This is a genomic window from Salmonella sp. 2020_1459, assembly GCF_043847915.1.
GTDB classification, from domain to species: Bacteria; Pseudomonadota; Gammaproteobacteria; order Enterobacterales; family Enterobacteriaceae; genus Salmonella; species Salmonella enterica.
Map to the genome: position 1 here is coordinate 288,358 of NZ_JBCMFA010000002.1, position 57,671 is coordinate 346,028.

A 57,671-nucleotide genomic window follows, 5' to 3' on the forward strand; every position below is an offset into this window, starting at 1 on the left:
CGCTGGGGACGGAGATCACCAGTTGGTTACGCGCCCCCTGCGGCAGTTGCGCCACGGCTTCAAAGTAGTAGCAAATTTGCGCCAACAGGCGACTGATATTAATCGAATTAGCCGAATTCAGCCCCAGCGCCGTTTTCAGTTCTTCGTCATCAAATGCCTGTTTCACCAGCGCCTGGCAAGCGTCGAAATCGCCGTCGATCGCCACGGTTTCAATGTTGCCGCCCAGCGTACAGAACAGTTTTTCCTGCAACGGACTGATTTTACCGCGCGGGTAGAGAATGACGACCCGCACATTTTCCAGGCCATAGAACGCATGAGCCACCGCCGCGCCGGTATCGCCTGACGTTGCGGTCAGAATCGTCACCAGTTTGTCGCCGCTGATATGCGTCAGCATTTGCGCCATAAAACGCCCGCCGAAGTCTTTAAAGGCCAGCGTCGGACCATGGAACAGCTCCAGGCAGCCGACATCGCTTTCTACCTGCGCTACCGGCGCCGGGAACGCAAACGCCGCGCGGACGCGCTCTTCCAGAATTTGCTGCGGTATTTCATCGCCAATAAATGCCGAGAGAATCTTTGCGCTACGGCTGACAAAGTCCTGGTTGAGCATCTCATCAATTTCCGTCAGGCTAAACTCCGGCAGTTCGTGCGGAAAAAAAAGTCCCTGCTGTTTGCCCAGTCCTTGCGTGACGGCCTGCGCAAAGCTGACCTGCTCATTATGGTCTTTCAGATTATAGAGTTTCATTGATTATCCCACTACTCGTGCGCCCGCCGTATCCAGCCGGCAAATATGAACGAAGCCTTCCTGATTTTGCAGATAATGTTTGCTCAGCCAGTCCGCGACGCGCTGCGCCGTCTCCGGTTTATCGCATAGCGCAAACAGCGTCGGCCCCGACCCGGAAATCCCGCTCGCCAGCGCGCCGATCTCCGACACCGCCTGTCGCGCCTGGCTAAAGCCCGGCAGTAAACGCGCGCGGTATGGTTCGGCAATAACATCTTTCATCAGCGCGGCGGCAAGCTGCGGCTGCCGCGAGTAACAGGCGTGAATAAAACCGGCCAGATGCCGTCCATGCACAATGCAATCCTGACGGCGATACTGCGCAGGCAAAATGGCCCGTGCTTCTGCGGTAGAAACTTTAATGCCCGGATAAGCCAGTACCCATAGCCACTCATCAAAGCCCGGCACCTGCTGACTAATAATGCCGTTTTCTTCAATCATCAACTGCATACCGCCAAGAAAGCACGGCGCGACGTTATCGTAATGGATGCTGCCGGAGATACGGCCTTCCAGCTCGCCCATCAGCGCCAACAGACGCGTGTCGTTTAACGGTTTGCCGCAGTGCTCATTCATCGCGACCAGCGCGGCGACGACGGAACAGGCGCTGGACCCTAACCCGGAACCAATCGGCATATTTTTTTCCAGCGTCATCGCCACCGGGATGGTTTTCCCCAATGCCTGGCAAAAACGTTCCCAGCACTGATAAACAATATTTTCACGCGGCTCCGGCGGCAGTTTATCGGCAAATCGCCCCAGGTTATGCAGACGGAAATGGTCCGCTGCTTCAACGGATACCACATCGCCCAGCAACGTGCCGTCAACGGGTGTGACGGCCGCGCCCAACACGTCGAAACCGACGCTCATGTTCGCGCTGGAAGCCGGGGCATACACTTTCACCATGTTAAACTCCTAACTTCCATGAGAGGGTCCGTAACAGATCGGCAAACACGCCCGCCGCCGTCACATCATTGCCTGCGCCGTAGCCGCGCAGCACCAACGGCAAGGGCTGATAATAGTGGCTGTAGAACGCCAGCGCGTTTTCACCATTTTTCACTTTGAAGAGCGGATCGTTACCATCAACTTCGGCAATCTTCACGCGGCACACGCCATCCTCTTCGATATTGCCCACATAGCGCAATACCTTACCTTCATCACGAGCTTTCGCCACACGGGCGGCAAACGCGTCGTCAAGCTGCGGCAGATGCGCCATAAAGGCGGTCACATCGCCGGAGGCGTCAAACTCGTTCGGCAACACCGGTTCAATCACAATATCGGAAAGCTCCAGCTCGCGACCCGTCTCGCGGGCAAGGATCAACAGTTTCCGCGCCACATCCATACCGGAAAGATCGTCGCGCGGATCGGGTTCGGTATAGCCCATCTCGCGCGCCAGCGCGGTCGCCTGTGAGAGACTCATCCCCTCTTCCAGTTTACCGAAAATAAAAGAGAGCGACCCGGAAAGAATGCCGGAAAATTTTTGCAGTTCATCACCGGCATTCAGCAGGTTTTGCAGGTTTTCGATTACCGGCAAACCGGCGCCGACGTTGGTGTCATACAAGAATTTGCGCCGTGATTGCGCGGCGGCGAAACGTAGCTGATGGTAGTAGTCCATCGACGAGGTGTTCGCTTTCTTGTTCGGCGTCACCACATGGAACCCTTCACGCAGGAAGTCGGCATATTGGTCGGCCACCGCCTGACTGGAGGTACAATCAACAATCACCGGATTGAGTAGATGATATTCTTTCACCAGGCGAATTAAGCGTCCCAGATTGAACGGCGCGTTCGCTTGCGCCAGTTCCGCCTGCCAGTTGTCCAGATTCAGGCCATGCACATTGGTTAGCAACGCCTTTGAGTTCGCCACGCCGCACACGCGCAGATCGATGTGCTTGTTCTTCAGCCAGGTTTGCTGACGTTTAAGCTGTTCCAGTAGCGCGCCGCCGACGCCGCCGACGCCAATGACAAACACTTCAATCACCTGATCGGTATTGAACAGCATCTGGTGCGTTACCCGCACGCCGGTGGTGGCATCGTCGTTATTCACCACCACAGAAATGGAACGCTCAGAAGATCCCTGAGCGATCGCCACGATATTGATATTGGCCCGCGCCAGCGCGGCGAAGAATTTCGCTGAAATGCCGCGTAGCGTGCGCATACCGTCGCCGACAACAGAGATAATCGCCAACCGCTCAGTAACCGCCAGCGGCTCCAGCAGCCCCTCTTTCAGCTCCAGATAGAACTCATCCTGCATCGCACGGCGGGCACGCGCGCAGTCACTCTGCGGCACACAGAAGCTGATGCTGTACTCAGAGGAGGACTGGGTAATGAGCACCACCGAGATCCCGGCGCGAGACATGGCGGCGAAAACACGCGCCGCCATCCCAATCATCCCTTTCATTCCAGGGCCGGAGACGCTAAACATCGCCATGTTATTAAGGTTAGAGATCCCTTTAACCGGCAGGTTATCATCGTCGCTGGACGCGCCGATCAGCGTTCCTGGCGCCTGCGGATTACCGGTATTTTTAATCAGACAGGGGATCTGGAACTGGGCGATAGGCGTTATGGTGCGAGGGTGAAGGACTTTGGCGCCGAAGTAAGAGAGTTCCATCGCTTCCTGGTAGGACATCGATTTCAGCAGTCTGGCGTCCGGCACCTGGCGCGGGTCACAGGTATACACGCCATCGACGTCAGTCCAGATTTCACAGCAGTCAGCGCGTAAACAGGCGGCCAGCACGGCGGCAGAGTAGTCAGAGCCATTACGCCCCAGCACCACCAGTTCACCCTTTTCATTACCGGCGGTAAAGCCCGCCATCAGGATCATGTGATCGGCCGGGATCTGGCTGGCGGCGATACGGCGAGTCGATTCCGCGATATCGACGGTAGATTCAAGGTAATGGCCCACCGCCAGCAATTTTTCTACCGGATCGATCACCGTGACGCGATGCCCACGCGCCTCCAGAAGTCCCGCCATAATCGCGATCGACATTTTTTCGCCACGGCAAATCAGCGCGGCGTTGATGCTGTCCGGGCACTGACCCAGCAGGCTGATACCATGCAAAACATGTTTGATCTGAGCAAATTCTTGTTCGACAACCATTTTCAACCGTGCAAGCGGGAATCCCGGCTGCGCGCTGGCAAGTCCTGCGAGCAGGTCAGAAAAAATACGTTCGGCATCGCTGATATTCGGCAAAGCATCCTGGCCGCCGATAGTTTTTTCAATCATCGCCACCAGATGGTTGGTAATTTTCGCGGGGGCGGAAAGTACGGTCGCTACCTGCCCTTGCCTGGCATTGCTTTCCAGAATATCGGCAACACGCAGAAAACGTTCTGCATTTGCCACTGATGTACCGCCGAACTTCAACACTCGCATGGTTGTTACCTCGTGATCTCTGGTCGAAAAAAAAGCCCGCACTGTTCAGGTGCGGGCTTTTTTCTGTGTTTCCTGTACGCGTCAGCCCGCACCGTTACCTGTGGTAATGGTGATGGTGGTAATGGTGGTGGTGCTGATGCGGTTCATGGATGTTGTGTACTCTGTCATTTTTATTTGTCTGTCTTGTATTCCTATATTGGTTAAAGTATCTGCCCGCCTAAGTCAATAAATTTTTAAATTGATCACATTCCGAAACTTGTTCATGTGCTGCTGGCGATATATTTATTTTCAACCAATTCCCCCTGTCATGATCTCTTGCAACCAGACGTAATCTCTTATTATTTTAAAAATTACAGCACGTTATTTTGTTAGTTTTTTTTCAATATCATGGACCAAACGGTGCAACATTACCGTATCTCGCTGTCCCAGCAGGCCGATTCGCTGTTGTAGCCAGTCGGTTAATTTGTGGTCATCGGCCGCCTCCAGAGTCGTTAGCAGGCGTAAAAGGCGCGCGCGTAACGCCTGTAACTGCGATTCATCAGCAATATCAACGGATTCTGTGGTCTGTTGCATTAAACCTGCTAATTGATAGCAATACACCATGACCGCCTGACCCAGATTGAGCGAAGGGTAATCCGCCGCCATCGGCACGCCGGTCAATACATCCGCCAGCGCCAGCTCGTCATTGGTCAGACCGGAATCCTCACGGCCAAAAACCAGCGCGGCATGACGCATCCAGCGTGATTTTTCCTGTAATAAGGGAACCAGTTCAGCGGGCGAAGCGTAGTAATGAAATTTTGCCCGGCTGCGGGCTGTCGTCGCGACGGTAAAATCCACATCGTGGAGCGCGTCAGCAAGGGTGTGGAAAACCTCAATATTATCAATAATATCTCCAGATCCATGTGCGACCCAACGGGTGGCGGGCTCCAGGTGCGCCTGGCTGTCGACAATACGCAGGTCAGTAAATCCCATGGTCTTCATAGCCCGGGCGGCTGCGCCGATATTTTCCGCTCTGGCGGGAGCGACAAGAACGATTGTTACACGCATTTCATTACTCTTTTTGACTAATTTACAGGAAATTAGCTGGCGTTTGTAAGCATATTACGCTTCGCAAATTTACAAAATTTTAACTGATATCACTGAAAAAGCATTTTTGATTTCGTAAAAGACGCTACACTATTGCGTATCTGTACTATTGCTGTTTATGTTAACAGAACATCGTTATCCTACTGTTTATTTAGGATAATTTAATTTAAAATAGATCCTGTTCTTTGGATTCATCACATTTATTAGTTGGCTTACGTAACTAGTTGGAATATTGCAAATTTGTGATGAAAGCTAGCATTTAGCTACGATGATTTCATCAAACTGTTAACGTGCTACAATTGAACTTGATATATGTCAACGAAGCGTAGTTTTATTAGGTGTCCGGTACGTCTTAGCCTGTTATGTTGCTGTTAAAATGGTTAGGATGACAGCCGTTTTTGACACTGTCGGGTCCAGAGGGAAAGTACCCACGACCAAGCTAATGATGTTGTTGACGTTGATGGAAAGTGCATCAAGAACGCAATTACGTACTTTAGTCATGTTACGCCGATCATGTTAATTTGCGACATGCATCAGGCAGGTCAGGGACTTTTGTACTTCCTGTTTCGATTTAGTTGGCAATTTAGGTAGCAAACATGCAGACCCCGCACATTCTTATCGTTGAAGACGAGTTGGTAACACGCAACACGTTGAAAAGTATTTTCGAAGCGGAAGGCTATGATGTATTCGAAGCGACAGATGGCGCGGAAATGCATCAGATCCTCTCTGAATATGACATCAACCTGGTGATCATGGATATCAATCTGCCAGGGAAAAACGGTCTCCTGTTAGCGCGTGAACTGCGTGAACAGGCTAACGTTGCGCTGATGTTCCTGACGGGCCGCGATAACGAAGTCGACAAAATTCTCGGCCTCGAAATCGGCGCGGATGATTACATCACCAAACCGTTTAACCCACGCGAATTGACCATCCGTGCCCGCAACCTGCTGTCCCGTACCATGAACCTGGGTACCGTCAGCGAAGAGCGTCGTAGCGTTGAAAGCTACAAGTTCAACGGTTGGGAACTGGATATCAACAGTCGTTCACTGATCGGCCCGGACGGCGAGCAGTATAAACTACCGCGCAGCGAGTTCCGCGCGATGCTTCACTTCTGCGAAAACCCTGGCAAAATTCAGTCACGCGCAGAGCTGTTGAAGAAAATGACCGGGCGTGAGCTGAAGCCGCATGACCGTACTGTTGACGTTACCATTCGTCGTATTCGTAAGCATTTCGAATCCACGCCGGATACGCCGGAAATCATCGCCACCATTCACGGCGAAGGTTATCGCTTCTGCGGCGACCTGCAGGATTAATTCGGCCCAGGCGCCAAACCGTAAAAACAGCCGGTAAGTTATTCTTACTGGCTGTTTCTTATGTCCCCCTTCCGCTAAGCGGCCTCGCTTTCCCTCCTGACCTGCCGTTATGACGTACTCTTTTACATAAAAATTGTCGTATAGCGCTGTTTATCTCAGCTTGCGAAAGTTAAGGTAGTTTGTGTATTTACATTAAAGAGTAATACACGGGATTTGTTAGTCCCCAAAAAATAAGGGGATGCTCACAGGACGTGAGGTTTCAAAGGATGAAAAAATCACCATTATGCTGCTACCTGTTTTGTGCAGCGATGTCAGCTTCACCAGCCGCGCTGGCTGCTACCGCGCCGGTCTCCGCAGGCGTTATTCATTTCAAAGGCCAGATTGTCGAATATGGTTGTAATCTTGCGCCTCACGATCGCAATATCGAGGTATCATGTTTGCGGAATAATATCCCCCATTTACAGACAGTCGCCACACCGTCTGGAAACGCTATTTCGTTGATGAATGGAATCGCCACGGTACGGCACGTGTCGTTAAAAGATCATCCGGAGATTCAAAGCCTGATCGTCCAGTACCGCTAACCGCTTATGGCTCCCGCCGGGAGGAGTTCCGGCAGGCGGCGATTTCGCTCAGTAAAACGCCGCCTGCCTGCATTTTGTACTTTTCTCTCATTCGTATCCTACAACAGCGATGTTCATCGCTTCGCTATCCTGTACGCTCTACGCGCTCGTTAAGCACGGTACCTATGATAGCTGTCATAAAATGATTGCAAATAAAATCATCACATTTACTATGGTTAACCTTACAAACAGCGTTGTCGCTCATGCATTGATAAGGTGAATACATTGACTTAAATATTCTTGTTGGCTATTTTAATTTACTTAATTATAATTTTAAGTGAATATTAAATTTATGTTTACCTTTTAATAGTCAACCACTTTATCAGCCATAATAATGGGGAAGATATGAAGCAGTTAAACGGCGGGAATGTGTATCGTCCCACAGGGAAAGAAAAAAACCTGCAAGCCATTTTAAATATTCATCGGCACGTTATTCAAAACATCTCCCCTGTCACTATTACGGCCGGTAAAACACTGGATATCAAGATTGATAATCAATCCCACATCCTGTTAATCACTAAAGGCGCTATTAAAGTATGTCGGCGTATCGACAGCATTGTAATGGGCTGCGGTGTCTCACCAATGATTTTAGGCCTTGTAGATGCCTATGCTGACTTATACCAGTTAGAAGAGAATTCAGACGTCTTTTTTATCGCCGAAACCACCTGTGAATATTATCCTGTCCCAGTAAAAGATTTTGTGGAAATAGCCGATGAAAAGCATCTCTGGCGTGACATTTCGAACATCCTGATGTACCGCATTGCTTTCATGACTAACCGTGACAGAAACCTTATCGGGCAGGACGCCTATAGCCAGATAAAAGCGCTGTTACTTGAACTGTGGTCGTATCCTGAAAGCTCACGATTTGAGATCAACGCACAGAACTTCATACAACAGAGAACCGGGCTTTCACGCAGCCGTATCATGCAGGTACTTTCAGAACTAAAAGCGGGAGACTATATAAAAATACTGCATGGAAGACTGTTAGAGCTTCGAAACCTGCCGGTTTCATTTTAAACGGACAAGCGTCGTATATTCTTAAAAATAAAGCAATATAGAGTTAAATAAATCCTCCAGGAAATAATAACTATTATCAAAAAAGAGATCTTGCTCTATAAATCTAGTCATCAACCATACTTCTTTAGTGGTATTTTATTAAACTTTGTTACCGGGTCCGAAACTGGACTGCCGTTCAATATTGCATCAGAATTTTTATTGAGTTCATAGTTGATATACGTAGAATAGCCGCCTGCTTATCTACAGAACAGAAAGAAGCGCATACAGAGTAAAATATAATATTTTATTTTATATAGCTATCTTTATTTTTCAGCGAATAGAATCAGGCAACAATTAATATGTTTAATAAGAAAATTATCATCCTGGCAATGTTAACTGCCGTAGCATCCACACCGGTATTTGCCCAGAATACGATTACGTTCAATGGCAAAATTTACGATCAGGCGTGTACGGTTCAGGTTAATGGCTCCACGGATACCACCATTGATTTAGGCAATTACAGCAAAGAACGCATCGCGGAAAAAGGCGCCACAACCGATTACGTGCCGTTTACCGTAAGCCTGGTTAGCTGCCCGGAAGCAGGGACTGGCGTACCAACCCAGGCCATGTTCCGCTTCCACGGCGCAACAGATGATTCCAACCCAACGTACTTCAAAAACGCGGACGAAGGATCGGAAACGGGCGCCGCGGGTGTCGGTATTTCTATTCAGAACGCTTCACATAGCGATGTGACAGATAACACGGATGATGCCGCAGTGAACCTGCCAACCGACGGCTCGGAAGCAGACTTTACCTATTACGCCGCCATGGCAAACGATGGTTCCGCAACCGTAACCGGTGGAGATGTTAGCACTCAGGTTACGTATACCGTTTCGTATCAGTAAGGCATTCTCATCCTGATGTGGACAGGCAGGATGCCAGTCCATAGCGTAAAACATCTTTACAGAGTAAAAAATGAAACACATAAAGAAATCCGTGTTGGTCGTATTACTGACAAGCCATGTTGCCCATGCCAGCATTGTTGTTGGCGGAACCCGACTGGTTTTCGACGGCAATAATGATGAGTCGTCAATCAATGTAGAGAATAAAGACAGCAAAGCGAATCTTGTTCAGTCATGGTTATCGGTTGCCGATCCCCAGGTCACAAATAAGCAGGCGTTTATTATCACCCCGCCTCTTTTTCGCCTTGATGCCGGGCAAAAGAACAGTATTCGGGTTATTCGCTCTGGCGCCCCCCTACCTGCAGATCGGGAGTCTATGTACTGGCTCAATATTAAGGGTATTCCTTCTATTGATGATAATGCCTCCGCGAACCGCGTGGAAATCTCCATTAATACCCAAATAAAGCTTATATATCGACCGCCAGCATTAACAAAATCAACGCCTGATAGCCAGAGCCAACAATTAAAATGGCAGACGGCAGGTGATGTTATTACCGTAAATAACCCCACTCCCTATTATATGAACTTTGCCAGTGTGACGCTTAACAGCCATGAAGTGAAATCAGCGACTTTCGTTCCGCCAAAATCATCAGCGTCATTTAAATTGGGTTCTACTGCCGCCCCTCATGGCACGGTAACGTGGCGATTAATCAACGATTATGGGATGAGTTTAGAGCCGCATTCCGGTTCATTCTAGCCATTAACGACTTCATTTTACTTTTACCCTTTCAGGACTTTTACTGTGCAATTCTCCAGAGTAGAGCCCCGTTCTCAATTAGCGTTATCGTTTCTCTTTATATGCTGTTCCATAAAACCAGCGTTAGCGCATGATCATTTTAATCCATTATCGTTGGAAAATGATGAACCGGGCGTGGAGAATGTCGATCTATCGGTTTTCGAAAAGGGGGGGCAGGCAGAAGGCACCTATAATGTTGATATTTATATTAATAACACCAGTGTTGAAACAAAAAATATTGCCTTTAAAAATAAAAAATCAGCAGATAATAAGCTCTCCCTACAGCCGTGTCTTAGCGTTGAACAACTCAAGCAGTGGGGCGTAAAAACAGAAAACTTCCCCGAGCTTAAAAATGACCCAAACGGGTGTACCGATCTTAGTCTGCTGGCTGGCGCTGTAGCAAAGTTTAATGTCATCGGTAACCGGCTGGATTTAGCGATCCCTCAAATCGCGTTGATCGCCGACCCGCGAGAATTCGTCCCTACCAGCGAATGGGATGAAGGCATTAATGCTTTTTTGCTGAACTACAGTTTTACCGGATCGCAGGATCACGATATTGATGAAAACCGGACGGAAAATAGCGAATACGCTAACCTGCGCCCTGGTATTAACATTGGCGCATGGCGTTTTCGTAACTACTCAACCTGGAATCATGATAGCGATGGGCAAAATAGCTGGGATTCTGCCTACACCTATGTTTCTCGCGATATCGAATTTTTAAAAGGACAGCTGATCGCCGGGGAAAATAACACGCCCGCAGACGTCTTTGACAGTATTTCATTTAAGGGCGTACAGATCTCTTCTGATGACGATATGTTGCCGGACAGTATGAAAGGGTTCGCCCCGGTCATTCGCGGGGTGGCCAAAAGCAGCGCGCAGGTAACCGTTGAACAAAACGGTTATACCATCTACAAAACTAACGTTCCGGCGGGCCCATTCGCCATCAACGATCTTTATCCAACCGGCGGCTCGGGCGACCTGTACGTCACCATCAAAGAATCCGATGGTTCTGAACAGCATTTCATTGTGCCCTACGCCAGCGTTCCGGTATTACAGCGTGAAGGCCACCTGAAATACGACCTGACGGTAGGCCGCACGCGTTCATCAGATACGCATTCCGCGCAACAGAATTTCGCAGAACTGACGGCCTTATACGGATTAGCAGGCGGCATAACCGCCTATGGCGGAATAGAGAGTACGCTGAGCAATGATGTTTATCATGCGGCGCTCATCGGGACAGGCTTAAACCTTGGCGATCTGGGCGCATTGTCTTTAGACGTCACCAACTCATGGTCAAAAATTAAAGCAGGCGATGTGGTTAGCGATACGCTTACCGGACAATCCTGGCGTATTCGTTACAGCAAAGATATTCAGTCAACAGGCACCAATTTCACTGTCGCCGGCTACCGTTATTCGACCAAAGATTACTACGCTCTTGAGGATGTGCTGGATACCTATAGCGATAATAGTCACTATGATCATGTACGTAATCGCACCGACCTGTCGTTATCGCAAGACATTATCTACGGTTCCATTTCACTCACTTTATATAATGAAGATTACTGGAATGACACTCATACCACATCATTAGGTATTGGCTATAACAACACATGGCATAACGTAAGCTATGGCATTAACTATTCTTATACGCTGAACGCCGATAATTCTCAGGATGAAGACGACGATACGGAAGACAGTAATGACCAGCAAATTTCAATCAATATTAGTATTCCGTTAGATGCCTTTATGCCGTCAACGTATGCCACCTACAATATGAACTCCGCGAAAGACGGCGATACCACGCATACTGTCGGTTTAAACGGAACAGCGCTGGCACAGAAAAATCTCTCATGGAGCGTTCAGGAAGGTTATTCCTCTCAAGAGAAAGCCACCAGCGGTAATGTGAGCGCAACCTATAACGGGACGTATGCGGATATTAACGGCGGATATAGCTACGATAATCATATGCGTCGCCTGAATTATGGCGTTCAGGGCGGCGTACTGTTACATCGAAATGGCCTGACACTATCCCAGCCAATGGACGACACCATCATATTGGTTAAAGCCCCTGGCGCAGCGGGTGTCCCCGTGAATAACGAAACGGGCGTGGACACCGATTTTCGGGGCTATGCCGTCGTACCTTATGCTTCGCCTTACCATCGTAATGAAGTGTCTTTAGATACGACGGGCATTAGAAAAAATATTGAGCTCATTGATACCAGTAAAACGCTGGTGCCTACCCGTGGCGCGGTGGTCAGGGCTGAATATAAAACCAATATTGGTTACAAGGTATTGATGGTATTAACCCGCATAAACAATCTGCCTGTTCCTTTTGGCGCGACCGTCTCGTCTTTAACAAAACCAGACAATCACAGCAGTTTTGTTGGTGATGCGGGGCAAGCCTGGTTAACCGGACTGGAAAAACAAGGGCGGTTATTAGTGAAGTGGGGACCAACAGCAGCAGACCGGTGTCAGGTCTCTTATCGTATACCGAGCTCCCCCTCCGCTTCTGGCGTAGAAATCTTACACGAGCAATGCCAGTGATTCTGGTGGGATAAAAGATGAATATGAACAGATTTGCTGCATTAGCCGCCCTGTTAACGTTCACGGGTCTGGCATTATGGTCGCCATCGATCAGCGCAGCATACAATACCGCAGATGCCGTAGACATTAACGTTACGGGATTAATTTATGCCGATCCGTGTACCGTGACGGTCCCCGACACGCTCTCTCTTGGACAATATGCCCGGGCGGATATCGCCGTGGCTGGAGGCAATACCGCCACCATTCCTTTCACCATAAAAATGACGAATTGCCCGGCAACTACCACAAAAGCCGCGATTTCATTTAACGGCGTACCTTATCCCGATCCGCATTATGCTTCTGCGATTTATGCAAACAGCGCGGCCAATCCGGCGCAGGATTTAGGATTACAGCTTTTTAACCTGGACGGCAAAAGTCTGGTCAATCTGGCCAACAACGTCACTTACACGGTGGATATCAACAGTAATACCCACGAAGCCAATTTGCCTGTCGCCGCAAGGATGTATACCCCGTATGGAAAAGTCACGGCAGGGGATTTCACGTCCGTTGTGACGATCACTATCGCATGGCAATAACATCTTTCTATTTCACCTGGTATAAAAGCAGGAATTTTTCATGAGAAGGTTATATCTGGCGCTTATTCTGCTGTTCGCGTATTCCGGTCATGGTTACGCCTCCTGTAAACGTTCCGGAAATGAAGGCGCGATCACTATCACCCCGCCGTCGCAGCTTGTGGTGGATAGCCACGCCTATACCGCAGGCGAAGTGTTGTGGCAATCGGGCTGGGTTTCCACCTCCGAAGTCACAATGGATGGCTGTAGTCGCGATTATAAGGTCGGTTTTTTATATGAACCCGGTAGCGCGCAGTCAAATACATCCGCGACAATCAATGCGAATGACGGGAACAACACGCCGGTATTTAGCACCGGGATTTCCGGCGTGGGCATTGCGATTAAAACCCAAACGAATGCTGGCCCTTACGATAATGTCATGCCAATCGATAATACCTACCATAATGGCGATGGCAATAAAACACACCATGCGATGGCTCCCGCCTACAATGTTGAACTGGTCGCCTTAGGCGGTCCGATCACCTCCGGTACCGCGACATTCCAAAGCCCACTGGCGCGCGTATCTTTTCGCGATAGCGCAACGGAAGACTCCGGCGGCGATATCCTGACCCATCTGTATTTGGGTAATACGCAATTGATTATGAAAGCGATGGGATGTCGGGTAGAAACACCTGCCATCACCGTGGATTTAGGCAGCGTCAATTTAGGCAGTTTCGCTAACAGTCAAACCGCGGGCACAGGCGAGCAGGATATCTTATTGACCTGCGAACAAGGCACCGCTATTTCTGCATCGTTAAGCGCCCAACCGGCCAGCGGAAATAACCCTGATAATTCAGTCATCCAGTTGAGCAATGCAAGCGCGCCAACCAGCGCAACCGGCGTTGGCGTACAGTTGGGTATTCAGGCTCCGGACGCCGGTTTCTTTACCGACAGTTTGCCAATCAATCAAAAAATTGATCTCTTTACTCACACGATTACTACCAATGCCGATGGCAGCCAGACGGTTAACGGCGGAACCATGAATATGTCGACCACCCTGAAAATTAGCGCGCGCTACTATAAAACCGCCGCCACGGTAACGGCCGGGCAAGCGAATGCCACGGCAACATTAAACCTGACCTATAACTAACGGCATCACATTTTCTGGCGCTGCGCGGGAAAACGTTAACGCGCGCGCCCGTTAGATTTATTTCCACAAACGTAATTCGTCATCTTTTACTGGCGGTAATGACTTACGTTGCTGACAAGAGAGCGAATACCAGTCCAGATGGCGCGTCAGGAACATCACGCCGCCAAGCGCCAGTAGCAGAACGCCGGTACCCAGAAGCAACGAGCTATCTTCCGAACGCAGCAATCCCCACATCACGCCATCCAACACCAATAACGCTAACGTAAACAGCACGCTATTGCGCCATCCTTTCAGCACCGCCTGCAAATAAACGCTATTCATCAACGCGCCCACCAGGCTGGCGGCGATCCAGGCTGGCGTGAAACCGATATGTTCCGACAGTGCCAGCAATAGCAGGTAGAACATCACCAGCGATAACCCCACCAGCAGATACTGCATCGGGTGTAACCGCTGCCCCGTCAGGGTTTCGAAGACAAAGAAAGCCATAAACGTTAGCGTAATCAACAAAATGGCATATTTCGTCGCTCTGTCCGTCAGTTGATACTGATCGGCTGGCGTCGATACAGCGACGCTAAACGCCGGTAAGTTGTCCCAATCCACCTTTTGCGCATCAGCAAACTGTTCGCCGAGATTCGTGGCAAACCGACTGGTTTGCCACTGGGCCTGAAATCCTGAACCGCTGATTTCGCGTTTACCGGGAAGAAAATCCCCCACAAAATTTGGGTGCGGCCAGTTGCTGGTCAGGGTCATTTCACTGCTACGCCCGACGGGAACCAGTGAAAAGCTGCCGGTTCCGCTTAAATTTAACGACATCACCAACGTCAGGTTGCGCGTCGCCCACTGACTGTCCGGCAGCGGGATATGAATGCCCTCTCTACTTTCCGGTAAGCCGGTCCCCGGTTCTACAGTGAGCGTTTCACCATTCACCTGCGGCGCTTTTACTGCGCTGATACCGCGCGCATCGCCGACGCCCACGACGATAAAGGGCTTTCCAAGGGTAATGTTCGGTCTGTTCAGCTCATGCAGACGGGCCACATCAAACTCCGCCTTTATCGCCATATCGGTATGCCACACCTGCCCCTGATAAATACCTATTTTTCGCGCTTCAACGTTTTGATTGCCTTCGACCAATAGCGACTCCGGCAGCCAAAAATAGAGATAACTGCGCTTATACTGGACCTCTTTCTCCTCTTCCAGCACGGTATAGAGCTCTGTCACCGGAACCGCCACCAGCGGGCCGACAACCTTTTGCGGGCCGCTGGTACTCTGACGAATAGCGGCTTCTACATGGCTTCGATAATCAGCACGTTCCACGATGGTGTGCCGTACCATCATCAGGGGAATTAACAGCAGGATCATGGCGCCGCCTAACGTAATCATTTTCCACAACAGGGGGGATTTCAACATAGCGTTCTCCTTTGCAATGCCAGCAGTGTAAGAACGCGATGTGGGGAGAATTTGAAGTTATGTGAAGTGACGGTGAAGTGTCAACGAGGCCAGCACGCCGCCTTCGGGGCGGTTGCACAACGTCACCTCACCGTTGAGGAGCCGCGCCGCCTCGCTGACAAACGCCAGCCCAAGCCCGCTGCTTTTACGTCCGTTTTCACGGGGCAACGAATAGAATCGGTCGAAAATGCGCGGCAGCGCAAAATCAGGAATACCACAGCCGGAATCCGTCACCTGCAGGATCGCTTTCTCCCCCATCGGCTGAGCGCTTAATGTGATAACGCCATTTTCAGGCGTAAAGTCGATAGCATTGTCCAACACATTGCCCAGCGCCTGCGCCAGAAGCTCCGCGTCGGCGACGACAACCAGCGAGGAAGGCCGTAGAGTAAGGGTGATCTTTTTTGCCGCCAACTGAATACTGCGCGCCTCGCTAAGCTGCGTAAATAGTTCATCAACAGCAACCGACGCGAGAGGGATATCCTGTCGGTTTTCCAGCCGCGCCTGGCGCAGCAGGGTTTCTACCAGCGCCTGCATTCGCGTATTTTGCGCCAGTATATTCTCTGTAAAGCGGGTAACCACATCCGCGGGCGGTCCTTCACGCAGAATCTCCGCCGCGCCGCGTATCGCCGCCAGTGGACTTTTCAGCTCATGAGTCAACGCATACACGTACTGCTCAATCTCATTCTTGCCTTCCAGCTTAATGCGCATACTCTCCAGCGCCTGCGCCAGTTTACGCAGCTCGCTGCTGCCTAATGCAGGTAACGCAAGCGGGCGGTTTTCGGTGACGGAATCCGCATAGCGCGTCAACCGGGCGATGGAGCGGTTAATCCACCAGACCATCCCCGCGCCAATCGCCAGCGCAATCCCCAGTAAAACGGCGCTGGCCCACAGAATGCGCCGTTCGCTGCGCTTAATCACCGGCGCCATTGCCGCATTCGGTTTGCCGACAGTCAGGACGCCGATAATCCGTCCATCGCTGATTATCGGCGCGGCTACGTACATCACGGTGCTATTGGGATCGGCAGCATCTTTTGCCGTGCTGCGGGCGCCATACTGTCCGCGCAGCGTAAGCCAGACGTCATTCCAGCGAGAATAATCCTGCCCCACCGCTTTGTTTTCCGAATCAAACAACACCTTCCCCTGTGCATCCGTCATGTAGACATGGTATTCATTGCGCACTTTGACGATCCCGCTGATATTGGCGCGAAACGGGCGATGTTGCAGCTGGGCGAATGCTTTCGCCAACTGGCCGTCAGTCGGGTTGCCGGAGAGAAGATCGTCGCGGGCCAGCGCCGCCAGCAGCGTCGCGGTGTCAATCAGCGTCCCTTCCGTCGCGCGGCGGACGCCCGGCTTTATCTCCTGAACAAAGATAGACAGCACAAACACGGCGGCGACGGCGACAATAAGAAAGTAGCCCAGTAGCAAACGCATTCCGATGCGCATCAGACGCTCCTCAGGCTGTATCCCATTCCACGATGCGTGTTAATTGGCGAGAGATCCGGGTTGATCGCGCGTAGCTTAGCGCGCAGGGTTTTGATGTGTGTATCGACCGTCCGATCGAAGGTCTCCTGGGCATCAGACCAGACAATATCCATCAATTGCTGACGCGAGTACACGCGCTCCGGCGACAGCAGCAGGGTTTTAAGAAGCAGAAACTCATAACGCGTCAGCGAGAGCGGCGTACCAAACCAGGCGATCTGCGCCGCCGGTTCATTGAGTTCAAAATGTCCGGTACGCACCACCGGCGACGGCGCAGCAAACTTTTTCACCCGGCGCAGCAGCGTGCGCACGCGGGCGCTCACTTCGCGCGGCGAGAATGGCTTGGCGACATAATCATCTGCGCCGATCTCCAGACCAAGCAATCGATCCACTTCATCGCTGCGGGCAGTCAGGAAAAGAATCGGCAGCGCAGGATGGCGTTCCAGCAACTGCCGACACAGCTCAAAACCACTGATATCCGGTAGTCCCACATCGAGAATCACCGCATCCGGCCGTTGCTGACGCGCGTTTTCCAGCGCGGGCAGCCCGCGAGCGAATAGCTCAACGGTAAACCCTTCCAGTTGCAGGGTGTAGATGAGCGTATCGGCGATTCCCTGTTCATCCTCGACTAACCAGACCTGCGGTTGCTGCATACTCTTTCCCTGTTATTGTCGCCACGGCATGACCGGCACCGCGCTGATGGCGTTCTTCGGCGACCCGTCGACCACTTTGTCGGAATAGGCCAGATACGCCAGCGTGTTGCGTTTCTCATCATAGAAACGCACGACCTGCAATGACTTAAATATCAATGAGGTGCGTTTTTTGAAAACCACCTCTCCCTGCGCCTTGCCGTTCTTAATTTTGTCGCTCAGTTCAATAGGCCCGACCTGCTGACAAGAGATGGCGGCGTCAGACGTATCTTCAGCCAGCCCCAATCCGCCTTTTATGCCGCCCGTTTTCGCCCGGCTAACATAGCACGTCACGTTTTTGACATCAGGATCGTCAAAAGCTTCCACCACGATTTTATGGTCAGGACCGAACATTTTAAATACCGTATCGACTGAACCAATTTGTTCCGCGCGGGCGCTCTGCCCCAGCAGCAACAAAATTGAGAAAAGTACTAAGCTCTTGTATTTCATATTGTTACCATTCATAAAAGTTACGTTGCGTAATTATTAGACATTCTAAAATAAAATGGTTATAGATCACAGGATTAGAATAATTACCTGTCACGTTGCCTAAAAAAAGCATTTAAGCTCAAAAAAAACACTGAATGCTAAAAGAACAAAAAATGCTATTATCCTCTTACCTGATATCGGGTGCTCGTTGTTGAAAGGATGGGGATATTTTATGGATCAGGCTGGCATAATTCGCGACCTGTTAATCTGGCTGGAAGGTCATCTGGATCAGCCGCTGTCACTTGACAATGTGGCGGCAAAAGCAGGCTATTCCAAGTGGCACCTGCAGAGAATGTTTAAGGACGTGACGGGCCACGCCATTGGCGCTTACATCCGCGCCCGTCGTTTATCGAAATCAGCAGTGGCGCTGCGTTTGACCGCGCGTCCAATTCTGGATATTGCTCTTCAGTACCGCTTCGATTCTCAGCAAACCTTTACGCGCGCCTTTAAGAAACAGTTTTCCCAGACGCCAGCGCTGTATCGTCGCTCCTCGGAATGGAGCGCCTTTGGCATTCGCCCGCCATTACGGCTGGGCGAGTTTACCGTGCCGGAACATCAGTTCGTTACGCTGGAAGATACGCCGCTCCTTGGCGTCACGCAGAGCTATTCCTGCTCGCTGGAACAGATTTCCGACTTCCGCCACGAAATGCGCGTGCAATTCTGGCATGATTTCCTCGGTCATTCGCCAACTATTCCGCCAGTGCTTTATGGGCTTAATGAAACGCGCCCCAGCATGGAGAAAGACGATGAGCAGGAAGTATTCTATACCACCGCACTGCCGCAAGAGCAGGCCGATGGCTATGTTCAGTCGGCGCATCCTGTGCTGTTGCAGGGCGGTGAATACGTCATGTTCACCTATGAAGGGTTAGGAACCGGCGTGCAGGATTTTATCCTGACCGTTTACGGCACCTGTATGCCAATGCTGAATCTGACCCGTCGTAAAGGGCAGGATATAGAGCGATACTATCCGTCAGAAGATACCAAAACCGGCGATCGCCCTATCAACCTGCGCTGCGAATTTCTGATCCCGATTCGCCGTTAACGCTGTAGCTCATCCAATGCAGGGGCGTCCAGATGCGAAACGTCCCCTGCGGTTTCTACCACCCACCCAGACGCCAGCCACTGACTTTCCTGGTAATCGATGCGGGAAATAGAGCAGTTGCGCAAACGTAACCGGCGTTCCGCCCAGGCGGGTAGTCCCAGTATAGTACTGACCAGACAGCCCAACGCGATACCGTGACTGACCAATAAAGGTCGGCTGCCCTGCGGTAGCTCCAGACAGGACGCCAGCGCGGCATGAACGCGATCGCTCAACTCCTGCATCGATTCCCCGCCGGGAATGCGGCCATCCTGCGTGCCGTTGACCAGCTGACGACGCCAGCCCTCTTCTTCTTCCGTCAGCGAATCGATCTGGCGCTTTTCCAGCACGCCCATATCCAGCTCGCGCAGGCGGGAGTCAAAGGTGATATCACACCCGCACGCCTGGGCGATAATCTCCGCCGTGCGTTTTGTGCGGCCTAAATCGCTGCTGATGATATGGGTGATGCCGAGGCTACGGGCGCGTTCTCCTACCTGCATGGCCTGCTGCTCGCCTTTTGCTGTCAGGGGACTGTCCGATTGGCCCTGAATACGTCGCTCGGCGTTCCACTGCGTTTCACCGTGGCGAACAAGGTATACCTGTAACATGTTTTTTTTCCGTTATACTGCGATAAATTTTTAAAACTGAGCTTAATTATGCACCAGGTTATCTCTGCGACCACCAATCCTGCCAAAATTCAGGCAATTCTACAGGCATTTGAAGAGATTTTCGGCGAAGGATCGTGCCATATTACGCCCGTCGCCGTCGAGAGCGGCGTACCGGAGCAGCCCTTCGGAAGCGAGGAAACGCGTGCTGGCGCACGAAATCGCGTGGATAATGCGCGACGCCTGCATCCACAAGCTGATTTCTGGGTAGCCATTGAAGCCGGAATTGACGATGACGCCACCTTCAGTTGGGTGGTGATTGATAACGGCGTTCAGCGCGGTGAAGCGCGATCGGCCACGCTGCCGCTGCCCGCCGTCATTCTCGACAGAGTCCGCCAGGGAGAAGCGCTTGGCCCGGTGATGTCCCACTATACCGGTATTGACGAGATTGGTCGCAAAGAGGGCGCCATTGGCGTATTTACCGCCGGAAAATTAACGCGCTCCAGCGTTTACTACCAGGCGGTGATTCTGGCGTTAAGCCCGTTTCATAACGCGGTGTATCGATAATTATTTGCGCTATGTTGTAGGCCTGATAAGCACAGCGCCATCAGGCATTTCGCGGCGATGTTGCCGGATGGCCGCTTCGCCTTATCCGGCCTACGAGCAAATCAGGCGCTTTTCAGCAGTACGTTCTCAAGCCAATGACGCAGTTCAACCGGCGCGGATTTCAGGCTGTTTGACCCGCGCGTGATGGTGGCGATGCCCGCCCCCAGCTCGGTTTTCAACTCGCGCTGGCTCATTTCGCCACGCAGCAACTCCTCAATAATGCGCACGCGCGTTCCCAGCGCTTCACGCTCGTCCGGCGTAAGCATCAGTTGTAATAAAGGCAGATGCAGATCCTCTGCATATGCCTGACGGAGTAACTCCACAAAACGAAGCCACTCCTGATTACGTTGTTCGGCGATAGCCGATGAATAAGGGGAATGCTGGGTCATGTTATACCGCCGTTTGTACTGTTACACGAGTACAAATGATAACATAACCCGTCTGCATTAATACCGTCGCTGCCACTCAGAGTCGCTCATTAAGGCCTCTTTCTGCCCCATAAAGTGGCGATAGTAAGCGTCATAGGCCAGAACGTTTTTCACATAGCCGCGCGTTTCCGAAAAGGGAATGCTTTCGACAAACGCTACGGCATCGATACGCCCGGCGCTATTGCCAAGCCAGGTGCGCACGCGCCCCGGCCCGGCGTTATACGCCGCCGAGGCGAAAATACGGTTATTACCAAACTGCTGATAGACATACTGCAAATAGCTGGTGCCAATGTTGATGTTGGTCTCCGGCTCCAGCAGTTGGCCGGGGCCACGGTAGTCCGGAATCGAAAACATTTTCACCGTATGGGTGGCCGTTCCCGGCATAATCTGCATTAAGCCGCTGGCCCCTACCGGCGATTTTACTTTCGGGTTCCAGGCGCTCTCCTGGCGGGCAATCGCCATGGCATAGCTTTGTGAGATATCTTTTCCGCGGGTATAGCGGGTAAAAAGATCGTTATACGCCAGCGGGAAACGCTCCTCCAGATGATCCCACAGTTTTCCGGCGATCGTCGCCTGTACGCTCAGATCCCACCAGTGCTGGTTAAACGCATAGCGCGCCAGCTGCGCCTGTTCAGATTTACTACGGCTTTTTACCAGATTCGCCCATTCGCTGCGCGCCGTGTTATCCAGGTTCCAGTACATCAGCTCCCGTACACGCGCCATCTCCGGCCCCTGCGTCAACGCGCTGTTTACGTTGGCGGGCGCTTTATCGATTTTAAGCGTGTACTCTTCGCCTAAACGCTGCGCCGCGACCATCGGATAAAAACCGCGCTTCTGCATTAAAGCATGAAGGATCTCTTTCGCTTCGGCGTCACGACCGCGCTCCAGCAATAAATCCGCCTGCCAGTAACGCCACTCGTCTTTCTCTTTCGCCTCCATTGGCAGTCGGGCAAGCCAGGTATTGAGACCGCGACGATCGCCCATCCCCAGCGCCATACGTACGCGCCGCTCGATAAGCGACGTCGATTGCGAGCGCATAATCGCGTCATCGCGCCATTTCGCCTGCGCATCGGTCACATCGTTGCCCATCAGTCGCCAGGCAACGATATCGCGCAGCGCCTGCGTTTGTTCCTCATTAAGTTTCTGCGCCTGTACCAGCGAGGGGATCATCAGACGCGCATTTTCCGCGTCCTGGCGGGCGACGCTGGCAAACGCGACTTCCGCCATCTGGCGGGTAAAATCGGTGGCGCCGGTGGTGCGTGCGAAGGTCAACACGTTATTAGGGTCATTAGCCAGGGTAATGATCGCTGAGGCGATCGTTTGATATTCCGCCGGCATCTGTCCGGCCAGCACCGTAACCAACCCCGTATTCCCGGCTTTCATCGCCAGCCGAATACGTTCCAGATACGCCAGCGGGTCTTGCTTGCCTGAGGCCCGCCAAACGCTGAACAGTTTATCGCAGGCATTCGGCTGACTTTTGCCGGTCAGCCAAAGGTCTTTCGCGCCCTGCCAGGCCGCTTCCGTTTGCCCGGTACTCCATTTCGCGTAGTAATAGTTACATTGCGCTTCCGTGGTGCCGGGTTTCTCCGGGCTAAACGCCAGCAAGCCGCGCCAGTCTTCACGACGCGCCAGCTCATTGACGAAGCGTGATTGCAGCGTACGCGCAGGCGGAAGCGTAGGATTGGCGCGCACAAACTGCGTGACAGCAATCGCCGGTTGGTTCATCAAATCGTCGGTGATCTTACGGTATTCCAGATACGGGTAGAGCGGATAATCTTTCAGACCCGGCATCATCTGCTCTACCACATCCATCTGGCGGTTGTCCCAGGCCTGCTTAATCTGCGCATAGCGGTTACGCTGCTCTTCCAGTGAGTCGGCCCGCGCGAGGTGACAAAAGGTCAGCAGGCATACGCTGGCGGCGACGAGACGCCAGACAAATGGTTTGGCTCTATCCACAAGCTCTTCCTCAATTGTTATCCAATGCAGCATCATGCCGCGTAATGAATTTATGCTAACCAGTCATAGCCATTTGCGCCACGTTACGGACACTTTTTTACTTTTATTGCGAGTGCGATCTGCTGGCTGGGCTTAGGCAGGGAAAAAGGCTACACTTCGCCTTTGACATCTATTCACCATCACGATAAACATAGAGGCGAAGTCCAACGTGGCTCAATTCGTTTATACCATGCATCGTGTCGGCAAAGTGGTTCCGCCGAAACGTCATATTCTGAAAAACATCTCGCTGAGCTTCTTCCCTGGCGCCAAAATCGGCGTGCTGGGCCTTAACGGCGCCGGTAAGTCTACCCTGCTGCGCATCATGGCGGGTCTCGATAAAGATATCGAGGGCGAAGCGCGCCCGCAGCCCGGCATTAAGATTGGCTACCTGCCGCAGGAACCTCAGCTAAACCCGGAACATACGGTACGCGAGTCGATTGAAGAGGCCGTTTCGGAAGTGGTTAACGCCCTCAAACGTCTGGATGAAGTGTACGCGCTGTATGCCGATCCGGATGCCGACTTCGACAAGCTGGCGGCAGAGCAAGGCCGGCTTGAAGAGATTATCCAGGCGCACGACGGTCATAATCTGAACGTGCAGCTTGAGCGCGCTGCTGACGCTCTGCGTCTGCCGGACTGGGATGCCAAAGTCGAAAAACTGTCCGGCGGCGAGCGCCGTCGCGTGGCGCTGTGCCGTCTGTTGCTGGAAAAGCCGGACATGCTGCTGCTCGACGAACCCACCAACCACCTGGATGCCGAATCTGTTGCGTGGCTGGAACGTTTCCTGCACGACTTCGAAGGCACCGTCGTGGCGATTACCCACGACCGTTACTTCCTCGATAACGTCGCCGGCTGGATTCTGGAACTTGACCGCGGCGAAGGTATTCCGTGGGAAGGCAACTACTCCTCCTGGCTGGAGCAGAAAGATCAGCGTCTGGCGCAGGAAGCGTCTGCCGAAGCAGCGCGCCGTAAATCCATTGAGAAAGAGCTGGAGTGGGTGCGTCAGGGCGCGAAAGGCCGTCAGTCGAAAGGTAAGGCGCGTCTGGCTCGCTTTGAAGAACTGAACAGCGTTGAGTATCAGAAACGTAACGAAACCAACGAACTGTTTATTCCACCAGGACCGCGTCTGGGCGACAAAGTCATTGAAGTCAGCAACCTGCGTAAATCCTACGGCGACCGCGTACTGATCGACGACCTGAGCTTCTCGGTACCGAAAGGCGCTATCGTCGGGATCATCGGGCCAAACGGCGCGGGTAAATCGACCCTGTTCCGCATGATGTCCGGTCAGGAGCAGCCTGATAGCGGCACCATTACGCTGGGTGAAACCGTCAAGCTGGCCTCGGTCGATCAGTTCCGCGACGCGATGGACAACAGCAAAACCGTCTGGGAAGAAGTGTCCGGCGGGCTGGATATCATGAAGATCGGCAATACCGAAATGCCAAGCCGCGCCTATGTAGGCCGCTTCAACTTCAAAGGCGTCGATCAGGGCAAACGCGTTGGCGAACTGTCCGGCGGTGAGCGCGGTCGTTTGCATCTGGCGAAGCTGCTGCAGGTGGGCGGCAACGTCCTGCTGCTCGACGAACCGACGAACGACCTGGATATCGAAACCCTGCGCGCGCTGGAAAACGCCCTGCTGGAGTTCCCTGGCTGCGCGATGGTTATCTCGCACGACCGTTGGTTCCTTGACCGTATCGCCACCCACATTCTGGATTATCAGGATGAAGGTAAGGTGGAATTCTTCGAAGGTAACTTTACCGAATACGAAGAGTACAAGAAACGCACGCTGGGCGCCGAGGCGCTGGAGCCGAAGCGTATCAAGTACAAGCGTATTGCCAAATAAATGTCTGAATGCCGGGTGGCGCTTGCGCTTACCCGGCCTACAAACCCAGCGATTCCAGTACGTTGTGAAACTGTAGGCCTGATAAGACGCGGTAAGCGTCGCATCAGGCATTGGTTCTTATCCCTGCTCGCCCATCATCTCTTTCACCAGTTCCACACAGCGCAAAAAGCGGCCATCGTAATCAGCCTCTTTAACGTGAACGAACTCAATATTGTTTTCTTTCAGCATCTCGACCAACAGGTTCTGGAACGCTTTGCGATCCACTGAACTGCCCAGGCTTCGCAGTCCGTCAGCTATCCACGGCGTATTATTCTCCAGCAAAATCACCAGGTCGAAGCGATACTCGTCAATCAGCGCCTGGACAAACGGATGCTCGCGCCCTTCGTATTTTTTGCAAAATGCCTGGGTGGTGACGAAATCGGTATCGATAAACGCCACTTTATTCGCATATTTCACTGCAAAATCAATATATTGCGCATGGCCCAGCGCAATTTTATCGTAGTCGGAATACTGTAACGCCATCTCATCGCCGCCCAGATGCGAAAAAACATAGTCGCGGCCATATTCCCAGGCGCTGGTGGTATTAAAAATATTGGCGAGCTTATTAACCAGCGTAGACTTGCCGCTTGATTCCCCGCCCAGAATCGCGACGGTACGCACGAAAAACGGCTTCACTTCGGTAGGAATATATTCCCAGTAACGAAACGGATTTTCGCGGATTTGCGCCCCGCTGATATTCATAAACGTGCGTTCAGGATCGACCAGCACCGTCTCAATCCCTAAATGCTCAAGATACTGCGGCGCATCAGCCTCTTCGGAAGTGTAGATCCAGCTCGGCTGTATTCCCTTCTCTGCCATAAACGCTTTAATGCCGTTGCTCCAGACGTCCCAGCCATGCGGATAAGGCTCCATCCCCTCTTCATTAAAGGCGTGGATGCGAATATTTTTTTGGTATTTGAAGGTTTGCAATAACCAGCGCAGGCGATCCGACACGGTGGGCTGCTGCGACATGGCGCTATCCTCAAACAGCCCGCGGTCGCGCGTATCATCATATCCCATAATGATGTGCAACTCATCCACCTGGCTACAGGCGCGCTGGATCAAGTAGATGTGTCCGGTATGCAATGGATAAAATTTACCGAACACCACGCCAATGTTTTTCTGTCGGCGGGGAAACTCCAGCCCGAGAAAACGGTGTAGCGCCTCCAGTTTTTGCGCGCTGGGGCTTTTGATTTTGGCGTTAAGTAACTGACTCAGATACCCCTTGGTCATACCGCTGGCGTCAGCCACCTGTTGCAGAGTGCAACCTTGCTGCTTAATCGCGGTTTTGAGATAGTCGAACGATGACACAAGAGCCTCCTGCTGGAAAAATCGCATAACACTGCCTGACGGCGCTTCGCTTATCAGGCCTACAACATCAATCCGTATCAATCCGTATCAATCCGTAGGCCGGATAAGACGCATTGCATCGCCATCCGGCAAATTATACAACATCACTACATACAGAGAATTATAAGTCGTCAAACACGCTTAACGCATCTGCGAGCTTTTTAACACCGAACACCTGCATTCCTTCCGGCGGCTTTTTCGGTACGTTGGCGGCAGGCACAATCGCCCGACGAAAACCGTGTTTCGCCGCCTCGGAAATACGCTCCTGCCCGCTCGGCACCGGACGAATCTCGCCTGCCAGCCCCACTTCGCCAAACACCACCAGATCCTGCGGCAACGGCCTGTCACGCAGGCTGGAGACCATCGCCAGCAGTAAAGCCAGATCCGCGCTGGTTTCGGTGACTTTCACGCCGCCGACCACGTTGACGAAGACGTCCTGATCCGACATTTGCAGACCGCCGTGTCGGTGCAGCACCGCCAGCAGGATTGCCAGACGGTTTTGTTCCAGACCGACCGCCACGCGTCTGGGGTTCGCCATCATCGAGTGATCGACCAGCGCCTGAATCTCCACCAGCAACGGTCGCGTACCTTCCCAGACGACCATCACTGAACTGCCGGAAGTGACCTCATCGCCACGGCTTAAAAAGATGGCGGACGGATTGCTCACTTCGCGCAACCCCTGTTCGGTCATGGCGAAGACGCCCAGCTCATTGACTGCGCCAAAGCGGTTTTTGTGGCTGCGTAGCGTGCGGAAACGAGAATCGGCGTCGCCGTCGAGCAATACTGAGCAATCGATACAGTGTTCCAGCACTTTCGGCCCCGCCAGCGACCCGTCTTTGGTGACGTGGCCGACCATCACGATCGCCACGCCGCGCGTTTTGGCGAAGCGCGTCAGGTAGGCTGCCGTTTCGCGGACCTGGGCGACGCTGCCCGGCGACGACTGGATGTCCGCCATATGCATCACCTGTATGGAGTCGATCACCATCAGTTTCGGCTGTTCTTCTTCCGCTATCAGGCAGATCTGCTCGATGCTGGTTTCGGAGAGCATATTCAGATTAGCGGTCGGCAGGCCGAGACGGTGCGCGCGCATCGCCACCTGCTGTAGCGATTCTTCGCCGGTGACGTACAGCGTTTTCATCTGCTCGGCGAGCTTGCACAGCGTTTGCAGCAGCAACGTTGATTTGCCCGCGCCGGGGTTACCGCCAATCAAAATGGCGCTGCCGGGTACCACCCCGCCGCCCAGCACGCGGTCAAACTCTTTAAAACCGGTAGAAAAGCGCGGCAGTTCCTCAAGACTGATGTCAGACAGTTTCTGCACTTTTGATACGCCCGCACTGCCGGCGTATCCGCTCAGACGTTCGTTACGCGCCACCGTCGGCGACGCGGCAAGGCGCACCTCGGTAATGGTGTTCCAGGCCTGGCAGGCGCTGCACTGCCCCTGCCAGCGTGGGTAATCGGCACCACATTCATTACAAACAAAGGCGCGTTTGGGAGCTTTTGCCACGTTTTACCTCTTTCGTTAACGCTGTTGCCGGATGACGCTGGCGCTTATCCGGCCTACGGTCGCCTTGCCATTGGGCAGGTTAATCATTTCTGGTTCATGCTGCCGGAGAGAATGCAAAACACGCCCATCAGGTCAGCGTGGCGGATCGTAATCTCCGTCTTTTCGTTTACTTTTGGCTTGGCATGGAAGGCAATACCTAACCCTGCCGCTTTGATCATTGGCAGATCGTTAGCGCCGTCGCCAATCGCCACCGTCTGCGCCAGCGGGATGTCATGCTCTTGCGCCAGACGAAGCAAGGTATTGGCTTTATACTCAGCATCCACAATATCGCCGATAACGTGACCGGTAAATTTACCGTCCATGATCTCCAGCTCATTGGCGACCGCCGCCGTCAGGCGTAGCTGGTCACGCAGATAGTCGGCGAAGAAAGTGAAGCCGCCGGAGGCGATAGCGATTTTCCAGCCGAGCGCTTCCAGTTTTAGCACCAACTGCGTTAATCCTGGCATTAGCGGCAGATTCCCGCGCACCTGGCGCAAAATATCGGCATCCGCGCCTTTCAGCGTCGCCACGCGGCTGCGCAGACTGGCGGTAAAATCAAGCTCGCCGCGCATCGCGCGCTCCGTCACTTCAGCCACCTTCTCACCGGTACCGGCCAGCTTCGCGATTTCATCGATACACTCAATCTGGATCGCCGTGGAATCCATATCCATGACCAGCAGCCCCGGCGTGCGCAGATGCGGAATTTTACCCAGCGGCGCAACATCCAGCTGCGCCTCATGCGCCAGCCGCGTCGCACGCGGCGTCAGCGACCCCGCCAGACGAATGACCTGATAATCCTCCACGCACCATGCGGCGACAATCACCATTGCGGCGCCCAGTTTGGTCTGATATTGAGTTAAACGCTGCTTATCCAGCCCGCGCCCATACAGCAGCCAACCGCTGCGGCCTGCATGGTAATCCAGAGGCATCACCTCGTCGCCGCTTAAAGAAAGAGGCAAACCAGGCCATAAAGAGACATCTTCAGGCAGATCGCACCAGGTAATGTTAGGCATTAAAGCTCCTGTAAATCGTTCAGGCCGGTAACCGCCCCGCGGAAAATAACGCATGAGGCTACCTTGTAACCATCGCTTCTGGCAACATTAAGCCTCAAATTTTCAGCAGGTGGAATATGGCTCGCGCAAAACTGAAATTTCGGCTGCATCGTGCAGTCATTGTATTGTTCTGTCTCACACTGCTCGTCGCGCTCATGCAGGGCGCGTCCTGGTTTAGTCAAAACCACCAGCGACAGCGCAATCCGCAGCTGGAAGAGCTGGCCCGCACGCTGGCGCGCCAGGTGACGCTCAACATCGCCCCGCTGATGCGCAGCGAAACACCGGATGAAAATCGCATCAACGCCGTGCTGCGTCAGCTCACGCAAGAGAGCCGAATTCTGGATGCCGGCGTCTATGATGAACAGGGCGATCTTATTACTCGCGCTGGCGAAAGCGTCAACGTGCGCGACAGGCTGGCGCTGGATGGCAAAAAAGCGGGCAGCTATTTTAACCAACAAATTGTCGAGCCTATCCAGGGGAAAAACGGCCCATTGGGCTACCTGCGTCTGACGCTGGATACCCACACGCTGGCCACCGAAGCAAAGCAGGTCGATAACACCACCAACATTCTACGCCTGATGCTGCTACTCTCGCTGGCGATAGGCGTGGTGCTGACGCGCACCTTGCTACAAGGTAAACGCACCCGCTGGCAGCAGTCGCCCTTCCTGCTAACGGCCAGCAAGCCTGTTCCGGAAGAGGAAGAGCGTGAGGAAAAAGAGTAAAATGACGGCTTAATAAAGGTAAGGAAAACCACCATGACAACATTACGCCTGCTTATTTCTGACTCTTACGATCCCTGGTTTAACCTGGCGGTCGAGGAGTGCATTTTCCGCCAGATGCCCACCACCCAGCGCGTGCTGTTCCTGTGGCGCAACGCGGATACGGTGGTCATTGGACGCGCGCAAAACCCGTGGAAAGAGTGTAATACGCGGCGTATGGAAGAAGATAATGTCCGTCTGGCCCGCCGTAGCAGCGGCGGCGGCGCGGTATTCCATGACCTCGGTAATACCTGCTTTACCTTTATGGCTGGTAAACCGGAATACGATAAAACCATCTCCACCCATATTGTGCTCGCGGCGCTGAATTCGCTGGGGGTCATGGCCGATGCTTCGGGACGCAACGATCTGGTCGTAAAAACGCCGGACGGCGATCGCAAAGTCTCCGGTTCAGCCTATCGCGAAACCAAAGATCGCGGCTTCCATCACGGTACGCTGCTGTTGAACGCCGACCTCAGCCGTCTGGCGAACTATCTGAATCCCGATAAAAAGAAACTTGCGGCGAAAGGAATCACCTCCGTTCGCTCCCGCGTGGCCAATCTTACCGAGCTATTACCGGGTATCACCCATGAACAGGTCTGCCAGGCGGTCACGGAAGCCTTTTTCGCCCATTACGGCGAACGCGTCGACGCGGAAGTGATTTCACCGGATAAAACGCCGGATCTGCCGAATTTTGCCGAAACCTTTGCGCGCCAGAGCAGCTGGGAGTGGAATTTCGGCCAGGCACCGGCGTTCAGCCATCTACTGGACGAACGTTTCACCTGGGGCGGCGTCGAGCTGCATTTTGACGTCGAGAAAGGTGTGATTACCCGCGCACAGGTGTTTACCGATAGCCTGAACCCGGCACCGCTGGAAGCGCTGGCCGAGCGGCTGCAAGGGTGTTTGTACCGCGCGGATAAACTACAGGAAACGTGCGAGGCGCTACTGGTTGATTTCCCGGAGCAGGAAAAAGAACTGCGGGAACTGTCGGCGTGGATGGCAGAAGCTGTGCGCTAAATGAATAATATCAGAGAGACGAATGTGTCTCTGATATTATTTAAACATAACAACATATTCTGAAAAATGAGTGAATAGCACAAATAGTTAAAACACACTCACCAACTACTATAATCTTTAAAATTAATATTATTTCCCCGCACTTCATAAACCCAGCGAATTATAAACCATTTATCATCACCAATGATGATTAAAGTTTTTCTTAACCAAGATTTAATTTTATTAAATTTACAACATATCATTATCTTCATAGAATCCCGACCCGCGCATTACATGTCATTTGGAAATATACTTAATCGTTAGGGATTACTGATGAAAAAATTATTAATAGCGACCTCTGTCATAATAGGATTATCAACTTCAGCGCAAGCGGTTGAATCCACTGCTGTATTAAAACTGACTGGCGTTTTAACCAACGGCGCATGTATACCAGAGTTAAGTGATGGTGGCGTTGTAGATTTCGGTACTAAAGCCGTTAGCGATCTGCTGCCAACTCAGACGAATCAACTGGGATACAAAGATATAACACTCACGATTCAGTGCCTTGCACCGTCAAAAGTTGGCTGGGTCGCTACCGACAATCATGGCGATTCGGCGACAACGCTGACTATCGATAACGCAACATTTAGCGGTCAGAACAATAGAATACCAAACTATCAGCTAGGTCTGGGTACAACAGCAGATGGTATCAAGATTGGTGCATACGGCTTCTCCATAGACACGAATAATTCGACCGCCGATGGAGTTAAGACGAAGATGGTAACGACAAATGATTCGAATCCTGGTGTCTGGGCTTTAGCATTAAACGAATACGTTGCGCTTACAAATACATTTCCAACCCGCAATACATATAGTGTTGGCGATGAAAATGGCCCCGTCGCTTTTACCACCGCAACATTTCCTATACGCGTAGCTGCCGCTATACAGGGAACAGACACACTGGCTATTACCGATAACACCACGCTTGATGGTCAGGCGACCTTTACACTCGTATATCTGTAACTCCAGCATTCACATGGAATATTCAACACCTCTTTAATGGAACTATAATGAAAAAAATTTTGCTTATTACTGCAATTGCAGCTTCCTTTGCTACAACCAGCGTGAATGCTGACACCACTGCCGTATTAAAAGTCACCGGTCAACTGGTTGTTGGTGGTTGTACCCCAGAACTCAGCGGCGGTGGCGTGGTTGATTACGGTACTATCCGCCTCGCCACACTTTCCGCAACCGATGTAAACCAACTGGGTACTAAAGATGTCTCTCTGAGTATCTCTTGTCCGTCTGCAACCAAAGCAGCATGGACTATTACCGATGACCGTGCGGACACCCACCCAGGCGCATCCGTTATCTCCATAGCCAATGGCGATATGACTAATAGTATAGTATCTGATACCACAATGTCCTACGGCGTTGGCAAAACAACCGAAGGTGTAAAAATCGGCGCGTTCTCTATTTATACCGATACCGCGAACGTTACCGCTGATGGTGTAAAATCTGACGCTATCTCAGGAACCGTTGATAGCCCAGTCTGGCAGAAGTCTTCCACCGGGATTATCAAAAACGGCAATATGGAAATGTTTACCGTTGCTACAAAAGGCACCACCGAACCGGTTCCGTATACCCTCGCCATTTTCCCGCTGAAAACCTCACTGGCTATTCAGAATACTGCAACGCTGGCCATTACTGATGATACTGATCTGGATGGTCAGGCAACCATCACGCTTAAATATCTCTGATCCAGACCGTGTAAAAAGGTTATTGATCTGTCTCCCTTATTATGGGGAGACAGATTAAAATTAAAGGACTAATTCTGATGCCAGCAGTGACTAAACTTCCATTATTATTACTCAGCGTCCCCTTTGTTTTTTCAACACTCTTTTCACAGGCTAACGCTGCCGGCATGGTACCGGAAACTACGCTACTGGTGATTGAAGAATCCACACACAGCGGCGTAATGAATGTTAAAAACACCGACAGCAATCCGGCTTTGTTATATACCACCGTCGTTGATTTACCTGACGACAATGGTGTGAAACTGGATGTCACTCAACCAGTTGTTCGCGTTGAAGCAGGCCAGCAGCAGCAACTACGCTTTATTATGGAAAGCACGGAACCGCTCACCGTCGAGCACTATAAGCGCGTCACGTTTGAAGGTATTCCTCCGAAATCTACCAATAAGGGAATGAAAATAGGTTTTAATCTACGCCAGGATTTGCCGGTATTAATTCGTCCTAAAAATCTACCGGTCGTTACTGATGCCTGGAAATTATTAACCTGGTCCAGAAACGGACAAACAATCAACGTCAAAAATCCGTCTCCCTACGTTGTACGTTTAGCCCAAAATATTACCTTCTTACCTTCCGGGGGCGAAGGCACGATTAAAAAAACCTATATTCTGCCCGGCGAAACATTGAACGTCAGTATAAAAACGCCCCTTGCTGCTGATACATCCGTACGTTTTTATCCTGCCAGCCGTTACGGCATTGAAGTCCCCAGCTTTACCTCACCGCTGGTGCCGTAATGAGAGCTAGCACGTGAAGTATTTAAAACTGCCGCTATACATCAAAACTGCGCTTTATTGCTCACTGGCGACCACGACGTTTTCAGCTCTGGCGGAGGAGCTGAATTTTGACATGGGTATTCTCACCTCCAGAGGCATTAGCCCCAACGTCGCACAATATTTTTCCCGCGCGCCGCGCTTTCTACCAGGCAGCCACACCGTCATGGTAAAGATCAATGGCGTAAATAGAGGGTCGTTGGTCGCGCGTTTCGACACAGAAGGCCAGCTTTGCGTGGATGACGATTTCCTCAGCGCCAGCGGGCTCGTACCGCTTAATATCAGCGCCAAAGAAACCTGCCATAGCCTACAAGAAGATTATCCCTCAGCGATTATTACCCCACTGCCAAACAGTGAATCGCTGGAGCTTTTTGTTCCGGCACAGGCTCTGGATAATAACTTACTATCGCTAAACAACGTGATTAAAGGCGGCACCGCCGGGTTATTTAACTATAACCTGTACGCCAGTCGCAGCGAGTCATCCGGTAGCGATAGCCGAAACTATGCCCAGGCAAACCTTGAAGCTGGCTTAAACTTCGCGGAATGGACGCTGCGCAGCCGCTACATGCTGACGAATAATGATGGAGAATACCGTACCGATAGTCTATATACCTATGCGGAGCACGTATTTCAGGCACAAAAAATGCGTGCGCAAGTTGGGCAGATCAACGTCAACTCCAGTCTATTCAGTGGCGCGCCGATCAACGGCGTACAGCTTATCCCTGAACAAGGGCTGGCACAGGATACACAAGGCGTAACCATTAACGGTATTGCCCGAACCCACCAGGCTCGCGTTGAAGTTCGTCAGTCCGGACAGATTATTTATACCGCACCAGTGAACGCTGGGGCATTTACCCTTGAAAATGTCCCCATCATACGCAGCAATACCGACCTTAACGTCAGCGTCGTTGAAACCGATGGCTCAACGACAACCTTCACGGTGCCGGCAGTATCCTTTAATTTACGCGAACTCACGCCCGCAGGCTTGACAATGTCCATAGGGCGCGTACGTGATACCACCAGCGACTATTCTCTCCCCTGGATCTATAACATCAGCGATGGTTGGAAACTGAGTGAAAACTGGCTGGCGCAGGCGTCTGGCGTACTGGCACAAGACTATCAAGCGGCAGGAGGGATGCTGCAATGGCTTCCAACCAACAAATGGACGTTTTCCGGCTCAATGCTGGGCAGTAAAGCGTCCTTTGGCGAGTCTCTGCAGGGTGCGAAAAGTGAACTACGCGCCAGCATGGCGCTGCCCGGGGAAATTAGACTTGACGTCAGTACCGCCCGCTACAGCGACGGATATCGTGAGTTAACGGATGCGCTCAATAAAGATGCTTACGAATATCAAAGTAGCTCCAGTGCTAATATTGCCTGGAACCATAATCTGTTAGGTACCTTCTCTCTGGGTTATTACACTTATCAGGCTACGGATAATGACAACGACTCTCGCAGTATAATGGCTTCCTGGGGCAAAACGTTTAAATATGCCTCAATTACCGCTAACTGGCAGCACGCTGTTAATCAGGATGATGAGAATCATAACGACAGTAATGATGATGATATGTTTTACATCAACATCAGCATTCCACTAGGTGAGCAGCGCGTCGGCGCTTATATGCGTAATCAAGGTGATAAAACAACCTACGGGCTACAAAATAATGGTTCGCTGAGTAAAGATACCCATTACTATATTTCTGCGGATCGTGATGCAAAAAACCAGCAAAATAGCTTCAACGGTAATCTCAATAGCAATCTCCATTACACTCAACTCAGCGTGGGCGGCGGCACTGATGGCGATAATTACCGCAACTATAACGCAACCTTCAGCGGAGGCATCGCTGCACATGAACATGGCATAACGTTCTCGCCTTATACAATCAAAAATACCTTTGCTATCGCACGCCTGAGTGAACCAGAAAGCGGCATTGAAATCGCCACGCCACAGGGGCGAATCTGGACTGACCACTGGGGGCAAGCCGTCATTCCGGGGCTAACTGAATGGCGGAAATCCCGCGTAGAGGTTAATGCGAATACGCTACCAAAGAGCATGGAACTGGCAAACGGTATTAAGAATATTACCGTCGCGCACAGCGCTTTTCGGGTACTGGATTTCAACGTGCTGAATACACGCCGTGTGATGCTGGCAGTAAAGCGTCCGGATGGCTCATGGCTACCTAAAGGCACCAGCATTGTAGATGAAAAAAATAACTATTTGGTCAGCGCTGTCGACAGCGGACGCGTATTTATCACCAATGTTGGGGATAATCCTGCGTTATATGCCGCTGATGATGATATGAATCGTCTGTGTCGCATCCACTACACGCTGCAGAAAACCCAGGATAAAGAGGCATTTTATGAAACGGCAAAGGGAGTCTGTCAATGAAATCCAACAGCAAATGGTTGGGGATTGCTATATGTTGTATCTTCACCGCACTACTCCCTCCATCAGCCCGGGCCGACGATGACTGCCAAATAACGTTCTCTTCGCCAAACGTCAGCTTTGGCTGGCTTAAGCAAGATGATATCGTCAATTCTCAGCAAGGCTGGAATCAAATGTCTTCACAGGAGGTTCACGTTAGTGTGAGTTGCCCAGAAAGCCAGAATATTGCTCTTTTTGTGCAGGCCTCAGCGGGGGAAAAGGGACGATTTTATTTTGGAAATAACGGTGGTCTCGCCGTACGTGTTAGCCAGATGATAGTAGATGGTAAAAGTTATCCTATTGCCAGCACCCTTGATAAAGTGAGCTTTGCTCCCAATGACAGTGCCCTGGATAGTCTGTTGCTACATAATAACAACGGTATCATCGCGATGGATAATAACCAGCAGGTCAGTGGGAAAATGATGAACGTCACGCTGACATTAACACCTGTCTTGAACGATAATCAATTTACGCATGCTACCGATACGGTCATGCTAGAAAGCAATTTACAGTGGGAAGTGCTGACGAAATAAACGATGAAGGGGGCCTGCTCTGGCCCCCTTCACAATCTTACTCTTTATCGCCCAGCAGCACAGATTCCAGCGCGATTTTGATCATGTCGTTGAAGGTCGTCTGACGTTCAGCGGCAGTGGTCTGCTCGTGGGTACGGATATGGTCGGACACGGTGCAGATGGTCAGCGCTTTCGCGCCAAATTCAGCCGCAACGCCGTAGATGCCCGCCGCTTCCATCTCTACGCCCAGTACGCCGTATTTTTCCATCACGTCGAACATTTCGCCGTCCGGAGAGTAGAACAGGTCAGCGGAGAACAGGTTGCCTACGCGCGCGTCAACGCCCAGCGCTTTTGCCGCATCAACTGCGTTACGTACCATGTCGAAGTCAGCGATAGCCGCAAAGTCATGATCTTTAAAGCGGATACGGTTCACTTTGGAGTCGGTGCAGGCACCCATACCGATCACCACGTCGCGCAGTTTGACGTCCATGCGCACAGCGCCGCAGGAGCCGACGCGAATGATTTTCTTCACGCCGAAATCGGTGATCAGCTCTTTGGTGTAGATGGAGCAGGACGGGATACCCATACCGTGGCCCATCACGGAGATCTTACGGCCTTTGTAAGTCCCGGTGAAACCTAACATGCCGCGAACGTTGTTCACTTCGCGAACATCTTCGAGGAAAGTCTCAGCAATGTGCTTCGCGCGCAGCGGGTCGCCCGGCATCAATACGACGTCAGCGAAATCACCCATTTCTGCATTAATATGTGGAGTTGCCATCTTCAGTTCCCTTTAAATTTGTTGTTATTGCCTGATGGCGGCTACGCCTTATCAGGCCTACAAAACGTGTGTCAAAACAGTGAAATACCCTAAGGATTTCGCGTTGCAGGAAGGCGACGAATTCGTGAATCCCCGGGAGCATAGATTAACTATGTGACCGGGGTGAGCGAATGAAGTCAACGCATCTACAGCGCGAAAGACAACAGGTATCACAGCATGTTTTTACCGTAGTCCATCGGCGATGTACCAAAGTAGGTCGCCAGCGTCTGGCCGATATCCGCGAAGGTTTCACGGTGACCTAAAGAGCCCGGTTTGACTTTCGGACCGTAGATCAGCACCGGAATGTGCTCACGGGTATGGTCAGTACCGGTCCAGCTCGGGTCACAGCCGTGGTCAGCGGTCAGGATCAGAATGTCATCTTCCCCCACCAGCTCCATCAGCTCCGGCAGACGGCGGTCAAACAGCTCCAGGCCTGCGGCGTAGCCCGCGATGTCGCGACGGTGGCCCCAGGAAGAGTCGAAGTCGACGAAGTTAGTGAAGACGATGGTTTTATCGCCCGCTTCTTTCATCTCTTTGAGGGTCGCGTCGAACAGCGCGTCCAGACCGGTCGCTTTCACTTTCTTAGTGATGCCGCAGTTGGCGTAGATGTCGGCAATCTTACCGACGGACACCACGTGGCCCTGTTTTTCATCGACCAGTTTCTGCAGCACAGTCGGCGCTGGCGGTTCTACGGCCAGGTCGTGACGGTTGCCGGTACGCTGGAAGTTACCGGCCTTGTCGCCGATAAACGGACGCGCGATCACGCGGCCAATGTTGTAGCCGCCTTCGGTCAGCTCTTCACGGGCGATTTCGCACAGCTCGTAGAGTTTATCCAGGCCAAAGGTCTCTTCGTGGCAGGCAATCTGGAACACGGAGTCAGCGGAGGTGTAGAAAATCGGCTTGCCGGTTTTCATGTGCTCTTCGCCGAGCTGGTCCAGAATAACGGTGCCGGAAGAGTGGCAGTTACCGAGATAGCCCGGCAGGTTGGCGCGTTTCACCAGCTTATCCAGCAGTTCCTGCGGGAAGCTGTTTTCGTGATCGCTAAAATAGCCCCAGTCGAACAGTACCGGCACACCGGCGATTTCCCAGTGGCCGGACGGCGTATCTTTGCCGGAGGACAGTTCGTGCGCCCATGCGTATGCGCCAATAACGTCCGCGTTGCCGTCCATGCCGGCGGCAATTTTACCGGTAGAGCCTTCATGCGCTTTCACCAGCCCCAGACGAGTCAGGTTAGGCAGATTCAACGGGCCCTTACGGCCATTGTCAGCTTCGCCTTTGGCGCAAGCTTCTGCGATGTGGCCCAGAGTGTCGGAACCTACGTCGCCAAAACGATCCGCGTCTTCAGTAGCGCCGATGCCGAATGAGTCCAGCACCATAATAAATGCACGTTTCATATCTTCTCCGTACTTAGTGCTTCAAAAATAATTGATCAGATCAGTATACAACTATTCAGTAATTCGACGATAGACCGAAGGTGTGCTTACTGGCGCTTTATCGTCAAGGATAATTGCCGCTTTGACGGCCTTCGCCGCTTCCTGCCAACTGGCTTCGTCTTTGGCATGAATCACCGCCAGCGGGCGCTGCCCGTCGATGCTGTCGCCCAGACGGGCCATGTCGGTAAAGCCAACGCTGTAATCAATGGTATCAGACGCCTGACGACGGCCGCCGCCCATCGAGACGACCGCCATCCCCAGCGCACGCGTATCCATTGCGCTGATAAACCCTTCGGTATCAGCATATACCGCTTTGCTCAACATGGCGGTCGGCAGGTATTTATCGTAGTTCTCAACGAAATCGCTTGGCCCTTTCTGCGCGGCCACCATACGACCAAAGACTTCTGCCGCTTTACCGTTATCCAGCACCGCCTGCAGTTTGGCTCGCGCTTCGGCGTCGTCTTTCGCCAGCTGGCCGGAGATCAGCATCTCCACGCATAGCGCCATAGTGACGTCAAACAAGCGCGGATTGCGGTATTCACCGGTCAGGAACTGCACGGCTTCACGCACTTCCACCGCGTTACCGGCGCTCGAAGCCAGCACCTGGTTCATATCGGTTAACAACGCCGTAGTGCGAACTCCCGCGCCGTTTGCCACGCCGACAATCGCTTCAGCAAGGGCTTCAGAAAGTTCATAGGTTGGCATAAACGCGCCGCTGCCGACTTTGACGTCCATTACCAGCGCATCCAGTCCTTCGGCCAGTTTCTTGGCGAGGATGGAGCCGGTGATCAGCGGAATAGAGTCCACCGTCGCGGTAATATCGCGGGTGGCGTAAAAACGTTTGTCCGCCGGTGCAAGCGAGCTGGTTTGCCCAATAATCGCCACACCCACGTCTTGAATAATTTCGCGGAAACGGTTGTCGTCCGGGAAGATGTCGAAGCCCGGGATCGCTTCCAGTTTGTCGAGCGTACCACCGGTATGTCCGAGACCGCGACCGGAGATCATCGGCACATAACCGCCGCAGGCCGCTACCATTGGCCCCAGCATCAGAGACGTCACGTCCCCTACGCCGCCGGTCGAATGCTTATCGACAATCGGGCCATTGAGATTCAGGCTTTTCCAGTCAAGGACAGTACCGGAATCCCGCATCGCCATGGTCAGCGAAACACGCTCCGGCATGGTCATATCGTGGAAGAAGATGGTCATCGCCAGGGCGGCAATCTGCCCTTCAGAGATAGTATTGTCACGAATACCATTAATAAAGAAACGAATTTCTTCGTCACTCAACGCATGACCATCACGCTTTTTACGAATAATTTCTTGTGCGAGAAACACGGTACCCTCCTGAGGGAAAAGAGTAGAAGGCTTACATCGCCGGATGGCGGTTAACGCCTTATCCGGCCTACAGGCCTGGATTTGTAGGCCGGATAAGCGCAGCGCCATCCGGCAAATCAGAGCTTAGTAGCTGCTGGCGCTCTTACCGTCGCCGTGACCCAGCGCTTTCAGCAGGCTTGCCAGCAGGCTGGATGCGCCAAAGCGGTAGTGACGAGAATCTGCCCAGTCAGCGCCAAACAGTTCGTCTGCAATCGCGAGGAATTTCTGCGCGTCTTCCGCCGTACGTACGCCGCCCGCCGGTTTGAAGCCAACGGTTTTAGAAACGCCCATATCGCGGATCACTTCCATCATGATGCGCGCGCTTTCCGGCGTAGCGTTTACCGGCACTTTACCGGTAGAGGTTTTGATGAAATCCGCACCGGCTTTGATGGAGATTTCAGAGGCTTTACGAATCAGCGCCTCTTCTTTCAGCTCGCCGGTTTCGATGATCACTTTCAGCAATACGTTCGCTGCGGCACAAGCGTCTTTACAGGCTTTTACCAGGTCAAAACCCACCTGCTCGTTACCGGCGATCAACGCGCGGTACGGGAATACCACGTCCACTTCGTCAGCGCCGTAGGCGATCGCCGCACGGGTTTCCGCCAGCGCAATATCGATGTCATCATTGCCATGCGGGAAGTTAGTCACCGTTGCAATGCGGATGTCCGGCGTACCTTGTTCTTTCAGAGTTTTACGCGCAATCGGGATAAAACGCGGGTAAATACAAATCGCCGCCGTATTCCCGACCGGGGTTTTTGCCTGATGACACAACGCGATCACTTTTTCATTGGTGTCGTCATCGTTCAGAGTGGTCAGATCCATCAGTTTGAGCGCACGCAGGCTGCTTGCTTTTAAATCAGTCATGACATTCTCCAACGGCATTGCCGTATAAAATTTCACCTTGCGAGTCTGTTAATATTCTAACATTCACTCGCGATTACACTTCGATATACATCACAGTTAATGAAAACTACGTACAAATTTGCATTACTGTAATGAGATCTGAATCAAATTATCCCGCCGTCACCGTCTGTTCTTCGAGCGATAAGCGCATCAGGATCAAAGTCGGTTTGCCGCCGTTTTCTACAATAGCGCATCGTCCCGGCATAAAGAGGAAACGAAGATGCCTGCCTCATGCGAAACTGCGCTCCAGCAGCGTTGCCAGCAAATTGTGACCAGCCCGGTGCTCACGCCTGAACAAAAACGCCATTTTCTGGCGCTGGAAGCTGAAAACGCCCTGCCTTATCCCACCCTGCCGGAAGATGCCCGCCAGGCGCTGGATGAAGGCGTCATTTGCGATATGTTTGAGGGGCACGCCCCCTTCAAACCACGCTACGTGTTGCCCGATTACGCCCGATTTCTGGCTAACGGTTCACAGTGGCTGGAACTGGAAGGCGCGAAAGATCTGGATGATGCGTTATCCCTACTCACCATTCTGTATCATCACGTTCCTTCCGTGACGTCCATGCCGGTTTATCTCGGCCAGCTTGATGCGTTGCTGCAACCGTATGTTAGAATTCTAACACAAGATGCGATCGATATTCGAATAAAACGTTTCTGGCGTTATCTCGACAGAACGCTGCCAGACGCCTTTATGCATGCCAATATTGGCCCTGCCGATACGCCTGTCACACGAGCGATTTTGCGCGCTGATGCCGAGCTAAAGCAGGTGGCGCCTAACCTGACGTTTATCTACGATGCGGAAATTACGCCGGACGATCTGCTGCTGGAGGTCGCCAAAAACATTTGTGAATGTAGTAAGCCACACATTTCCAATGGCCCTGTAAATGATAAAATTTTCACAAAAGGTCATTATGGCATCGTCAGTTGTTATAACTCGCTACCGCTTGGCGGCGGCGGCAGTACGCTGGTACGTCTCAACCTGAAAGCCGTGGCAGAACGCAGTACGTCTGTCGATGACTTCTTTTCACGCACGCTACCGCACTACTGCCGACAGCAGATCGCCATCATTAATTCACGATGTGAATTCCTCTATGAAAAGTCACATTTCTTTGAGAATAGCTTTCTTGTACAGGAAGGTTTGATCGATCCCGAACGTTTTGCGCCGATGTTCGGTATGTACGGGCTGGCGGAAGCCGTGAATCTGCTGTGCGAAAACGCGGGCCTGACCGCCCGTTACGGCAAGAATGATACGGCGAACGAGCTGGGCTACCGTATTAGCACCCAACTGGCGGATTTCGTCGAAAATACGCCAGTGAAGTATGGCTGGAAGCAACGGGCGCTGCTCCATGCCCAGTCTGGCATCAGTTCCGATATTGGCACTACGCCGGGCGCACGTTTGCCGTATGGCGATGAACCGGACCCTATCACCCATCTGCAAACCGTCGCGCCGCACCATGCCTTTTACCATGCCGGGATCAGCGACATTCTGACGCTGGACGAAACCATCAAGCGTAATCCGCAGGCGCTGGTTCAGCTTTGTCTTGGCGCGTTCAAAGCCGGGATGCGGGAATTTACTGCCAATGTCAGCGGCAACGATCTGGTGCGCGTCACCGGTTATATGGTGCGCCTGTCGGATCTGGCGAAATTTCGCGCCGAAGGCTCGCGCACGAATACCACCTGGCTGGGAGAAGAAGCCGCACGTAATACTCGCATCCTGGAACGACAGCCACGCGTAGTCAGCCATGAACAACAGATGCGCTTTAGTCAGTAAGATCATTGCGTTTTCCTGCGTCGATGGGCCAGGCAGCCGCCTGGCATTATTCTTACAGGGCTGCAATTTGCGCTGCAAGAATTGCCATAACCCGTGGACGATGGGACGCTGTAACGACTGCGGGGAATGCGTATCGCAGTGTCCGCACCACGCCCTCAGCATTGATGGCGGGAAAGTGGTATGGAGGTCGGACGTCTGCGAGCAGTGCGATACCTGCCTGAAAATGTGCCCACAGCAGGCAACGCCAATGGCGCAGACTATGAGCGTTGACGATGTGCTGCGTCATATTCGTAAAGCATCGCTGTTTATTGAAGGTATTACCGTCAGCGGCGGAGAGGCGACCACGCAATTACCGTTTATTGTGGCGCTATTTACGGCGATCAAAGCCGATCCACAGTTACAACGGCTGACCTGCCTGGTGGACAGTAATGGTCAGTTAAGCGAGACCGGCTGGCAAAAACTACTGCCGGTTTGCGACGGCGTAATGCTCGATCTGAAAGCCTGGAAGAGCGAGTGTCATCACCGTCTGACCGGACGTGATAACACGCATATTAAGCACAGTATCCGCTTTCTTGCTGCGCGGGGAAAACTGGCGGAGCTGCGGTTGCTGGTTATCCCGGGTCAGGTGGACTATGCGGCGCATATCGATTCACTGGCGGCGTTTATTACTTCGCTGGGCGAGGTTCCGGTGCGCCTGAATGCCTTTCATGCGCACGGCGTCTATGGCGAAGCGAAAGCCTGGCCAGGCGCGACGCCGCAAGAGGTGGAACGGCTGGCAGACGGATTGCGCGCGCGTGGGGTGGCGAAGCTGATTTTGCCGGCGCTATATTTGTAAGCGTCGCCTGCCAGATGGCGGCTGCGATGCCCTCAGAGCCGAAACAAGGTAATGGTATTGCGATACAGCGTATCGGCTATCACCTCTGCGGGCTCCGGACGTAATTCGCAGAGCGCATCAAATACGCGCGCCGCCTGCTCCGGGCGATTCGGCTGCCCCTGAAACCCCTTTAGCGGCATATCCGGCGCATCGGTCTCCAGCAACAGCGCGTCCAGCGGCAACCGCGTCATAACATCACGGGTTTTACTGGCGCGCGGGTAGGTGATGGTGCCGCCGACGCCGATTTTATAGCCCAGTCGCACAAAGCGTTCGGCCTGTTGCAGACTGCCGGCAAAACCATGCACCACACCGGTTCGCGGCAGATCCTGGCGCTTTAAGTGCATCGCCAGTTTGTCATGCGTGCGCCGCGAGTGCAGGATCACCGGCAGATCGTAGCGTTTTGCCAGTTGCAGTTGCGCGTCTAAAAATCGCTCTTGCCTGGCAAACTGCGGATCGTCGCGATAAAGATCGAGACCAATCTCGCCTACCGCCACGACGTTCTGTTGTTGCGCCAGCGCTTGTTGCAGCTTATCAGGATCGTCATCGGCATGACGCTCAATCACAATGGGGTGCAATCCCAGCGCAGCATAAAGCGACGGGAAACGCGCCGCCAGCGCCAGCACGCGGGGAAAGTGCGCCGCCTCGGTCGCCGGCACGATGATTTTTTCAACGCCCGCCTCACAGGCACGCTGAATACTGGCGCGCTCATCGCCCGTAAAGGGCGGGAAATCAAAATGGCAATGCGTATCAATAAAGCGCCAGCTCACGCCAGATCCTCGTCGGTAAATGTGGTGTCGTTTGCCTGCGGCGCGCTAATGACCTCCGCCACATGAGTATCATTGGCCACCGGCGCCGGAGGCACGACCACCGTTTCCGGCACGGCAATCCGCGACGTATGGCGCAAGAGAGGCGGCGTTGCGGCGAGCAATTTACCAACGGTGGCAAGGAAATAACGCCCGCATAATTGCCCGGTTTTGTAATCCTCACGCAGCGCCGGGATACGGCTGCCCAGCGCCATGCTGTGCAGCGGTTTCGGCGGATAAATTTCAATGATCCGCAGCTTACCCGGCGGCTTTTCAATAAATTGTTGGATCGCGCTGTAGGACGTTTCATGATGCTGCACCAGGTTGACCAACGGCTGTAGACTGCTCTCCCCCAGCCAGCGCTCCATACGCTTAAACCACTGCGGCGTGTAATACATTTGCGAGGGTACGGTGCGGATCACCACAATGGTTTTCGCCCCCCGCTTTGCCGCCTCCTGAACCGGAATGGCGTCGCTAATGCCACCGTCCAGATAGTTGATGCCCTCTAACGTAACGCCGGTACGGTAGAAACCCGGTATGGCGCTGGAGGCGCGAATGATATCAAGCCAGTTTTGTTTTGTCGGCGAGAAATAGCCCGGCGTGTAATCATCCCCCCGGCAGGCGCACATATAAAAGGATTTTCCGCTGTCGAACAGGCGCGCTGCGGTATCCATCTGCAGCGGCATCCGGGCGGCGGTGGATTCCACCAGCCAGTCGAGGTCAATAAGGTTTCCTCCGCGTACAAATCGCAGCGGATCAAAAAATTCGCGCCTGGTGGTATAGCGCATAATGACTTTGCGCCCGTAGCCGGGCTGGTTGCAGAGATACGCCGAGAGATTTTGCGCACCGGCTGATGTGCCGAAGTAGAGATGGAAAGGATTAAACTGCGCACGCATAAACTCATCCAGCACGCCTGCGGTAAAGATGCCCCGCTGCCCCCCGCCCTCACAGACCAGCGCCATACGGCCTGGCCGGAACGGTGTTAATGATAACGGCGCAATATTGCCGAGCGTAACCGGTATTCGCTGGCCCACCTCTGCCTTCCTGTTTTTCATTTTTTTCCAGGCTGACAAGGTAACGCAAAACGTTAACGGCTAAAACCGTAAAAGCCAGTCCGCTGGACTGGCTTGATAGCAATATATCTTTACAGCTGCCTGCTAGGGTCGTTTACGGCCCATGAACAGGCTGACCAGGAAGAGCACGATCCCGACGACGAAGACGATTTTCGCCGCGCCGGCAGCCGTACCAGCCAGTCCACCAAAACCCAATGCGGCGGCAATTAACGCGATAACCAGAAATATAATGCCCCAACGAAACATAAGCCTCTCCTTTACCATAGTTAATGTCGACCGCTAAATATGAGCGCTCAGGCTACTCATTCGCGATATTTTTAGTGTGGTGCACATTACGCCTCCCGACAAACGTCGGGAGGACGAATTACGACGAATTACTGAACTTTCAGATCGTTTTTAACACTTTTTACGCCATCAACGGCTTTCGCGATGCTTTCAGCGCGGTCGCTTTGTTCCTGAGTTTCAACAGTACCGGAGAGCTGTACGACGCCATCGGTCGTTTCCACTTTTACTTTACGGGAAGGGACAAGATCGTCCGCCAGCAACTTGGCTTTGACTTCACTGGTCGTGGCCGTATCGCCGGCATAACCTTTCACGGAACCATCTTTATTGTCGCGAACGTGAAGTTTGTCGCTAACGGAGGTCACGCCTTCTACGCCTTTCGCCACTTTCACGGCGGCTTCAGCCTGCGCCTGGCTTTCTACAAAGCCGCTCAGGGTGACGACTTTCTGATTGGTTTCGACAGAAATATCGGTGCTTTTAATATTGTCATGGTCTACCAGCGCAGCTTTTACTTTCGCAGTGATGGCGCTGTCATCCATGAAGTTACCGACTTTATTCATAGAGCTATCGACTTTTTGCCCTGCGGTTTCGGTTCCGCTTTGCGCCTTGTCCGTTGTTGCGTTTTCTGCAAAGGCAGAACCTGTCGCAACAGCAGAGGTCAACATTACGGCCAGCAGAGTTTTAGAAATCTTCAGTCTTGTCATAGTCATCGATTTTGTCCTGTATAGTTTGCTCGTAATTTGAGCTCAGGCAACACGAGGTTGCATTGCTGAATGCGGTGAAACTCACCGGTTTCTGAAGTCAATGACTGGCATCACATTCGTGAATTTGTAACGACGCGTCGCCTGCCACCCTTCCGTTTCAGTTATTAATATCGTGACTGAAACAAATCTCAGCTTTAAGCTCTCATATTCACGCATTGAACAGGCATTAAAGCCGACATTTATGTCATCACTTTGTTAAATATAGATCACAATTTTAAAATCGCTTGTCGGTGCGTATAAAAAACAGGCAGATCGGAGAAAAAACGCGGGATTTAAGAACATTCCGTAAGCGGTTAAAAAGGCAGGGAAAGTACGAAGGCGCGGCGGATGCCGCGCCCGGAAAGGGATCAGTGTTCGCGCGTTTTACGGAACTGAACGTCAGGGTAACGTTCCTGGGTCAGGTTCAGGTTAACCATTGTTGGGGCGATATAGGTGAGGTTGTCGCCGCCATCCAGCGCCAGTTGCGTTTCATTCTTACGCTTAAACTCTTCGAATTTCTTCGCATCGGTGCTTTCCACCCAGCGCGCCGTCGCCACGTTGACGGATTCATAAATCGCCTCAACGTTGTATTCGCTTTTCAGGCGCGCGACAACAACGTCAAACTGCAGAACGCCCACGGCGCCGACAATCAGATCGTTGTTGGAGATGGGACGGAATACCTGCACCGCCCCCTCTTCAGAAAGCTGCACCAGCCCTTTCAGTAGCTGCTTCTGCTTGAGCGGATCTTTCAGGCGAATACGACGGAACAGTTCCGGCGCAAAGTTCGGGATACCGGTAAACTTCATCATCTCGCCCTGGGTGAAGGTATCGCCGATCTGAATCGTGCCGTGGTTATGCAGACCCAAAATATCGCCCGGGTACGCTTCTTCAACGTGCGAACGATCGCCCGCCATAAATGTTAACGCGTCGGAAATCACCACATCTTTACCGGTACGGACCTGGCGTAGCTTCATGCCCTTCTCATACTTACCGGAAACCACGCGCATAAACGCCACGCGGTCGCGGTGTTTCGGGTCCATATTGGCCTGAATTTTAAAGACAAAACCGGTGAATTTCTCTTCCGAGGCTTCCACTGTGCGAGTATCGGTTTGACGCGGCATCGGCGCGGGCGCCCACGCCACTAAACCATCCAGCATATGGTCAACGCCAAAGTTACCCAGCGCGGTACCGAAAAATACCGGGGTAATTTCCCCTGCCAGGAACAGCTCTTCATCAAACTCGTTAGACGCGCCCTGCACCAGTTCCAGCTCGTCGCGCAGCTGTTGCGCCAGGTCTTCACCGACGGCGGCGTCCAGATCCGGGTTATTCAGCCCTTTAACGATGCGCACTTCCTGAATGGTGTGGCCCTTACCGGTCTGATACAGATAAGTTTCATCTTTATAAAGGTGATAAACGCCCTTAAACAGCTTGCCGCAGCCAATCGGCCAGGTGATCGGCGCGCAGCCGATTTTCAGCTCATTTTCCACTTCATCCAGCAGCTCCATCGGGTCGCGGATGTCACGGTCGAGTTTGTTCATAAAGGTCAGGATCGGCGTATCGCGCAGACGGGTAACTTCCATCAGCTTACGGGTCCTGTCCTCAACGCCTTTCGCGGCGTCGATCACCATCAGACAACAGTCCACCGCCGTCAGGGTACGGTAGGTATCTTCGGAGAAGTCTTCGTGCCCCGGGGTGTCCAGCAGGTTCACCAGACAGTCGTGATACGGGAACTGCATCACCGAGGTGGTGATAGAGATACCACGCTGTTTTTCCATCTCCATCCAGTCAGATTTTGCATGTTGGCTGGAGCCACGGCCTTTTACCGTACCGGCGGTCTGAATCGCCTGTCCGAACAGCAACACTTTTTCGGTAATGGTGGTTTTACCGGCGTCCGGGTGAGAAATAATGGCAAAAGTGCGGCGTTTGGCCACCTCTTGCAAATAAGGAGACAACGTCATAGTCAAATCTTCTTGAGTAAGCGCGGCGTTTGACCACGCATGTTGAATACGAAAAATGCGGCTATTTTACCCATCAACCTGGGGGAGGCAATCAGTGTTTACACAGGAGCTGCTCCAGTTCGCTTAATGACGCCACAGTCCAGGTTGGATGGATACCCGCGGGCTGCTCGCGATGATGCGCGTTAAGCCAGCAGGTCGACAGTCCGGCGTTAATGCCGCCAAGAATATCGGACTCCGCGGTATCGCCAACCATTAATACGCGCGAGCGGTCAGGATTCCCCGCCTGCTCCAGGGCGTAGTTAAAGATTTTCGGATCGGGCTTCGCGACGCCAACCTGCTCGGAAATCACCAGCAGATCGAAATACTCGCGCAGCCCGGTGCGCTCCAGACGAGTTTGTTGTAGCGCGGTAAAACCGTTAGTAATAATACCGATTTTAGCCTGCCCGCGAATCGCATTAAGTAGCGAAACGGCGCCCGGCAAAGGAGAACAGATCTCCGCCATCGCACTAATAAAAGCGTCATTCAGCAGCCCCGGCGCAACGTTTAGCCGTTCAGCCCAACTTTGAAAGCGCGCGTGCTGCAATTGTAATGAGGTAATCGCGCCGTTCTGATAATCCACCCATAGCGGCTTATTCACGGCCTGGTAATCCTGGAAATCCTCAGCGGTAAAGGTGACGCTATAGTCAAGGAACATCCGCTGTAAGCCGGTGAAAGAATCAAACGTAAACAGCGTTTCATCGGCATCAAAGAAAATCCAGTCCCACTTCATCATTACACCTTGCCTCTTTTATTACATGCTTATCGGTAACGCCATGATGATGGCGTCCTCATGCCCTTGTGCCGTGGGATAGTAATTGCGGCGAATCGTCGCCTCGTTAAACCCCAGACTTTCATACAGCGCGATGGCGGCAGCGTTAGAGGCGCGTACCTCCAGCCATAGCGTTACAACCCCACGTTTTTCCAGTTCATCAATCAGATGCTCAAGCAGCATACGCCCCAGCCCCCGACGCTGAAAATCCGGATCGACGGCAATATTGAACAGCGTCGCTTCGTCCAGCACCACCTGTGTAATGGCAAACGCGGCCATTCTGTCATCAGCGGTCAGCTTAAGGTTGAGATACCGTTCGCCCTGGTTGCCGAAAAACGTTTTTTCGCTCCACGGAAACGCATGAGCGCGTTGCTCAATCTGCCAGGCTGCGGGGAGATCGGTCGTGCTGAGGATAGAAATCGTGTTCATGTTCGCAGATTTGTTGCCATAGTGCGGCGCGTGCCGCCGGGTTTGCCCGGAGTTCATTAAACGCCGGCGTCGTGACCTGAGCGCCTTCGAGTTGGAGCGGCGCGTCAGTTCCTAACCGCCAGCTATTACAACGGCTGCCCTGCGGCAGCATGGCGACGCGCTCAGGCGCCAGGGGTAAAACCTGATCGGGACTCACGGTCAACGCGCGTAAAATATCGCGCATTAGCGGCTCGTTCAGCGCGGGTAATTCCTCTGCAACCACGATCAGACGAACGTGCGCGGGAAGGGAAATCGCAATCTCGCCCTGTAGCGCGCCAGGACGTCGCAGCGCCCACTGCGTAATACCCAGTTGCTGTAACTGCCAGTCTCGTCGGGATGTCATAGCGAAACGCTCCTGTAATCAGGGGCGCAAATATAGCAAATCTGTCGAATCTGCGCCATCAAACTACTATAATCGCCGCCAGTCTGAATTAAGGAGCATTCCATGTCTGCTTTTACCCCGGCAAGTGAAGTCTTGCTGCGCCACAGTGATGATTTCGAACAAAGCCGTATTCTTTTTGCCGGAGATTTGCAGGATGACCTGCCCGCGCGCTTTGAATGCGCCGCCAGCCGCGCGCATACGCAACAGTTTCACCACTGGCAGGCGTTAAGCCGCCAGATGGGCGATAACGTCCGTTTTAGCCTGGTCGCGCAAGCCAGCGATGTCGCTGACTGCGATACGCTGATCTACTACTGGCCGAAAAATAAACCCGAAGCGCAGTTCCAGTTGATGAATATTTTGTCGCTGATGCCGGTGGGCAGCGATGTTTTCGTCGTGGGAGAAAACCGCAGCGGCGTGCGTAGCGCCGAACCGATGCTGGCGGACTATGCGCCGCTGAACAAAGTAGATAGCGCGCGACGTTGCGGCCTTTACCATGGTCGTCTGGAAAAGCAGCCGCAGTTTAGTCTTGAATCCTGGTGGGCCGAGTACAACATCGACGGGCTGACCATCAAAACGTTGCCGGGCGTATTCAGCCGCGACGGACTGGATGTTGGTAGCCAACTGCTGCTGTCTACGCTGACGCCGCACACCAAAGGTAAAGTGTTGGATGTCGGCTGCGGCGCTGGCGTACTTTCCGCCGCGCTGGCCAGCCATTCGCCGAAAGTGCGCCTGACGCTGTGTGACGTCAGCGCGCCGGCGGTGGAAGCCAGCCGCGCCACGCTTGCCGCTAATGGTCTTGAAGGCGAGGTATTCGCCAGCAACGTCTTTTCGGAAGTCAAAGGACGTTTTGACATGATCATCTCCAACCCACCGTTCCACGACGGAATGCAAACCAGCCTTGATGCGGCGCAAACGCTCATTCGCGGCGCAGTGCGCCATCTGAACAGCGGCGGAGAGTTACGCATCGTGGCGAACGCCTTTCTGCCCTATCCTAAGATTCTGGATGAGACCTTTGGCTTCCATGAAGTCATCGCGCAAACCGGGCGCTTTAAGGTTTATCGTACCGTGATGACCCGTCAGGCGAAGAAATAGTTGGCCTGATAAGCGCAGCGCCATCTGGTTGCATGTGCCGGATGGCGACGCCAGGCGTCTTATCCAACCTACGTCTCGCGCCCATTTTTGCAGCAATCAATCTATCCCATGCAATTAACTATTGACGAATAGCTGAAAACCACTAGAATGCGCCTCCGTGGTAGTGATTCTTTTCAAGAATCGATGGTATGCGAAGGTGGCGGAATTGGTAGACGCGCTAGCTTCAGGTGTTAGTGTCCTTACGGACGTGGGGGTTCAAGTCCCCCCCCTCGCACCAAAACCACGTTGATATTGCTCGCACTGGGCGAAGGTGGCGGAATTGGTAGACGCGCTAGCTTCAGGTGTTAGTGTTCTTACGGACGTGGGGGTTCAAGTCCCCCCCCTCGCACCAACGAGGCGATATCAAAAAGTAAGATAACTGTGCGAAGGTGGCGGAATTGGTAGACGCGCTAGCTTCAGGTGTTAGTGTCCTTACGGACGTGGGGGTTCAAGTCCCCCCCCTCGCACCAATTATCTTATCCTTCCTTTGTCTCTTCATTTTCATCCCTGATTCCAGTTCATCATTGCCAACATCATGCCGCCAATAAGCGCCATACACGATGGCAGCAGTACAAAATGCCGTAATTGTTTGTGATACAACATCAGCGCAGACAGTAGCAATCCTGATACAATCAACAGCTTCAGCGCATCAGCTGACAGGCCGATAAACGCCAGTCCAACGATAATCACTCCAGGCAATAACACGCCCCATCCGCTGCCTAACGTCCGCTGCAACATGGTTTCACCTCTGGAATTGATAATGATAACCAATATCATATGGTATATTTTCTCATTTGTCAGCCAGGGAGAAAGCTAAAGAGATGAGTTTTACTTAACGGTTGATGACACGTATTCAGTAAGGTGATAAATTGTCCGACTGTTAACGTAAAAACAACAGCACCTCGCTTTAGGCGACCTTTTCTCATACGTTATTTTCATGTTGGCGCCCGATTCCGTGTATATCACCGATAAATAACGACAATTACCCATGACAACACCATCCTGGCGGTCGCTTCGTATTAAGAAGTATCAGTTTTCTTTACGTCTTTTCTTGTTTCTCAACGCCGTGTCGGCGCTATTTACTCTCGTTTTCCCCCTTTATCAGATCAATGTATTTTGCACGCCAATGATCGGGATAGTGGTCCTGAGCGTATTACTGTTGATATGGCATGGGAAATATGGACAAAAAAGAATTAATCTCCCCTTTATCTCCCTACTCTTTGGGGGAATATGGGCGGCTCATATTGCGCTAAAGTATCCGGCGTTAGGCCATTATGATTTCTCTTTTTTACTGATCTCCCTGCTTAGCGTTCTGTTTATCGGCTCGATAGCCTTTGCCGCGAATATCGTCGCGTTTACGCTCTATTCGCTACCGCCAGTCGCGGTCTGCCTGTGGCTGAACGGTAATGAACAAGGTTTGCGAATTCTCTATTTGCTGGCCCTGCCAATGGTGGGAATCGCTATTCAACATGTTATCCAGAAACGCTACGATAATTTTGCCCAACAGCTCATGTTTAAGCTGCTGGCCGAGCGGGAAACCCTCAATGGCCTGAGTATGCTTGATCCATTAACCGGCTTATATAACCGCCGTGGCCTGCAAAATCGGCTGGATACGTTACAGGCGCCGGGCAGCCATGAACACTACGTCCTGCTATTGGATATCGATCATTTCAAAGCGTATAACGATCACTACGGTCATATGATGGGCGATCAGGCGTTAATTCGCGTCTCAGCGGCAATTCGGGACGCCGTGCGATCGCGCGATGTCGTCTGCCGTTTTGGCGGGGAAGAATTTCTGGTGTTGCTGACCACCGCCGAACCACAGCAAGCCCGCGCTACCGCAGAACGTATCCGACAGGAAGTATACGATCTTAAAATCCCGCATATGTTTAACGAAAGCGTCGCCACCAATGTCACTGTCAGTATCGGCATTGCGCCCCTGACGGATCGCAATATCGGAGACGCTATCGAAAAAGCGGATAAAGCGCTCTATGAAGCCAAGCATCTTGGACGTAACCACATTCTGGTCAGCGACGACATGCGCGCCCTATGAATCCTGTTGGCGTAATCGTGCTACGCCAACAGCGTTAACCATAAACCGCTTGCCATCGTTTATCGCTATCGATAGGATTAGCAATCATTATCATTTAGATTAACATCATTAAACTGCGCTATGGCCTACCGTTCCGCACCGATTGCTGACGATATTATCTGGCGAGCCGCTCCCCAGCCGGAAGACGCCTCGCTGGCGGACGCAGTACGCGAGACGATCGCCTCTACCCGTAAGCACCTGTTGGACTTCATCCGGCTGGATGAAACGCCGCCGCCAACGGCAATGACTCTTGCCCAGTGGACGCGCCCCGCGACGTTTCGTTCATTGCTGGCCGCCTATTCCGATCACATCTATCGGCACACGCCAGGCCTGGCACGTGAAAATAAGCCGTTACTCTCCCTGTGGGCGCAATGGTATATCGGGCTGATGGCGCCGCCGCTGATGCTGGCATTACTGACGCAAGCGCGCGCTATCGATGTCTCGGCAGAACATATTCACGTTGAATTTCATGAAACCGGGCGCGCCGCGTGTTTCTGGCTTGATGTGCATCAGGATAACCTGGCAACGGGGCGTTCCCCGGAAGAACGAATGGAAACGCTGATAGTCTCCGCACTACAGCCGGTCATTCAGGCGCTGGAGGCGACTGGCGACATCAACGCGAAACTTATCTGGAGCAATACCGGTTATTTAATCAACTGGTATCTGACTGAGATGAAACCGCTGCTTGGCGAAGCCCTGCTGGCAACGCTACGCCAGCGCTGTTTTTTTGAAAAGCAGCTATCCGACGGTCAGGATAACCCGCTGTGGCGGACCGTCGTAATGCGCGACGGTCTTCTGGTACGCAGAACCTGCTGCCAACGTTACCGCTTACCTGACGTACAGCAGTGCGGCGACTGCACGTTAAAGTAAACCGCGTTACGTTGCCTTCAGTTATCGTCACGGCTTACTGCTGCTGGCCTGTCACATTATTATATTTACAGCGGCGCTCTCCGTATGCCAAATTACGTTTTGCCATTTTTGGGTCTACCGTGGCTATTGGTAAGGTCTCAGGAGAGAAGAATGAGTCTGCAATCTGTACGGCAATTTCTGGCCGATCATGCTCCCGATATTGAAATTATCGAATTAAATCAAAGTACAGCGACTGTCGAGCTGGCAGCCAAAGCGCACAACGTAGAGCCAGGGCAGATAGCTAAAACGCTCTCGCTTAAAGTAAAAGACACCATTATCCTGGTGGTCGCGAAAGGCGATGCCCGCCTGGATAATAAGAAGCTTAAAACCACTTTCGGCGCAAAAGCCCGTATGTTGAGCAGCGATGAAGTGGTCAATGCAACCGGACATCCTGTCGGCGGCGTATGTCCCTTTGGGCTGGAGCACCCGCTGCCCGTTTATTGCGACATCTCTCTGAAGGGGTATAACGAAGTATTGCCTGCCGCAGGCGCCACGCACAGCGCGGTACGCATCACGCCGGAAAGAATGGCTGAACTGACATCGGCGACCTGGGTAGACGTGTGCCAATAACGTGCCTGACACCCGGATTCCCCGAACAAGCACGGCGCATCCGGCGCGGGCTATACCCGATGCTGGAGCGCGGTACCATCTCCGGCGCGCAGATATAACAGAATATCCGCAGCATCGAGTAACCCGGCATCAGAACTCACGCCCAGCTTGGACATCACATTAAACTTATGCGCCCGGATAGTCTTAATGTTACGTTCTAGCTGGACGGCAATTTGCGGCATTGAGTAGCCGTTCGACATGAAACGCAGAATCTCCCGCTCGGTTGGACTAAGCATACAATTCTGGTGAAGTTCCCAAAGATTGTCTGTACGCTCCGTTGTCCGCCGGGCGCTATTAAGCGATGTAAATAAGGCATCCTGTAAAACATCCAACGGCGACGCTTTGCTGATGACCCCATCCAGCGGCAGCGGGGATAATGCGCTGATTAAGCGGGCTTCAGCATCATCATCGGCAATCACCAGACGCCGCATATGGGGATAATTTATCGCCAGTTCCGTCAGGCTGGATAATCCTGTCCGGCGTTCAGTTCTTAACGCAGAAAGAGAAAAAATAACGGCAGAAAACGGCGTCTTTAGCGCAGCCTTATAAAACGCGGATGGTTTTGAAAAAATATGAAGCGTATGTCGGCAATCCGGCATTGCATCAAATAGCCCTTTAATACCAATGGTGCTCATCACGCATTTTTCTACGAGCGCAACATTTCTCTTGCTGATTCTGTTTTCCATTCCATGGTTTCTCCATATACCGAAGGTAGGTTCAATTCTCTGGCTCCCTGAGAACTGTTTATCCATGCATACATCTCTGCATTACTGTGTATTGATAAGCGTCGCATGGCGCTATTTTTTTGGGCGCTAATTGTTTTATTACTTTTTTTAAGTAACGCCGCAATTTGGTTAATGCCCCACCCTTTTCCTAAAAGGCGTAATACTTTTCGTTCAGACAGCGTAAGGACAATCGGCCTGTCGTGGGCCTGCTGAATTTCAGACGGTACCTGAGGCGATAATAACGTTTTACTTATTCTTTCTGAGCGAGCGTTTCCCGCATGGATAACGCTAATAAGATTCTCGATTGGCTCTTCGTCTGAAAGCAAGGTGCTGACGGGGCCCATCAGGAGATCAACCGCATGTGGATAGCTGGATTTAGGAACCAGAAATACCCAATGTATGTCGCGATATTGCGAGATTAAGCTATAAAAATATTCGCAGATAGCGCGGGGAGAGGCATTGTTAACTGCTAAATCAGCAATAACTAAATTACTTCGGCGTAGCTGTAGCAGCGTTAGCTCTTCTATCGTACGGCAATACGCCAGTTTATAATCGGGGAAATTACCTGTTATAGCCCCTTTAAGGCCTTCCTGTATAAGGGGGGTTTTACTGATAATAAGTCCATTTTTGCAGCATCCTGGCAGCATAATTCCTCCGCACCCACGCCGCCACTTTTCATTGCCCCATTAATAAAAACACTATTAACAATGATCGCAAAGAAATATAGGCCGAGTGGATTAATTATCCTTGTTTTATTTTTAAATATCTAACATTGATTGCGCTACAATCCACATAGCACAAAAACATGAAATCACTATCGCATAGTTACTCATAAAACCAGAAGCAAGACAATTAAATTAACTAAATTTGCACATTAGCAATTCTAACGAAAACGCATCATATTAATAAATTTAAAATATGAGTTCGCCCTTCATTCATATTGCTGAGTCCTAAAACAAAAGCCCAACAATACTGTCCACCATCCATAAAACCCATGTAATATCTACGAATTACACTAAGTCATGCCTATTTTTACGCCCGCTGCTCACGCCATTGTGGTTAAACCATTAATGCATATAGTTGATAAAATTCACCACATCATTGATTCAAAAATGAGCGGCCAGGCTGGCATAATGCCTCTATTCTGGAAACGGACATACGAGAACCGTCGCCCATAAGGATATCCTGCCTGTGACGAAGCGCACGTCTCAGGAAGCTTATGCGTTGCGTCTGGTGGTTGACGTTTTTATCAACAAGAAATTGATCTTAACCAACGCCATCATGCCTGCGCTTCGTGTTAAAAAGAAAGCCTCTGTCATAGTGGCGGCGCATAGAATGTCTTTTCGGACAGGACGAGTCATGCAAGAAGAGCAATCAATTCAACGAGCAGTAACACGGTTATGTATTCAATGCGGGCTGCTTTTATTGCAGCACGGGGCGGAAAGCGCACTGGTTGATGAGCTTTCCACCCGCCTCGGTTTGGCGCTCGGTATGGATAGCGTCGAAAGCGCGATCTCCTCTAACGCCATTGTCCTGACGACCATTAAAGACGGACAATGTCTGACATCGACACGTAAAAACCAGGATCGCGGCATTAATATGCACGTCGTCACGGAGGTTCAGCATATCGTTATCCTCGCGGAACATCGTCTGCTGGATTACAAAGGCGTGGAAAAACGCTTTAGCCAGCTCCGCCCGCTGCGTTATCCGCGCTGGCTGGTGGCGTTTATGGTCGGTCTTTCCTGCTCCTGCTTTTGTAAGCTGAATAATGGCGGCTGGGATGGCGCGGTTATCACCTTTTTCGCCAGTATGATAGCCATGTATATCCGCCAGATGCTGGCGCAGCGGCATTTACATCCGCAGATCAATTTTTGCATTACCGCCTTTGTCGCTACCACGATTTCCGGGCTGATGCTCACCCTTCCCGCCTTTAGCCAGACGCCCACTATCGCCATGGCGGCGAGCGTACTGCTACTGGTGCCGGGCTTTCCGCTGATTAATTCCGTCGCAGATATGTTTAAAGGACATATTAATACCGGGCTGGCGCGCTGGGCTATCGCCAGCCTGTTGACACTGGCCACCTGTGTGGGCGTAGTGATGTCAATGACAGTATGGGGGCTACGAGGATGGGTATAATCGACTTTTTACTGGCGCTAATGCAGGACATGATCTTGTCTGCGATCCCCGCCGTCGGGTTTGCGATGGTCTTTAATGTTCCCCACCGGGCGCTTCCGTGGTGCGCGCTACTGGGGGCGCTGGGTCATGGCTCGCGTATGCTGATGATGAGCGCTGGCTTTAATATCGAATGGTCGACGTTTATGGCTTCGCTGCTGGTCGGCAGTATTGGTATTCAGTGGTCACGCTGGTATCTCGCTCACCCTAAAGTGTTTACCGTCGCGGCCGTGATCCCGATGTTTCCGGGGATTTCCGCCTATACCGCGATGATTTCCGCAGTAAAAATTAGCCATCTGGGCTATAGCGAACCGATGATGATTACGCTGCTGACCAATTTTCTGA

General features: G+C 52.2%; 57 protein-coding genes, 3 tRNA genes and 1 other annotated feature (2 of these 61 only partly in view). Of the genes, 29 read left to right on the plus strand and 31 right to left on the minus strand.

The window, feature by feature from the left end; translation table 11 throughout:
* The 6 genes from thrC to yjjY form a co-directional block, all read right to left on the minus strand.
* Positions 1 to 742, minus strand: the 5' portion of a protein-coding gene (gene thrC / locus ACH0VJ_RS06290) for a threonine synthase (RefSeq protein ID WP_000781107.1). 545 nt of this gene lie to the left of the window's left edge; the window shows 742 of its 1,287 coding nt (coding positions 1-742); it begins with the start codon at positions 740 to 742; the stop codon falls past the left edge of the window.
* Positions 743 to 745: 3 nt separating this feature from the next.
* On the minus strand, positions 746 to 1,675 hold the full coding sequence (gene thrB / locus ACH0VJ_RS06295) for a homoserine kinase (protein ID WP_000241688.1): 930 nt from the start codon (positions 1,673 to 1,675) through the stop codon (positions 746 to 748).
* A 1-nt stretch (position 1,676) separates the two neighbouring features.
* Positions 1,677 to 4,139, minus strand: coding sequence for a bifunctional aspartate kinase/homoserine dehydrogenase I (thrA, locus tag ACH0VJ_RS06300; protein WP_001264681.1), 2,463 nt, complete (start codon positions 4,137 to 4,139; stop codon positions 1,677 to 1,679).
* Positions 4,140 to 4,164: 25 nt separating this feature from the next.
* Positions 4,165 to 4,285: a sequence feature (Thr leader region), on the minus strand.
* Positions 4,221 to 4,286: a thr operon leader peptide gene (gene thrL / locus ACH0VJ_RS06305; protein WP_001575544.1), complete on the minus strand. Its 66-nt coding sequence runs from the start codon at positions 4,284 to 4,286 to the stop codon at positions 4,221 to 4,223. It overlaps the preceding feature by 65 nt.
* Before the next feature lie 213 nt (positions 4,287 to 4,499).
* Positions 4,500 to 5,186, minus strand: coding sequence for a tRNA/rRNA methyltransferase (locus ACH0VJ_RS06310; protein WP_001266769.1), 687 nt, complete (start codon positions 5,184 to 5,186; stop codon positions 4,500 to 4,502).
* A gap of 399 nt (positions 5,187 to 5,585) precedes the next feature.
* A complete protein-coding gene (gene yjjY, locus ACH0VJ_RS06315; protein ID WP_001541509.1) occupies positions 5,586 to 5,726 on the minus strand; it encodes a protein YjjY in 141 nt (46 codons plus the stop codon).
* A 95-nt stretch (positions 5,727 to 5,821) separates the two neighbouring features.
* On the opposite strand from yjjY, the gene arcA reads away from it, so the two are divergent.
* The 8 genes from arcA (at position 5,822) to sthE (ending at position 14,097) form a co-directional block, all read left to right on the plus strand.
* The gene (gene arcA / locus ACH0VJ_RS06320) at positions 5,822 to 6,538 is read left to right on the plus strand and encodes a two-component system response regulator ArcA (RefSeq protein ID WP_001194359.1); all 717 of its coding nucleotides are present in this window, start codon (positions 5,822 to 5,824) and stop codon (positions 6,536 to 6,538) included.
* 266 nt (positions 6,539 to 6,804) lie between these two features.
* Positions 6,805 to 7,119, plus strand: coding sequence for a hypothetical protein (locus tag ACH0VJ_RS06325; RefSeq protein ID WP_000749514.1), 315 nt, complete (start codon positions 6,805 to 6,807; stop codon positions 7,117 to 7,119).
* Positions 7,120 to 7,503: 384 nt separating this feature from the next.
* Entirely contained in the window at positions 7,504 to 8,175 is a 672-nt protein-coding gene (locus ACH0VJ_RS06330; protein WP_000811635.1) for a winged helix-turn-helix transcriptional regulator, read from the plus strand.
* 338 nt (positions 8,176 to 8,513) lie between these two features.
* Positions 8,514 to 9,059 (plus strand): fimbrial protein, encoded by a 546-nt coding sequence (locus tag ACH0VJ_RS06335; protein ID WP_000482235.1) that lies wholly within the window; start codon positions 8,514 to 8,516, stop codon positions 9,057 to 9,059.
* A 70-nt stretch (positions 9,060 to 9,129) separates the two neighbouring features.
* Positions 9,130 to 9,813, plus strand: coding sequence for a fimbrial biogenesis chaperone SthA (gene sthA / locus ACH0VJ_RS06340; RefSeq protein WP_000680521.1), 684 nt, complete (start codon positions 9,130 to 9,132; stop codon positions 9,811 to 9,813).
* A gap of 45 nt (positions 9,814 to 9,858) precedes the next feature.
* A complete protein-coding gene (locus ACH0VJ_RS06345) occupies positions 9,859 to 12,396 on the plus strand; it encodes a fimbrial outer membrane usher protein (protein ID WP_001160708.1) in 2,538 nt (845 codons plus the stop codon).
* Between the two features lie 17 nt (positions 12,397 to 12,413).
* The gene (locus ACH0VJ_RS06350) at positions 12,414 to 12,971 is read left to right on the plus strand and encodes a fimbrial protein (RefSeq protein WP_001056982.1); all 558 of its coding nucleotides are present in this window, start codon (positions 12,414 to 12,416) and stop codon (positions 12,969 to 12,971) included.
* A 40-nt stretch (positions 12,972 to 13,011) separates the two neighbouring features.
* Positions 13,012 to 14,097: a fimbrial major subunit SthE gene (sthE, locus tag ACH0VJ_RS06355; RefSeq protein WP_001253761.1), complete on the plus strand. Its 1,086-nt coding sequence runs from the start codon at positions 13,012 to 13,014 to the stop codon at positions 14,095 to 14,097.
* A gap of 57 nt (positions 14,098 to 14,154) precedes the next feature.
* Here the strand turns inward: sthE and creD are convergent, their stop codons facing one another.
* From creD to creA, 4 genes are read right to left on the minus strand one after another with little or no spacing between them, the layout of a single operon-like run.
* Positions 14,155 to 15,504, minus strand: a complete 1,350-nt coding sequence (gene creD / locus ACH0VJ_RS06360) for a cell envelope integrity protein CreD (RefSeq protein ID WP_000920391.1) — start codon at positions 15,502 to 15,504, stop codon at positions 14,155 to 14,157.
* 57 nt (positions 15,505 to 15,561) lie between these two features.
* The gene (gene creC / locus ACH0VJ_RS06365) at positions 15,562 to 16,986 is read right to left on the minus strand and encodes a two-component system sensor histidine kinase CreC (RefSeq protein ID WP_001219529.1); all 1,425 of its coding nucleotides are present in this window, start codon (positions 16,984 to 16,986) and stop codon (positions 15,562 to 15,564) included.
* Entirely contained in the window at positions 16,986 to 17,675 is a 690-nt protein-coding gene (gene creB / locus ACH0VJ_RS06370; protein ID WP_079833551.1) for a two-component system response regulator CreB, read from the minus strand. Before creB ends, creC begins: the two co-directional genes overlap by 1 nt.
* Before the next feature lie 12 nt (positions 17,676 to 17,687).
* Positions 17,688 to 18,161, minus strand: a complete 474-nt coding sequence (creA, locus tag ACH0VJ_RS06375; RefSeq protein WP_000875811.1) for a protein CreA — start codon at positions 18,159 to 18,161, stop codon at positions 17,688 to 17,690.
* A gap of 211 nt (positions 18,162 to 18,372) precedes the next feature.
* On the opposite strand from creA, the gene robA reads away from it, so the two are divergent.
* Positions 18,373 to 19,242: an MDR efflux pump AcrAB transcriptional activator RobA gene (robA, locus tag ACH0VJ_RS06380; RefSeq protein ID WP_000371685.1), complete on the plus strand. Its 870-nt coding sequence runs from the start codon at positions 18,373 to 18,375 to the stop codon at positions 19,240 to 19,242.
* On the opposite strand, the gene gpmB is transcribed toward robA, so the two are convergent.
* A complete protein-coding gene (gene gpmB / locus ACH0VJ_RS06385; protein WP_000942363.1) occupies positions 19,239 to 19,886 on the minus strand; it encodes a 2,3-diphosphoglycerate-dependent phosphoglycerate mutase GpmB in 648 nt (215 codons plus the stop codon). The genes robA and gpmB overlap by 4 nt on opposite strands.
* Positions 19,887 to 19,934: 48 nt before the next feature.
* On the opposite strand from gpmB, the gene yjjX reads away from it, so the two are divergent.
* Entirely contained in the window at positions 19,935 to 20,450 is a 516-nt protein-coding gene (gene yjjX, locus ACH0VJ_RS06390) for an inosine/xanthosine triphosphatase (protein ID WP_000554310.1), read from the plus strand.
* Positions 20,451 to 20,551: 101 nt separating this feature from the next.
* Here yjjX and trpR read toward each other — a convergent pair whose 3' ends face one another.
* Positions 20,552 to 20,878 (minus strand): trp operon repressor, encoded by a 327-nt coding sequence (gene trpR, locus ACH0VJ_RS06395; RefSeq protein WP_000192004.1) that lies wholly within the window; start codon positions 20,876 to 20,878, stop codon positions 20,552 to 20,554.
* 57 nt (positions 20,879 to 20,935) lie between these two features.
* A complete protein-coding gene (gene sltY, locus ACH0VJ_RS06400; RefSeq protein ID WP_000373272.1) occupies positions 20,936 to 22,873 on the minus strand; it encodes a murein transglycosylase in 1,938 nt (645 codons plus the stop codon).
* A gap of 208 nt (positions 22,874 to 23,081) precedes the next feature.
* Here sltY and ettA point away from each other — a divergent pair, with 208 nt between their 5' ends.
* Positions 23,082 to 24,749, plus strand: a complete 1,668-nt coding sequence (gene ettA, locus ACH0VJ_RS06405; RefSeq protein WP_000046770.1) for an energy-dependent translational throttle protein EttA — start codon at positions 23,082 to 23,084, stop codon at positions 24,747 to 24,749.
* 117 nt (positions 24,750 to 24,866) lie between these two features.
* On the opposite strand, the gene nadR is transcribed toward ettA, so the two are convergent.
* From nadR to serB, 3 genes are all read right to left on the minus strand, one after another.
* A complete protein-coding gene (nadR, locus tag ACH0VJ_RS06410) occupies positions 24,867 to 26,099 on the minus strand; it encodes a multifunctional transcriptional regulator/nicotinamide-nucleotide adenylyltransferase/ribosylnicotinamide kinase NadR (protein WP_001532645.1) in 1,233 nt (410 codons plus the stop codon).
* Positions 26,100 to 26,259: 160 nt separating this feature from the next.
* Positions 26,260 to 27,642 (minus strand): DNA repair protein RadA, encoded by a 1,383-nt coding sequence (gene radA / locus ACH0VJ_RS06415; RefSeq protein WP_001029720.1) that lies wholly within the window; start codon positions 27,640 to 27,642, stop codon positions 26,260 to 26,262.
* Between the two features lie 83 nt (positions 27,643 to 27,725).
* Positions 27,726 to 28,694, minus strand: a complete 969-nt coding sequence (serB, locus tag ACH0VJ_RS06420) for a phosphoserine phosphatase (protein ID WP_001132983.1) — start codon at positions 28,692 to 28,694, stop codon at positions 27,726 to 27,728.
* A 116-nt stretch (positions 28,695 to 28,810) separates the two neighbouring features.
* Between serB and ACH0VJ_RS06425 the strand changes: the two genes are divergently transcribed.
* From ACH0VJ_RS06425 to ACH0VJ_RS06455, 7 genes are all read left to right on the plus strand, one after another.
* Positions 28,811 to 29,455 carry a YtjB family periplasmic protein gene (locus tag ACH0VJ_RS06425; protein ID WP_000090067.1) on the plus strand — a complete coding sequence of 215 codons (645 nt, stop codon included), beginning with the start codon at positions 28,811 to 28,813 and terminating at the stop codon, positions 29,453 to 29,455.
* 33 nt (positions 29,456 to 29,488) lie between these two features.
* The gene (gene lplA, locus ACH0VJ_RS06430; RefSeq protein WP_000209781.1) at positions 29,489 to 30,505 is read left to right on the plus strand and encodes a lipoate--protein ligase LplA; all 1,017 of its coding nucleotides are present in this window, start codon (positions 29,489 to 29,491) and stop codon (positions 30,503 to 30,505) included.
* A 312-nt stretch (positions 30,506 to 30,817) separates the two neighbouring features.
* Entirely contained in the window at positions 30,818 to 31,507 is a 690-nt protein-coding gene (locus ACH0VJ_RS06435) for a DUF1120 domain-containing protein (protein ID WP_000734709.1), read from the plus strand.
* 47 nt (positions 31,508 to 31,554) lie between these two features.
* Positions 31,555 to 32,244, plus strand: coding sequence for a DUF1120 domain-containing protein (locus ACH0VJ_RS06440; protein ID WP_000722276.1), 690 nt, complete (start codon positions 31,555 to 31,557; stop codon positions 32,242 to 32,244).
* Between the two features lie 77 nt (positions 32,245 to 32,321).
* Positions 32,322 to 33,029 carry a fimbrial biogenesis chaperone StjC gene (stjC, locus tag ACH0VJ_RS06445; RefSeq protein WP_001112038.1) on the plus strand — a complete coding sequence of 236 codons (708 nt, stop codon included), beginning with the start codon at positions 32,322 to 32,324 and terminating at the stop codon, positions 33,027 to 33,029.
* Between the two features lie 13 nt (positions 33,030 to 33,042).
* Positions 33,043 to 35,451, plus strand: coding sequence for a fimbrial biogenesis outer membrane usher protein (locus ACH0VJ_RS06450; RefSeq protein ID WP_000876247.1), 2,409 nt, complete (start codon positions 33,043 to 33,045; stop codon positions 35,449 to 35,451).
* Positions 35,448 to 36,020: a membrane protein gene (locus ACH0VJ_RS06455; protein WP_000841602.1), complete on the plus strand. Its 573-nt coding sequence runs from the start codon at positions 35,448 to 35,450 to the stop codon at positions 36,018 to 36,020. The genes ACH0VJ_RS06450 and ACH0VJ_RS06455 overlap by 4 nt, the downstream gene beginning before the upstream one ends.
* Positions 36,021 to 36,057: 37 nt before the next feature.
* Here ACH0VJ_RS06455 and deoD read toward each other — a convergent pair whose 3' ends face one another.
* From deoD to deoC, 4 genes are all read right to left on the minus strand, one after another.
* Entirely contained in the window at positions 36,058 to 36,777 is a 720-nt protein-coding gene (deoD, locus tag ACH0VJ_RS06460) for a purine-nucleoside phosphorylase (RefSeq protein ID WP_000224864.1), read from the minus strand.
* A 209-nt stretch (positions 36,778 to 36,986) separates the two neighbouring features.
* Positions 36,987 to 38,210 carry a phosphopentomutase gene (gene deoB / locus ACH0VJ_RS06465; protein ID WP_000816454.1) on the minus strand — a complete coding sequence of 408 codons (1,224 nt, stop codon included), beginning with the start codon at positions 38,208 to 38,210 and terminating at the stop codon, positions 36,987 to 36,989.
* Positions 38,211 to 38,261: 51 nt separating this feature from the next.
* Entirely contained in the window at positions 38,262 to 39,584 is a 1,323-nt protein-coding gene (deoA, locus tag ACH0VJ_RS06470) for a thymidine phosphorylase (protein ID WP_000477839.1), read from the minus strand.
* Positions 39,585 to 39,707: 123 nt separating this feature from the next.
* A complete protein-coding gene (gene deoC, locus ACH0VJ_RS06475; RefSeq protein ID WP_001519713.1) occupies positions 39,708 to 40,487 on the minus strand; it encodes a deoxyribose-phosphate aldolase in 780 nt (259 codons plus the stop codon).
* A gap of 259 nt (positions 40,488 to 40,746) precedes the next feature.
* On the opposite strand from deoC, the gene ACH0VJ_RS06480 reads away from it, so the two are divergent.
* On the plus strand, positions 40,747 to 42,297 hold the full coding sequence (locus ACH0VJ_RS06480; RefSeq protein ID WP_001111689.1) for a YjjI family glycine radical enzyme: 1,551 nt from the start codon (positions 40,747 to 40,749) through the stop codon (positions 42,295 to 42,297).
* Positions 42,269 to 43,132, plus strand: coding sequence for a YjjW family glycine radical enzyme activase (locus ACH0VJ_RS06485; RefSeq protein WP_001064938.1), 864 nt, complete (start codon positions 42,269 to 42,271; stop codon positions 43,130 to 43,132). Before ACH0VJ_RS06480 ends, ACH0VJ_RS06485 begins: the two co-directional genes overlap by 29 nt.
* 32 nt (positions 43,133 to 43,164) lie before the next feature.
* Here the strand turns inward: ACH0VJ_RS06485 and ACH0VJ_RS06490 are convergent, their stop codons facing one another.
* The 8 genes from ACH0VJ_RS06490 to ACH0VJ_RS06525 form a co-directional block, all read right to left on the minus strand.
* Positions 43,165 to 43,938: a metal-dependent hydrolase gene (locus ACH0VJ_RS06490; protein ID WP_000119007.1), complete on the minus strand. Its 774-nt coding sequence runs from the start codon at positions 43,936 to 43,938 to the stop codon at positions 43,165 to 43,167.
* Complete coding sequence (locus ACH0VJ_RS06495; RefSeq protein WP_000531540.1) at positions 43,935 to 45,008, minus strand: patatin family protein; 1,074 nt, start codon at positions 45,006 to 45,008, stop codon at positions 43,935 to 43,937. Before ACH0VJ_RS06495 ends, ACH0VJ_RS06490 begins: the two co-directional genes overlap by 4 nt.
* Positions 45,009 to 45,131: 123 nt before the next feature.
* Entirely contained in the window at positions 45,132 to 45,293 is a 162-nt protein-coding gene (locus ACH0VJ_RS06500) for a DUF1328 domain-containing protein (protein WP_000490276.1), read from the minus strand.
* 128 nt (positions 45,294 to 45,421) lie between these two features.
* Positions 45,422 to 46,039, minus strand: a complete 618-nt coding sequence (gene osmY, locus ACH0VJ_RS06505) for a molecular chaperone OsmY (RefSeq protein ID WP_000178962.1) — start codon at positions 46,037 to 46,039, stop codon at positions 45,422 to 45,424.
* 401 nt (positions 46,040 to 46,440) lie between these two features.
* On the minus strand, positions 46,441 to 48,030 hold the full coding sequence (gene prfC, locus ACH0VJ_RS06510) for a peptide chain release factor 3 (RefSeq protein ID WP_000175966.1): 1,590 nt from the start codon (positions 48,028 to 48,030) through the stop codon (positions 46,441 to 46,443).
* Between the two features lie 91 nt (positions 48,031 to 48,121).
* Positions 48,122 to 48,799 (minus strand): pyrimidine 5'-nucleotidase, encoded by a 678-nt coding sequence (yjjG, locus tag ACH0VJ_RS06515; protein ID WP_000870686.1) that lies wholly within the window; start codon positions 48,797 to 48,799, stop codon positions 48,122 to 48,124.
* A gap of 21 nt (positions 48,800 to 48,820) precedes the next feature.
* On the minus strand, positions 48,821 to 49,267 hold the full coding sequence (rimI, locus tag ACH0VJ_RS06520; RefSeq protein ID WP_001092435.1) for a ribosomal protein S18-alanine N-acetyltransferase: 447 nt from the start codon (positions 49,265 to 49,267) through the stop codon (positions 48,821 to 48,823).
* Complete coding sequence (locus ACH0VJ_RS06525; protein ID WP_000203996.1) at positions 49,212 to 49,649, minus strand: DNA polymerase III subunit psi; 438 nt, start codon at positions 49,647 to 49,649, stop codon at positions 49,212 to 49,214. The genes rimI and ACH0VJ_RS06525 overlap by 56 nt, the downstream gene beginning before the upstream one ends.
* Before the next feature lie 102 nt (positions 49,650 to 49,751).
* Between ACH0VJ_RS06525 and rsmC the strand changes: the two genes are divergently transcribed.
* The 4 genes from rsmC to ACH0VJ_RS06545 all read left to right on the plus strand — a co-directional run bounded on the left by rsmC (position 49,752) and on the right by ACH0VJ_RS06545 (position 51,289).
* Positions 49,752 to 50,780 carry a 16S rRNA (guanine(1207)-N(2))-methyltransferase RsmC gene (gene rsmC, locus ACH0VJ_RS06530; RefSeq protein ID WP_001272266.1) on the plus strand — a complete coding sequence of 343 codons (1,029 nt, stop codon included), beginning with the start codon at positions 49,752 to 49,754 and terminating at the stop codon, positions 50,778 to 50,780.
* Positions 50,781 to 50,970: 190 nt separating this feature from the next.
* Positions 50,971 to 51,057: transfer RNA gene (locus tag ACH0VJ_RS06535), tRNA-Leu, on the plus strand.
* Between the two features lie 27 nt (positions 51,058 to 51,084).
* A tRNA-Leu gene (locus ACH0VJ_RS06540) sits at positions 51,085 to 51,171 on the plus strand.
* Positions 51,172 to 51,202: 31 nt separating this feature from the next.
* Positions 51,203 to 51,289: transfer RNA gene (locus tag ACH0VJ_RS06545), tRNA-Leu, on the plus strand.
* 31 nt (positions 51,290 to 51,320) lie between these two features.
* On the opposite strand, the gene ACH0VJ_RS06550 is transcribed toward ACH0VJ_RS06545, so the two are convergent.
* Positions 51,321 to 51,557 carry a DUF1435 domain-containing protein gene (locus tag ACH0VJ_RS06550; RefSeq protein ID WP_000941877.1) on the minus strand — a complete coding sequence of 79 codons (237 nt, stop codon included), beginning with the start codon at positions 51,555 to 51,557 and terminating at the stop codon, positions 51,321 to 51,323.
* A 250-nt stretch (positions 51,558 to 51,807) separates the two neighbouring features.
* Between ACH0VJ_RS06550 and ACH0VJ_RS06555 the strand changes: the two genes are divergently transcribed.
* From ACH0VJ_RS06555 to ACH0VJ_RS06565, 3 genes are all read left to right on the plus strand, one after another.
* Positions 51,808 to 52,872 (plus strand): GGDEF domain-containing protein, encoded by a 1,065-nt coding sequence (locus ACH0VJ_RS06555; protein ID WP_000211207.1) that lies wholly within the window; start codon positions 51,808 to 51,810, stop codon positions 52,870 to 52,872.
* A 120-nt stretch (positions 52,873 to 52,992) separates the two neighbouring features.
* Entirely contained in the window at positions 52,993 to 53,781 is a 789-nt protein-coding gene (fhuF, locus tag ACH0VJ_RS06560) for a siderophore-iron reductase FhuF (RefSeq protein ID WP_000331541.1), read from the plus strand.
* 150 nt (positions 53,782 to 53,931) lie between these two features.
* A complete protein-coding gene (locus ACH0VJ_RS06565; protein ID WP_000058276.1) occupies positions 53,932 to 54,390 on the plus strand; it encodes a YbaK/EbsC family protein in 459 nt (152 codons plus the stop codon).
* A 50-nt stretch (positions 54,391 to 54,440) separates the two neighbouring features.
* Here the strand turns inward: ACH0VJ_RS06565 and bglJ are convergent, their stop codons facing one another.
* Positions 54,441 to 55,115, minus strand: coding sequence for a DNA-binding transcriptional activator BglJ (bglJ, locus tag ACH0VJ_RS06570; protein WP_000431547.1), 675 nt, complete (start codon positions 55,113 to 55,115; stop codon positions 54,441 to 54,443).
* A complete protein-coding gene (locus ACH0VJ_RS06575; protein WP_000936655.1) occupies positions 55,076 to 55,801 on the minus strand; it encodes a response regulator transcription factor in 726 nt (241 codons plus the stop codon). Before ACH0VJ_RS06575 ends, bglJ begins: the two co-directional genes overlap by 40 nt.
* A 712-nt stretch (positions 55,802 to 56,513) precedes the next feature.
* On the opposite strand from ACH0VJ_RS06575, the gene ACH0VJ_RS06580 reads away from it, so the two are divergent.
* Positions 56,514 to 57,290, plus strand: coding sequence for a threonine/serine exporter ThrE family protein (locus tag ACH0VJ_RS06580; RefSeq protein WP_001727653.1), 777 nt, complete (start codon positions 56,514 to 56,516; stop codon positions 57,288 to 57,290).
* On the plus strand, positions 57,281 to 57,671 hold the 5' portion of the coding sequence (locus ACH0VJ_RS06585; protein ID WP_000511329.1) for a threonine/serine exporter. It continues 83 nt past the right edge of the window; 391 of the gene's 474 nt are visible here — the first part of the coding sequence; the start codon lies at positions 57,281 to 57,283; its stop codon lies off the right edge, out of view. The genes ACH0VJ_RS06580 and ACH0VJ_RS06585 overlap by 10 nt, the downstream gene beginning before the upstream one ends.

Bases quoted from the DNA above. Each gene is read 5' to 3' on its own strand.
- thrB (WP_000241688.1), bottom strand. From the start codon at position 1,675: ATGGTGAAAGTGTATGCCCCGGCTTCCAGCGCGAACATGAGCGTCGGT.
- thrA (WP_001264681.1), bottom strand. From the start codon at position 4,139: ATGCGAGTGTTGAAGTTCGGCGGTACATCAGTGGCAAATGCAGAACGT.
- ACH0VJ_RS06310 (WP_001266769.1), bottom strand. From the start codon at position 5,186: ATGCGTGTAACAATCGTTCTTGTCGCTCCCGCCAGAGCGGAAAATATC.
- yjjY (WP_001541509.1), bottom strand. From the start codon at position 5,726: ATGACTAAAGTACGTAATTGCGTTCTTGATGCACTTTCCATCAACGTC.
- arcA (WP_001194359.1), top strand. From the start codon at position 5,822: ATGCAGACCCCGCACATTCTTATCGTTGAAGACGAGTTGGTAACACGC.
- ACH0VJ_RS06325 (WP_000749514.1), top strand. From the start codon at position 6,805: ATGAAAAAATCACCATTATGCTGCTACCTGTTTTGTGCAGCGATGTCA.
- ACH0VJ_RS06330 (WP_000811635.1), top strand. From the start codon at position 7,504: ATGAAGCAGTTAAACGGCGGGAATGTGTATCGTCCCACAGGGAAAGAA.
- ACH0VJ_RS06335 (WP_000482235.1), top strand. From the start codon at position 8,514: ATGTTTAATAAGAAAATTATCATCCTGGCAATGTTAACTGCCGTAGCA.
- sthA (WP_000680521.1), top strand. From the start codon at position 9,130: ATGAAACACATAAAGAAATCCGTGTTGGTCGTATTACTGACAAGCCAT.
- ACH0VJ_RS06350 (WP_001056982.1), top strand. From the start codon at position 12,414: ATGAATATGAACAGATTTGCTGCATTAGCCGCCCTGTTAACGTTCACG.
- sthE (WP_001253761.1), top strand. From the start codon at position 13,012: ATGAGAAGGTTATATCTGGCGCTTATTCTGCTGTTCGCGTATTCCGGT.
- creD (WP_000920391.1), bottom strand. From the start codon at position 15,504: ATGTTGAAATCCCCCCTGTTGTGGAAAATGATTACGTTAGGCGGCGCC.
- creC (WP_001219529.1), bottom strand. From the start codon at position 16,986: ATGCGCATCGGAATGCGTTTGCTACTGGGCTACTTTCTTATTGTCGCC.
- creB (WP_079833551.1), bottom strand. From the start codon at position 17,675: ATGCAGCAACCGCAGGTCTGGTTAGTCGAGGATGAACAGGGAATCGCC.
- creA (WP_000875811.1), bottom strand. From the start codon at position 18,161: ATGAAATACAAGAGCTTAGTACTTTTCTCAATTTTGTTGCTGCTGGGG.
- robA (WP_000371685.1), top strand. From the start codon at position 18,373: ATGGATCAGGCTGGCATAATTCGCGACCTGTTAATCTGGCTGGAAGGT.
- gpmB (WP_000942363.1), bottom strand. From the start codon at position 19,886: ATGTTACAGGTATACCTTGTTCGCCACGGTGAAACGCAGTGGAACGCC.
- yjjX (WP_000554310.1), top strand. From the start codon at position 19,935: ATGCACCAGGTTATCTCTGCGACCACCAATCCTGCCAAAATTCAGGCA.
- trpR (WP_000192004.1), bottom strand. From the start codon at position 20,878: ATGACCCAGCATTCCCCTTATTCATCGGCTATCGCCGAACAACGTAAT.
- serB (WP_001132983.1), bottom strand. From the start codon at position 28,694: ATGCCTAACATTACCTGGTGCGATCTGCCTGAAGATGTCTCTTTATGG.
- ACH0VJ_RS06425 (WP_000090067.1), top strand. From the start codon at position 28,811: ATGGCTCGCGCAAAACTGAAATTTCGGCTGCATCGTGCAGTCATTGTA.
- lplA (WP_000209781.1), top strand. From the start codon at position 29,489: ATGACAACATTACGCCTGCTTATTTCTGACTCTTACGATCCCTGGTTT.
- ACH0VJ_RS06435 (WP_000734709.1), top strand. From the start codon at position 30,818: ATGAAAAAATTATTAATAGCGACCTCTGTCATAATAGGATTATCAACT.
- ACH0VJ_RS06440 (WP_000722276.1), top strand. From the start codon at position 31,555: ATGAAAAAAATTTTGCTTATTACTGCAATTGCAGCTTCCTTTGCTACA.
- stjC (WP_001112038.1), top strand. From the start codon at position 32,322: ATGCCAGCAGTGACTAAACTTCCATTATTATTACTCAGCGTCCCCTTT.
- ACH0VJ_RS06455 (WP_000841602.1), top strand. From the start codon at position 35,448: ATGAAATCCAACAGCAAATGGTTGGGGATTGCTATATGTTGTATCTTC.
- deoD (WP_000224864.1), bottom strand. From the start codon at position 36,777: ATGGCAACTCCACATATTAATGCAGAAATGGGTGATTTCGCTGACGTC.
- deoB (WP_000816454.1), bottom strand. From the start codon at position 38,210: ATGAAACGTGCATTTATTATGGTGCTGGACTCATTCGGCATCGGCGCT.
- deoC (WP_001519713.1), bottom strand. From the start codon at position 40,487: ATGACTGATTTAAAAGCAAGCAGCCTGCGTGCGCTCAAACTGATGGAT.
- ACH0VJ_RS06480 (WP_001111689.1), top strand. From the start codon at position 40,747: ATGCCTGCCTCATGCGAAACTGCGCTCCAGCAGCGTTGCCAGCAAATT.
- ACH0VJ_RS06485 (WP_001064938.1), top strand. From the start codon at position 42,269: ATGAACAACAGATGCGCTTTAGTCAGTAAGATCATTGCGTTTTCCTGC.
- ACH0VJ_RS06500 (WP_000490276.1), bottom strand. From the start codon at position 45,293: ATGTTTCGTTGGGGCATTATATTTCTGGTTATCGCGTTAATTGCCGCC.
- osmY (WP_000178962.1), bottom strand. From the start codon at position 46,039: ATGACTATGACAAGACTGAAGATTTCTAAAACTCTGCTGGCCGTAATG.
- prfC (WP_000175966.1), bottom strand. From the start codon at position 48,030: ATGACGTTGTCTCCTTATTTGCAAGAGGTGGCCAAACGCCGCACTTTT.
- yjjG (WP_000870686.1), bottom strand. From the start codon at position 48,799: ATGAAGTGGGACTGGATTTTCTTTGATGCCGATGAAACGCTGTTTACG.
- rimI (WP_001092435.1), bottom strand. From the start codon at position 49,267: ATGAACACGATTTCTATCCTCAGCACGACCGATCTCCCCGCAGCCTGG.
- ACH0VJ_RS06525 (WP_000203996.1), bottom strand. From the start codon at position 49,649: ATGACATCCCGACGAGACTGGCAGTTACAGCAACTGGGTATTACGCAG.
- rsmC (WP_001272266.1), top strand. From the start codon at position 49,752: ATGTCTGCTTTTACCCCGGCAAGTGAAGTCTTGCTGCGCCACAGTGAT.
- ACH0VJ_RS06550 (WP_000941877.1), bottom strand. From the start codon at position 51,557: ATGTTGCAGCGGACGTTAGGCAGCGGATGGGGCGTGTTATTGCCTGGA.
- ACH0VJ_RS06555 (WP_000211207.1), top strand. From the start codon at position 51,808: ATGACAACACCATCCTGGCGGTCGCTTCGTATTAAGAAGTATCAGTTT.
- fhuF (WP_000331541.1), top strand. From the start codon at position 52,993: ATGGCCTACCGTTCCGCACCGATTGCTGACGATATTATCTGGCGAGCC.
- ACH0VJ_RS06565 (WP_000058276.1), top strand. From the start codon at position 53,932: ATGAGTCTGCAATCTGTACGGCAATTTCTGGCCGATCATGCTCCCGAT.
- bglJ (WP_000431547.1), bottom strand. From the start codon at position 55,115: ATGGAAAACAGAATCAGCAAGAGAAATGTTGCGCTCGTAGAAAAATGC.
- ACH0VJ_RS06575 (WP_000936655.1), bottom strand. From the start codon at position 55,801: ATGCTGCCAGGATGCTGCAAAAATGGACTTATTATCAGTAAAACCCCC.
- ACH0VJ_RS06580 (WP_001727653.1), top strand. From the start codon at position 56,514: ATGCAAGAAGAGCAATCAATTCAACGAGCAGTAACACGGTTATGTATT.